Raw genomic sequence first — 56,805 nt, 5'->3', positions numbered from 1 at the left:
TCGGCAATCAGCATTTCACGATACTGTTGCAGTTTACGTGTACGTTCTTCGATTTCAGCCGCAGCAGCGCTTTCTTCTTCACGACGTTCGTTAACTACAACTTCTAATTTTTCGAGCATTTCTTCAAGCGTCTCAAGGGTACATTCTCTTGCCTGCGCACGAAGAGTACGGATGTTGTTCAGAATTTTAAGTGCTTCGCTCATTGTAGTAATCTCAAACTTATAATGGGGGTGGGTTTGTTGTCCTAATAATAGAGCCTTAATTTCACTTGTGCAATAGGTGGGAATGTAAGGAATTCAAAAAATACAAAATAAACGACGCTATTATTAATTACGCTAACTTAAATTTCATTGTTTGTTGGGTCTGTGAGATATCGTTTCAAACGGCAAAAGCGCGTCATTTGCGTGTATGTTTTGTGACTTTTACCTCAGGAATTATAGTTGCGATTGATAAATATCAGCCTTTTGTATTACCCCGAGTAAGCGCAGCGAAGACAAGAATAGTTAATAAATAGTGAATTTTAATGAACGAAGAAGACACTATAAAAAGAAGTGTTATCTCTGGTTGCGGACTCACCTTATTGTCAGTGTTTAATGCCTTTACTGCCTGTTTTAACGCATTATTTTGCGCTATTCGCGAAGGATTTACTGATGCATGGCAGGCTGGAGAGCGCAGCCCGCCGCTGATGACGGTACAAAATATGGTACAATGATCCATCGGGAATATTACACATTGATTAGGGTTCTTCGGCCAATGGCACAACTTTATTTCTACTATTCGGCAATGAATGCAGGGAAATCGACGGCGTTACTGCAATCCTCATACAATTATCAGGAGCGGGGGATGCGTACCGTTGTTTATACCGCCGAAATCGACGATCGCTTTGGGGCAGGGAAGGTGAGCTCAAGAATAGGGCTCTCGTCGCCTGCAAGGCTGTTTAACCCTGAAACGGACCTGCTGGAGGACATTCGTGCCGAGCATGCCTCTAAGCCTGTCCATTGCGTGCTGGTAGATGAAAGCCAGTTCCTGACCCGAGAGCAGGTCCATGCACTTTCAGAGGTCGTTGATGAGCTGGATATTCCCGTTCTTTGCTATGGATTACGTACCGATTTTCGTGGGGAGTTATTTGCCGGCAGTCAGTATCTGCTCGCCTGGTCGGATAAGCTGGTTGAGCTGAAAACAATCTGCTTTTGTGGCCGCAAGGCAAGTATGGTTCTTCGCCTGGACCAGTCGGGTAAACCCTATGCTGATGGCGAGCAGGTGGTGATAGGAGGCAATGAACGTTATGTCTCGGTCTGCCGCAAGCATTATAAAGAGGCGCTGGCTGTAGGCTCGCTGACGGCGTTACAGGGCGACAATCGAAAATAATAAGAATGTTTTACGTATCCTCAGATATAAAAAAACCCGCCAGCGGCGGGTTTTTTTATCATACTGTCAATCAAGCATTTTTCTTCGCTTTCTTGTCAGCCTTTACAACTGCGGGGATTTCAACTTTTACGGCAGCGACATCGCTTTCAGTGAAGTTACGACCGTAATAAGTATCCAGCAGGATCTGTTTCAGTTCGGAAATCAGTGGGTAGCGCGGGTTAGCACCAGTACACTGGTCATCGAATGCATCTTCAGACAGCTTATCTACGTGAGCGAGGAAGTCAGCTTCCTGAACGCCTGCTTCGCGGATAGATTTAGGAATACCCAGTTCAGCCTTCAGGCTCTCCAGCCATGCCAGCAGTTTCTCGATCTTCGCGGCAGTACGGTCGCCCGGTGCGCTCAGACCCAGGTGATCTGCGATTTCAGCATAACGACGGCGCGCCTGTGGGCGGTCGTACTGGCTGAATGCAGTCTGCTTGGTTGGGTTGTCGTTGGCGTTATAGCGGATAACGTTGCTGATCAACAGGGCGTTCGCCAGACCGTGAGGAATGTGGAACTGTGAACCCAGTTTGTGCGCCATGGAGTGACAGACACCCAGGAAGGCGTTAGCAAACGCAATGCCCGCGATGGTTGCCGCACTGTGTACACGTTCACGCGCAACAGGGTTTTTCGAACCTTCGTTGTAAGAAGCTGGCAGGTTTTCTTTCAGCAGTTTCAGCGCCTGCAAAGCCTGACCGTCAGAGAACTCAGAAGCCAGTACGGAAACGTAAGCTTCCAGAGCGTGAGTTACCGCATCCAGACCACCGAACGCACACAGTGATTTCGGCATTTCCATGACCAGGTTGGCGTCAACGATAGCCATATCTGGCGTCAGTGCGTAGTCAGCCAGCGGGTATTTCTGACCAGTTGCGTCATCAGTCACAACGGCAAATGGCGTCACTTCTGAACCGGTACCGGAAGTGGTGGTGACGGCGATCATTTTCGCTTTCACGCCCATTTTCGGGAACTTGTAGATACGTTTACGGATATCCATAAAGCGCAGCGCCAGTTCTTCGAAGTGAGTTTCCGGATGCTCGTACATCACCCACATAATTTTCGCGGCGTCCATTGGGGAACCGCCACCCAGTGCGATGATCACATCAGGTTTGAAGGAGTTCGCCAGTTCAGCGCCTTTACGTACAACGCTCAGGGTTGGGTCAGCTTCAACTTCAAAGAAGACTTCAGTTTCGACGCCAGCCGCTTTCAGAACAGAGGTGATCTGGTCTGCATAGCCATTGTTGAACAGGAAACGGTCGGTCACGATGAGCGCACGTTTGTGGCCATCAGTAATCACTTCATCCAGCGCGATTGGCAGAGAGCCGCGGCGGAAGTAGATAGATTTCGGAAGTTTGTGCCACAACATGTTTTCAGCTCGCTTAGCAACGGTTTTCTTGTTGATCAGGTGTTTTGGACCAACGTTTTCAGAGATGGAGTTACCACCCCATGAACCACAACCCAGAGTCAGGGAAGGTGCGAGTTTGAAGTTGTACAGGTCACCGATACCACCCTGAGAAGCAGGGGTGTTGATCAGGATACGTGCCGTCTTCATCTTCTGACCGAAGTAAGCAACACGCTCAGGCTGGTTATCCTGGTCGGTGTACAGGCAAGAGGTGTGGCCGATACCGCCCATCGCCACCAGCTTCTCTGCTTTATCTACCGCGTCATCGAAATCTTTCGCACGGTACATTGCCAGCGTCGGGGAGAGTTTCTCGTGAGCAAACGGCTCACTTTCATCAACGACTTTCACTTCACCAATCAGAATCTTGGTGGTAGCAGGGACGCTAAAGCCAGCGAGCTCAGCGATTTTATACGCAGGCTGACCTACGATAGCCGCGTTCAGCGCACCATTTTTCAGAATCACGTCCTGAACGGCTTTCAGTTCTTTACCTTGCAACAGGTAGCCGCCGTGGCTGGCGAAACGTTCACGAACGGCGTCGTATACCGAATCAACCACGACAACAGACTGTTCAGATGCACAGATAACGCCGTTATCGAAGGTTTTAGACATCAGCACAGAGGCAACAGCACGCTTGATATCAGCCGTTTCGTCGATCACCACAGGGGTATTACCTGCGCCTACGCCGATGGCTGGTTTACCGGAGCTGTACGCTGCTTTAACCATACCAGGACCACCGGTCGCCAGAATCAGGTTAATGTCCGGGTGATGCATCAGGGCGTTGGACAGTTCAACAGAAGGTTGGTCGATCCAGCCGATGAGATCTTTTGGCGCACCCGCCGCAATGGCAGCCTGAAGCACGATATCTGCTGCTTTGTTGGTGGCGTCCTTCGCACGTGGATGCGGGGAGAAAATGATTGCGTTACGTGTCTTCAGACTGATGAGAGATTTGAAGATGGCGGTAGAGGTTGGGTTAGTGGTTGGAACGATACCGCAAATGATGCCGATCGGTTCTGCGATGGTGATGGTGCCGAAAGTATCGTCTTCTGACAGCACACCGCAGGTTTTCTCATCTTTATAGGCGTTGTAGATATACTCTGAAGCAAAGTGGTTTTTGATCACTTTATCTTCAACGATACCCATGCCGGATTCGGCAACGGCCATTTTAGCGAGAGGGATTCGAGCATCAGCAGCAGCCAGAGCGGCCGCGCGGAAGATTTTATCAACCTGTTCTTGGGTGAAATTGGCATATTCACGCTGGGCTTTTTTTACGCGCTCGACGAGGGCGTTCAGTTCAGCGATATTGGTAACAGCCATAATGCTCTCCTGATAATGTTTAAACTCTTTTAGTAAACCAGCGCTCGATACGTCTGACAGTATAGTCAGAGCCGATCCCACTTGCGTAACACACAGTAAAACAAAGGATTACTCACTGCTCCAGCTCACTAATTTACTAAAAGAGCCTTACCTTAGCATCATACCTTTTTGATAGGTGATCTCCCTGGCGGCGTAACCAAGATTACTCACTTCTGAGTACGAAAATTATGATCGAGATCAATTTTGTCCTAAGCTGATACCTTTCAGCAGGGTTATTTTGTGCTAATTATTCTACTGTTAAATAATTAAGTAACTATTGGAAGCAGCGATATCATTGATTACACAAATGTTTAACATCATGAATTGATAACGTTTAAGAACAGATTTCTGGTGAAGTATGCGGCTAAAAAGCGTATCTTCAGCGCGGATTTATCATGACACGCAGTTTCTCCCTGGCCATGCTCAATTGCGGAGCTTAATGTGATTCAAACGCTCTTTGATTTCCCTACATATTTCAAGTTTTTTATCGGCTTGTTTGCTCTGGTTAACCCGGTAGGGATCATCCCTGTCTTCATTAGTATGACCAGCTATCAGACGGCTGCGGCACGAAATAAAACCAACCTGACGGCAAACCTGTCGGTGGCGATCATCCTACTTACCTCTCTTTATCTCGGGGACGCCATTCTTCAGGTCTTCGGCATCTCGATTGATTCGTTCCGTATAGCAGGCGGGATCCTGGTGGTGACGATTGCCATGTCGATGATCAGCGGCAAGCTGGGGGAGGATAAACAGAACAAGCAGGAAAAATCAGAGACAGCTATCCGCGAGAGCATCGGGGTCGTGCCACTGGCACTGCCGCTGATGGCGGGCCCGGGGGCGATCAGTTCCACTATTGTCTGGGGAACGCGCTACCACAGCCTGATGCACCTGATTGGCTTTTCCGTCGCTATTGCGCTGTTCGCGCTGTGCTGCTGGGGTGTATTTCGTATGGCGCCATGGCTGGTTCGCTTGCTGGGACAAACGGGCATCAACGTGATTACTCGTATCATGGGTCTGTTGTTAATGGCGTTGGGCATCGAATTTATCGTTACCGGTATTAAAAGTATATTCCCCGGGTTAGTACACTGACTTTCATTTGAAAGAGCGGAGCCAGCGGCTCCGTTTTTTTTACGTGATTATCTGCAAATCATATAAATAAAGTTGAAATAGGCGCCAGTCATAATAAGTTCTACTAATAATCCTCTTCTGTTGTTTTTCAAGGGGTTGTTTATTTTCATTTCCCCTTGCCGCGCATAAATCCCTCAAACCCTCTGTTATTTTACTCACATGATACTCTGGGGCTTGCTGACAGATAACCGAAATGATATTAGTAATTTCGACGCTGACTCAGACGAATGTGCTAAATAATAATCAATTGTTAAATTATCGTGAAAAATCGTTCAGCTAAGCTTTGTCGTCGCGTTTGTAGCAACAAAATTTCTTATCCATATGAATTTAATCTCTTTTTGTTGGTTTCGGCGTAAGCCAGGGTTGGCGCCATAGTTATGCCAGCCATCGTAAAAGAGAAATGCTTAACAAATTTGCAAAATGTATTGGCGAGAGTTGGCACCATTTGGTACTTTCCGGCCTTATATTTTGCAGCATTAAACAAGTTGATGAGAACTATTTTCATGTAGCCCTCACATAAGATATCCAACGCATCTCTCTGACAGGGGAGAGGTGTAAAGAATCGACGCAAGACCGCCGTACGAGCGGTCAGTAATAATGAAGTCGGTGATAGCAAGAAGTAAAAAAAGAACCTGACAGTAGCAAAAAAAACTCCTGCGCTGTACAGGCCCCAACAGGGGATTACACAACTGGCGAAGGTCAGTCATTATAATGAGTGGAGTATCAACACAATGTCCATCATCACAAAAAAAAGTCTGGTAGCGGCGGGGATTTTAACTGCGCTAATCGCGGGCAACGCTGCAATGGCTGCGGACGTTCCTGCTGGTGTTCAGCTGGCTGAGAAGCAAACGCTGGTACGTAATAACGGTGCGGAAGTGCAGTCTCTTGATCCGCACAAAATTGAAGGTGTTCCAGAGTCTAACGTTAACCGCGATCTGTTTGAAGGTCTGCTGGTGACTGACGTAGACGGCCACCCGGCTCCGGGCGTGGCGGAAAAATGGGACAACAAAGATTTTAAAGTCTGGACCTTCCATCTGCGTAAAGATGCGAAATGGTCCGACGGTACGCCGGTTACCGCCGAAGATTTCGTCTATAGCTGGCAGCGTCTGGCGGATCCGAATACCGCCTCCCCGTATGCGAGTTACCTCCAGTATGGCCATATTGCCAATATCGATGACATCATCACGGGTAAAAAGCCAGTTACCGACCTGGGCGTAAAAGCCATCGATGCCAACACCTTTGAAGTGACGTTGAGCGAACCTGTTCCGTACTTCTATAAGCTGCTGGTTCACCCGTCCGTCTCCCCGGTACCAAAATCCGCAGTAGAAAAATTTGGTGAAAAATGGACGCAGCCTGCGAATATCGTGACCAACGGTGCATATAAGCTGAAGGACTGGGTCGTTAACGAACGTATGGTGCTGGAGCGTAACCCGCAGTATTGGGATAATGCGAAGACCGTTATCAATCAGGTCACCTACCTGCCAATCTCTTCTGAAGTGACGGACGTAAACCGCTACCGCAGCGGTGAAATCGACATGACCTATAACAATATGCCGATTGAACTGTTCCAGAAGCTGAAAAAAGAGATCCCTAAAGAAGTTCACGTCGATCCGTATCTGTGCACCTACTATTACGAAATTAACAACCAGAAAGCACCGTTCACCGACGTACGAGTTCGTACCGCACTAAAGCTGGCTCTGGATCGCGACATTATCGTGAATAAAGTGAAGAATCAGGGCGACCTGCCGGCTTACAGCTACACCCCGCCTTACACCGACGGTATGAAGCTGGTTGAACCTGAATGGTTCAAATGGTCCCAGGAAAAACGTAACGAAGAAGCGAAAAAACTGCTGGCTGAAGCTGGCTATACCGCCGACAAGCCGCTGACCTTTAGCCTGTTGTACAACACCTCCGATCTGCATAAAAAGCTGGCTATTGCCGTCGCGTCAATCTGGAAGAAAAACCTCGGCGTGAACGTGAAGCTGGAAAACCAGGAATGGAAAACCTTCCTCGATACGCGCCACCAGGGAACCTTTGACGTGGCACGTGCAGGATGGTGTGCGGACTATAACGAACCGACCTCATTCCTGAACACCATGCTGAGCGACAGTTCGAACAACACCGCACACTATAAGAGCCCGGCGTTTGATAAGCTGATTGGCGAAACCCTGAAGGTGGCAGATGACGCCCAGCGCGCCGATCTGTACGCGAAATCAGAACAACAGCTCGATAAAGACTCTGCGATCGTTCCGGTTTACTACTACGTTAACGCCCGCCTGGTGAAACCATGGGTAGGGGGTTATACCGGTAAAGACCCGTTGGATAATATTTCCGTTAAGAATCTTTATATTATCAAGCATTAATGGCAATACGTGGGGCGAGCGAGCTTGCCCCACTGTGTCTATTTTGTAACATTCATCAGGCACACGCCAGAAGGTACGGGCAATGTTGAAATTTATCCTGCGTCGCTGTCTTGAAGCGATTCCAACGTTATTTATTCTAATTACAATTTCCTTCTTCATGATGCGTCTTGCACCGGGCAGTCCTTTTACCGGTGAACGCACGCTTCCGCCAGAAGTTATGGCCAACATCGAAGCGAAATACCATTTAAACGATCCTATCACCACGCAGTACTTCAACTATCTGAAGCAGCTTGCACACGGTGATTTTGGTCCGTCATTTAAATATAAAGACTATTCCGTTAACGACCTGGTGGCGTCCAGCTTCCCGGTATCGGCTAAATTAGGGGCTGCTGCATTTATCCTGGCCGTTGTTCTCGGTGTCACTGCGGGCGTTATCGCTGCGCTAAAACAAAATACCCGATGGGATTACGCCGTAATGGGGGTCGCAATGACCGGGGTGGTTATCCCCAGCTTCGTTGTCGCGCCGTTGCTGGTCATGATATTCGCCATAACCCTGAAATGGCTTCCCGGGGGCGGCTGGAACGGCGGGGCGCTGAAGTTCATGATATTGCCGATGGTGGCATTATCTCTGGCCTACATCGCCAGCATCGCCCGTATTACTCGCGGTTCAATGATTGAAGTCCTGCACTCGAACTTCATCCGTACCGCCCGTGCGAAAGGGCTGCCGATGCGCCGGATTATTTTCCGTCATGCCCTCAAGCCTGCACTGTTACCGGTACTCTCCTATATGGGTCCGGCTTTCGTCGGCATTATCACGGGTTCAATGGTGATTGAAACCATTTATGGTCTGCCGGGCATCGGGCAGCTGTTTGTTAACGGGGCGCTTAACCGTGACTATTCGCTGGTGCTGAGCCTGACGATCCTCGTGGGCGCGCTGACCATTCTGTTTAATGCCGTTGTCGATGTGCTGTATGCCGTTATCGACCCGAAAATCCGTTACTAACTGGAGCACGCCATGATGTTGAGTAAGAAAAACAGCGAGGCGCTGGAAAACTTCAGTGAAAAGCTGGAGGTCGAAGGTCGTAGCCTTTGGCAGGACGCCCGCCGTCGTTTTATGCATAACCGTGCCGCCGTTGCTAGCCTGGTCGTGCTGGTGCTTATCGCGCTGTTCGTAACCCTGGCACCAATGCTCTCTCAGTTCACCTATTTCGATACGGACTGGGGCATGATGTCCAGCGCGCCGGATATGGAATCCGGGCACTATTTCGGCACCGACTCCTCCGGGCGTGATTTGCTGGTACGTGTAGCGATTGGCGGCCGTATCTCCCTGATGGTTGGCATCGCGGCGGCGCTGGTGGCGGTGATCGTCGGCACCCTTTACGGCTCGCTTTCCGGTTACCTCGGCGGGAAAGTGGACTCCGTGATGATGCGTCTGCTAGAAATCCTGAACTCCTTCCCGTTCATGTTCTTCGTCATTCTGCTGGTGACCTTCTTTGGTCAAAATATCCTGCTGATCTTCGTGGCGATCGGGATGGTGTCCTGGCTGGATATGGCGCGTATTGTGCGCGGCCAGACGCTGAGCCTCAAACGTAAGGAGTTTATCGAAGCCGCACAGGTTGGCGGCGTTTCTACCGCCAATATTGTGGTGCGTCATATCGTTCCTAACGTGCTGGGCGTGGTGGTGGTGTACGCCTCCCTGCTGGTGCCAAGTATGATCCTGTTTGAATCTTTCCTGAGCTTCCTGGGATTAGGTACGCAAGAGCCGTTGAGTAGCTGGGGCGCTCTGTTAAGTGATGGCGCAAACTCCATGGAAGTGTCACCGTGGTTACTGCTGTATCCGGCGGGCTTCCTGGTCGTCACCCTGTTCTGTTTCAACTTTATCGGCGATGGCCTGCGTGATGCCCTCGACCCGAAAGACCGTTAAGGAGCGCCGTCATGACCATTATTGAAACGGCAACCGCGCCACAGGCGCAACAGCGGACCAGCGCACTGCTGGACGTTAAAGACCTCCGCGTGACGTTTAAAACCCCCGACGGTGATGTTACTGCCGTTAACGATCTCAACTTCGACCTGCGTGCCGGTGAAACGCTGGGCATTGTGGGCGAATCCGGTTCCGGTAAATCCCAGACCGCATTCGCGCTGATGGGCCTGCTGGCGTCAAACGGCGTGATCGGTGGTTCGGCGACGTTTAACGGGAAAGAGATCCTGAATTTGCCGGAACATGAGCTGAACAGGCTGCGCGCCGAGCAGATTTCAATGATTTTCCAGGACCCGATGACGTCCCTGAACCCCTATATGCGGGTGGGTGAACAGCTGATGGAAGTGCTGATGCTCCACAAGGGGCTGGGCAAAGCCGAAGCGTTTGAAGAGTCCGTCAAAATGCTGGATGCGGTGAAAATGCCTGAAGCACGCAAGCGCATGCGCATGTATCCACACGAGTTCTCCGGCGGTATGCGCCAGCGCGTCATGATCGCGATGGCATTGCTTTGCCGACCAAAACTGCTGATCGCTGATGAACCGACCACCGCTCTGGACGTGACCGTCCAGGCGCAGATCATGACGTTGCTGAACGAGCTGAAGCGCGAGTTCAATACCGCCATCATCATGATCACCCACGATTTAGGCGTCGTTGCCGGGATCTGCGACAAAGTGTTAGTCATGTATGCAGGCCGCACGATGGAATACGGTAATGCTCGCGATGTGTTCTACCAGCCAGCCCATCCGTACTCTATCGGGCTGTTGAATGCCGTTCCGCGTCTTGATGCGGAAGGGGAGTCGCTGCTGACTATCCCGGGTAACCCGCCAAACCTGCTGCGTCTGCCAAAAGGCTGCCCGTTCCAGCCGCGTTGTCCGCATGCGATGGAAATCTGTAACAGCGCACCGCAGCTGGAAGCGTTTGCCCCAGGCCGTCTGCGCGCCTGCTTTAAGCCGCTGGAGGAGCTGGTATGAACGCGATCGACGAAAAAAGAAATGTGCTGCTCGAAATCGCTGACCTGAAGGTCCATTTCGATATCAAAGACGGTAAACAGTGGTTCTGGCAGCCAGCCAAAACCCTGAAAGCGGTGGATGGCGTCACGCTACGCCTGTACGAAGGCGAGACCCTGGGCGTGGTAGGCGAATCCGGCTGCGGCAAATCGACGTTTGCGCGTGCGATCATCGGCCTGGTGAAGGCCACCGACGGGAAAGTGGCCTGGCTTGGCAAAGATCTGCTGGGGATGAAGCCGGATGAATGGCGCGACGTGCGCAGCGACATCCAGATGATTTTCCAGGATCCACTTGCGTCCCTGAACCCGCGTATGACCATTGGCGAAATCATTGCCGAGCCGCTGCGCACCTATCATCCGAAGATGCCGCGCCAGGAAATTCGCGATCGGGTGAAAGCGATGATGCTCAAGGTGGGTCTGCTGCCTAACCTCATCAACCGCTACCCACACGAGTTTTCCGGCGGTCAGTGCCAGCGTATCGGTATCGCACGCGCGTTGATCCTTGAACCAAAACTGATTATCTGTGATGAGCCGGTTTCGGCGCTGGACGTTTCCATCCAGGCCCAGGTGGTTAACCTGCTACAGAAACTGCAACGGGAAATGGGGCTGTCGCTGATCTTCATCGCCCACGATCTGGCGGTGGTAAAACACATTTCGGACCGTGTGCTGGTCATGTATCTGGGCCACGCCGTGGAGCTGGGCACGTATGATGAGGTGTACCACAATCCTCTGCACCCTTATACCAAAGCGCTGATGTCTGCGGTTCCCGTTCCGGACCCCGATCTGGAAAAAAATAAAACCATTCAGCTTCTGGAAGGTGAACTGCCTTCGCCAATCAACCCGCCTTCAGGCTGCGTATTCCGTACGCGATGCCCAATAGCCGGGCCGGAATGTGCAAAAACACGGCCGGTTCTGGAGGGCAGTTTCCGACATGCGGTTTCCTGCCTGAAAGTAGACCCGTTATAATCGCAAGGGCTGACATGATGTCAGCCCTTATTTTTCGAGGTTAATGTGTCGCGATTATTCACGTCGGCCCGTCAGCGGCTGTATCACCTTTTATTTGATCCTGAAACGGTTTCCGGTCGCCGCTTCGAAGGTCTGTGTGGTTTATTTGCGCTGATTAGCGTCATTATTATCTTTATCGAATCCGGCGCCGGAACGCAGTACCACATGACGTATGAGGAGTGGCACGTTTTCGTCTGGCTGGAATTGATTGTCACGCTGGTGTTTACTGCGGAATATGTGCTGAGGGTCATTAGCTGGCCAAATCCGGCGAAATACGTTTTCAGCTTCTGGGGATTTATTGATTTAGCCACCATCCTGCCGCTGTATGTCATGTGGCTGTGGCCTGAGATCAGCCTGAATTATGTGTTTGCCTGGCGTGCAATGCGGGCGATTCGTGTGTTACGGATTCTCAAACTGCTGCGCTTTATGCCGTCGCTGCGGGTTTTTTGGGTTGCCATTGTCAGCGCCCGCCACCAGCTGATTCTCTTCTATTCGTTTATTGCTATCGTGATGATCGTTTTTGGCTCCCTGATGTATTTAATCGAAGGGCCGAAATACGGGTTTACCACGCTTAATGCGTCTGTTTACTGGGCTATCGTCACGGTGACCACCGTGGGCTATGGTGATATTACCCCGCATACGCCGCTCGGACGTATTGTGGCATCGGTTCTTATCCTGATCGGCTATTCGGTGATAGCGATTCCGACGGGGTTAATTACCACCCATATGAGTAGCGCCTTCCAGAACAGCAAGCAGCAACGCAAATGTCCGAATTGTCAGCAGGGGAATCATGAACCCGGCGCGCGGTTTTGTCACCGCTGTGGAAATGCCTTACCGGATTAAATAAAAAAGGCTGCGCGGGCAGCCTTTTTTATTATTCGCGCCAGAGAATATGGCACAGTTTGTGATCTTTCTCGCGGCACAGCAGGACGCGGGCAAAGATGTCGTTAATTTCTCCGCCGTCTTCATCTGCCAGGCCAATCACCACCTCGGCGAAGAAGTCCGGGTTGAGATCAAAATCGACATGTTCGGCCCAGTCTTCAGCCGGATCGAACAGCTCAGCACCGCCACGCTCTTCAAATTGCAGGTTGAAAAGAATGACGTCAGCAGGGTCGAGATTATCGACCGCCAGCTCGAGAAAAATATCGTAGGCCTGTTCGAGCGTTTCGTCTTCGGTCAGGCGATTGTTCAGATCCATTTCCATGATGACTACCTGTTAAACATCGTTGGGCACGTTTTACAGCAACGGACTAAAGAAGTAAAACAGTCGTTCGGCAATTCGCTGCCACAGCGGACGTTTCGCCCACAGTCTGGCGTCCAGCAGGCGTGAGCGGGAGATATAATCGTCCTGAACCGCCGCCAGATCGCCACCGAATCCGGCGTCATCAATGACCAGCGTAATTTCAAAATTCAGCCACAGACTGCGCATATCGAGGTTGACGGTACCCACCAGGCTCAGCTCTCCGTCCACCAGCACGCTCTTGGTGTGTAACAGGCCGCCTTCGAACTGATAAATTTTAACGCCTGCGGCCAGCAGCTCACTAAAGAACGCGCGGCTTGCCCATCCCACCAGCAGCGAATCGTTCTTGCGCGGCATAATAATGCTCACATCCACTCCGCGCTGTGCCGCTGTACAGATGGCATGCAGAAGGTCGTCGCTGGGAACGAAATAGGGCGTGGTCATGATCAGATATTCCCGCGCGGAGTACGCGGCGGTCAGCAGTGCCTGATGGATCAGATCTTCCGGGAAGCCAGGACCGGAGGCGATAGTGTGGATAGTGTGCCCGCTGGCTTCCTCAAACGGCATGATATTGCCATCCGGCGGCGGGGGAAGAATGCGTTTACCGGTTTCAATTTCCCAGTCGCAGGAGTAGACGATGCCCATTGAGGTCGCGATCGGTCCCTCCATCCGCGCCATCAGATCGATCCATTGCCCCACGCCGGAATCCTGCTTGAAGAAGCGGGGGTCAACCATGTTCATGCTGCCGGTGTAGGCGATATAGTTATCGATCAGAACCATTTTCCGGTGCTGGCGGAGATCCATGCGGCGCAGAAAGACGCGGAAAAGATTCACTTTCAGCGCCTCGACCACCTCGATACCGGCGTTGCGCATCATGCCTGCCCACGGGCTACGGAAAAAGGCCACGCTGCCGGCGGAGTCCAGCATCAGGCGGCAGTGGATACCGCGACGTGCAGCGGCCATTAGCGATTCGGCGACCTGGTCCGCCATGCCGCCCGGCTGCCAGATATAAAACACCATCTCGATATTATGCCGGGCGAGCTGGATATCACGGATCAGCGCCTGCATCACATCATCAGAAGAGGTCATCAGTTGCAGCTGATTGCCTTTTACCCCAGCAATCCCCTGGCGGCGTTCGCACAGCTTGAACAGAGATGCGGCCACGCTACTGTTCTCTTCAGCGAAGATATGCTTGCAGGCTTTAAGGTCGGCAAGCCATTTCGCCGTGGAGGGCCACATGGCGCGGGCGCGTTCGGCGCGGCGTTTACCCAGATGAAGTTCACCGAAAGAGAGATAGGCGATGATGCCCACCAGCGGCAGAATGTAGATAATCAGAAGCCAGGCCATGGCGGAAGGTACCGCTCTGCGTTTCATCAGAATGCGCAACGTCACCCCGGCAATTAACAGCCAGTATCCTAAAATGACCAGCCAACTCACCACGGTGTAGAAGGTTGTCATAAATAAAAAATCCTTTTGAAAGCGTATTGTTATGAGTTTACGCATCAGGATTCATCTGGCAAATAAAAACGGCAGATAAAAGCGCTGGTTTGCCGCCTGCTTAGGCATATAATGGCATCTCTGTTAGAGAAAGAGTTGTAGACATGAAGCGCAGTAGAACTGAAGTTGGGCGCTGGCGCATGTTGCGACAGGTGAGTCGTCGTAAGGCTCGTTGGCTGGAAGCACAATCCCGCCGCAATATGCGTATCCACGCCATCAGAAAATGTGGCCTGAACAGACACCGTAACGCGCTGTTGTTCGCGGTCCAGGACATCTGAAAAGCATGAAGGGCACCGTAAAGGTGCCCATTAAACATCCAGGCTATCAATTTTTGCAGTCTCTTCCCATCTGCTTCCGCGATATACTAACTTCCCATAACGTCATGATATTAAAAGATGAATCCTTATCTCTGGATTTTTATTGTACTTTTGGCGCTGGATGCGCTCAGGGAAGATTTAGGACTTTCGTCATTTTCCTCATTGGCAGATTATGTTTTCGCATGGGGAATACATTTTTATTAAAGGAAAAAAGGATGAACGGAAAAGTAATGGCAGCACTCTTTGGGATTGCGATATTAAGCGGTTGTGCCAGCAGCAAAACCTCACCCGAACGGCACGCGTTTTATTTCGTGTCGCATCAGTCCAGCTTTACTGGCGGCAATTACACCTCCAGCGTGCAGAAAAATTATCAGCTGAACGTGGCGCAGTTCCGCGAGCTTTATGCCCGGGGCAAAGCTGACCGCGCGGAAGGGCGGACTGAGGCTGAAGCCAGTGAATACGCGCAAAGCATTCGCGATCAGCTAAAAGAAAATGCGAAGTCGCAGGAATTGTTCGCAGGCAACGCGAAGGATAAATGGTCTTCGGACATGGACAGTAAAGACGCCCTATTATTTGGTAACGAACTGGCCGCGACTTATCTTGATGGCTATAACGGCGTACAATAGCGCAACTGATTCAGGGGATACCGTAATTACCGGTATCCCCGCTGTTTTTGAGCGAAAGGAGTGAGACGTGTTTGCGGAGTTTGGTGTACTGAATTTCTGGACCTATGTTGTCGGCGCATTTTTTATCGTGCTGGTTCCAGGACCGAACACCTTGTTTGTGCTGAAAACAGGGATTGGCCACGGCGTTAAGAAAGGCTATCTGGCAGCCACCGGTGTGTTTATTGGTGATGCCGTGCTGATGTTTCTGGCCTGGGCGGGCGTCGCCGCGTTGATCCAGACCACTCCGGTTTTATTTAATATTGTCCGCTATCTGGGCGCGTTTTATCTGCTGTGGCTGGGCGGAAAAATGCTCTGGTCCGTTATGACGCGTCAAAAAAATGCGCACGAAAGTAGCGCCGAACCGGCAAGCGCAATCCTTAAGCGTTCGCTGGTGCTGAGCCTGACGAACCCGAAAGCGATTCTCTTTTACGTGTCGTTCTTCGTGCAGTTCATTGATGTCAATGCGAAGAATACCGGCACGTCGTTCCTGATCCTCGCCACAACGCTTGAGCTGATCAGCTTCATGTACATGAGCTTCCTGATTTTCTCAGGCGCGTTTGTCACGCGTTACCTCAAAACCAAAAAGAAACTGGCGAAGCTGGGGAACGGGCTGATAGGTCTGCTGTTTGTCGGATTTGCGGCGAGGCTGGCGTCGCTGCACTGAATGAAGAAAAGGCTCCCGAGGGAGCCTTTCGTTTCAGAATACTTTTTTATACGGACGAACCGTGACTTTCTCGTACACGCCGGCTGCGACGTACGGGTCTGCTTCTGCCCAGGCCTGCGCGGCTTCCAGAGATTCAAACTCGGCAATCACCGTGGAGCCGGTAAAACCCGCCGCGCCCGGATCGTTGCTGTCAACGGCAGGCATCGGGCCTGCGGTCAGCAACCGACCTTCATCCTGTAGCAACTGTAAACGCGCCAGATGAGCAGGGCGAACGGAAAGACGTTTTTCCAGAGAATCAGGTACATCTTCAGCGTAAATCACGTAAAGCACGGCAAAGCTCCTTAACCGGTAAAAGTGACAATTACGTTATGTGAAAGCACAAATGACTGCAATGTAAAGATAATAACAATGTTAAAACCCTGATCTGGATGCCCCTTTTTTGCCCTCATGTACGCTTAAATTGCGCCAGGACAAAGTGTCTTATTGAATATGATTGCTATTTGCATTTAAAATCGAGGTTCGGTTTTTTAACGTTGATGATTATGACTTCGATGACCCTTGATTTACCTCGCCGCTTTCCATGGCCGACGCTGCTTTCCGTCGTTATTCACGGTGCTGTCGTGGCGGGTCTGCTCTATACCTCGGTTCATCAGGTTATTGAAATGCCGGCGCCAGCGCAGCCAATTTCTGTGACCATGGTATCGCCTGTGGATCTTGAGCCGCCGCAGGTTGCGCCGCCGCCGCCACAGCCCGTTGTTGAACCCGAGCCGGAGCCAGAGCCCGAGCCGGTTCCTGAACCGCCGAAAGAAGCGCCGGTAGTGATCCATAAGCCGGAGCCGAAACCTAAGCCGAAGCCAAAACCCAAGCCGGTCAAAAAGGTGGAAGAGCGTCCGAAACGCGAAGTGCGTCCGGTTGAGCCACGCGCCACGCAGCCGGTTGAAAATGCCGCCCCGTCACGTCCGCTGATGAATAACACAACGACCGCGACAAAACCGACGGTAACGGCGCCTGCGGGCCCGCGCGCGCTGAGCCGTAACCAGCCGCAGTACCCGGCACGTGCTCAGGCGTTACGTATTGAAGGGCGTGTACGGGTGAAATTCGACGTTACGGCCGATGGACGTGTCGATAACGTGGAAATCCTGTCCGCACAGCCGGCGAATATGTTTGAACGCGAAGTTAAATCGGCCATGCGCAGGTGGCGCTATGAAGCCGGTAAACCCGGCAATGGGTTGATTGTGAACATTGTCTTCCGCCTGAACGGCGGGGCACAGATGGAATAAAAGAAGCCTCCGCAAGGAGGCTTTTTTTACCTGAGGATCAGCTCCGTGGGAGCTGGCGGGGCTTACCGTCGCTATCCACCGCCACATAGATGAATAATGCCTCCGTCGCCTTATAGCGCTGACCAATCGGCTCAGAAGAGACTTTTTTCACCCATACTTCAATGTTGATGGAGACAGACGTATTGCCGCGTTTTACGCAGCGTGCGTAACAGCACACCACGTCCCCCACCGCGACAGGGCGCAGAAAGGTCATGCCATCGACCCGGACTGTCACCACGCGCCCGTGTGCAATCTCTTTTGCCAGGATTGCACCGCCCATATCCATCTGCGACATCAACCAGCCGCCAAAAATATCGCCATTGGCATTCGTATCCGCAGGCATTGCCAGTGTGCGTAAAACCAGTTCGCCCTGTGGGGCGTCATTTGTTGTCATTGTTTTTAAACTCGTAACTGAAGACTTCAGGCGGGATGCTACTATGATTTCTGGCTGGAGAGAATAGGGTTAGCGCCCGCAGAGCAGGCGCCTTAGGGTCAGAAGGACAGTGTCACGCCGGCGTAATACGCACGGCCTGGTTCGTTATAGGTCGATGCACCGTCATTTTCTCGGTAAATCTGCTTATCAAAGAGGTTGCTGATCCCGGCATTCAGGCGGACATCTTTTGTCAGTTGATAGTTACTACCGATCCCAACGATGGAATAGGCGCCAATCTCTTTATCTGACATCGCATTCTGCTCTTTGCGGATTTCAGCATTTTCTCTTGGCTTCTGGCGGCCATACATCGTCCAGCTAAGGTTCGCTGAAAGTTTGCTGTTAACCTGCCAGTCGAGCATCGTGTTGACGGTATATTTTGGGATAATCGACAGAGGGTTGCCGGTGTCCTTACTTTCAGACTGAATCATATACGTCGCATTGGTACGCCAGGTTAGCGTGTCGCGGATAACCGGGACGGTGAGGTTGCCTTCCAGCCCCTCAACAACAGCCTTTCCTCCGTTCTGCCACTGAAGGATATTTGCGCCGCTGCTTGTCTGGCCCAGCACGTCCGTTCCCGAAACAATCTTGTTTTTGTAATCGTTGCGGAACCAGGTTATGCCAGCCTCGTAGCCTTCCAGCGCAAAGGCCAGGCCAATCTCTTTGTTCACGCTGATTTCAGGATCCAGATCCGGGTTACCTAACAGGTAACAGCTTCCTTCGGAAACGTTGTTCGGGCAGCCATTGCCGCGGGTGGAAAGCAGATAGCCTTCGCTGGATTGATACAGGTTTGGCGCTTTAAATACCCGAGCGATACCCGCTTTAACCTTGAACATGTCACCCAAATCCTGAGAGAGGTTCAGGCTAGGACTCCAGTTGCTGCCAAACTGATTGTGATAATCAAAGCGGAGCCCTGGGATCAGGTTGGTGCCCTGGCGCGCTTCAATATTGTCCTCAAGATAGATGCCAGTGAGGTCAGCGCTGTTTTTGCTGTTGCGCTCAGAAGCCGTACCGGGAACGCCGTTAATCACTTCTCCCGACACATTTGTCGCCTGCATTGAGGCCGGATCGTTCAGTTCATCACGGTTCCATTCTGCACCGACGGTTAGCGTCTGTTCGACCAGCCAGAAGAAAGGAATGTTCAGTTCACCCGTTGAACGGTATGACTCCAGCCGGCTGGTATCGTATTTATCGCTATTGATCATCCCCTCAACTTTGCCCGTAGAGCCTTCTTCCAGGCGGGTGTTGTTGGTCTTTTCATAATAAACACCGAACTTAGACTGACCCCAGTCCCAGATGCCGTTGTGCGTAATGCCATAGGACTGGCGGTACATTCGGTTCGTTTCGTGTCCATACAGGGACGACACCAGACCGTCAGGGCTGACGTTGCTGTTGCTGTATTGAGTATCACCCGCGTAGATATTGCCCTGGCGGCTGTAGCTGTAGTCGAAATCGATAATCTGCTGTGGCGTGAGTTTCCAGGAGAGCAGGGCATTAATGTCCTTGTTGCGCACGCCTTCACGTCCGGCGGCGTAAGAGCCGTTTTGCGCGGTGTTGATGTCCTGAGCATCTGCGTCAGTTTTGTTGATATTCCCGTACAGGCGCATCGTTAACGCATCGCCCGCAAGGGGGCCGCTCAGATCAAAATTAGCGCGTTTCGTCGCTCCCTCTTTATCATTTTCAGGCTGGTTAGTGTACAGGGAGAGCGAGCCGTGCCAGTCGTTGGTCGGGCGTTTGGTAATGATGTTGACGACGCCGCCGGCCGCCCCCGAACCATAGCGGGCGGCAGCAGGTCCCCGGAGCACTTCAATGCGCTCAACCATCTCTGGCGGAACCCAGTTGGTATCCCCGCGGGTGTCGCGCTCCCCGCGCCAGCTGTAGCGCACCGAGTTACGTGACGTCACCGGCACACCGTCAATCAGAATCAGCGTGTTCTCCGGCCCCATACCGCGGATGTCGATCTGGCGGTTGTTACCGCGGCTGCCTGTCGCGCTGTTTCCGGTGAGGTTAACCCCGGGCATTTTGCGAATAATTTCAGAAAGATCGTTCACCGGTGGATCCTTTTCTATGTCCTTTGCCGTGATGATGGAAACCCCCGGCTGTTGCTTCAGCGCCTCTTCAGCGGTGGCCTGAACAACCATTGTTTCACCATCGGCGAGAGGATCTTCCGCTGCGTGTGCGCTCTGATAAAGCGTTGAAAGAATGGCGAGCGTAAGTGTAGCCGGGGCAAATCTTATTATGTTATTCATCAACTCATTTCCATTTGTTAAAAATGCGATGACGAATATTAATGATAGTCATTCTCATTACAATAAAGTGACAGCAATCTCCATAAAATCTTCATGATTCAGACATTTTCGCAGGAAGGATGTAGAGAAAAGAGAAGGCGGGAAAAGAGGCCAGACCGCGCGGCGATCTGGCCAGAAGGATCAGTGCTTGTCATCCTGCGGCATGTGGCGATAAATATAAACGCCGCTGAGCAGGGTGAAGATAAGAGTCAGCGCCGTCAGGCCAAACACCTTGAAGTTGACCCAGATATTCTGCGGCAGCCAGAATGCGATATAGATATTCGCCAGACCACACAGAATAAAAAATAGTGCCCAGGCGATATTCAGACGCCCCCACACAGCCTGCGGCAGGGTCAGTTCTTTCCCCAGCATGCGCTGGATCAGCGGCTTCTTCATCACCCACTGGCTGATGAGGAGTGCGCCCGCAAACAGGCCGTAAATCACCGTGACCTTCCATTTGATAAATTCATCATTGTGGAAGAACAACGTCAGACCACCAAACACCGCCACCATCAGGAAGGTGATGAGCGCCATCTTTTCAACTTTGCGATAGCGAACCCAGCTGTAAATCAGCACCACAGCCGTTGCCACAATCAGCGCCAGCGTGCCGGCATAAATGTCGTACAGCTTATAAAAAGCGAAAAATACGATCAGCGGTAAAAAATCAAGAAACTGCTTCATTCTGCGATCCCAGTTACTGACGAATTAACATGTACAGGCGGAACAAATAGACCAGCAGCACGGCTGAAATCAGATTGCTCAGCGTATTGGCGACAACCGCTCCGACGTTTGGCGTTAACACCGCAAAATTCGGCGCAAACAGCAACAGCAGAGTTTTGGCCAGCAGCCAGCTGATAACGGCCGGGGCGACCAGTCGCATATTGGCCCATGCGAGCCTGATGCTGCTGCGCATGGCGGTGAAAATGCCCATTTTGTCCTGCACAACCATTACTGGCGCGAATGAAAGCACGATAGCCAGCAGCACGCCCGGAACGACAACCAACATTATCCCCATCTGGACCAGCAGCGTGGTAAGGAAGATGAGGATAAACAGTTTTGGCAGCACCGGAGCGCTGGCCCCGATTGCACGTAACGCGCTGACGCGTTGGCCGGCAGACACCAGCTGGATCATCAGCAACACGCCACCCGCCAGAATGGCGTTGCCAATCAGGCCCGAGAAGGTAGATGCCGCAGATGCGCGCAGCAAGATTTGCTGTTGCTCTGGCGTCATATTCTGTACAAGGTCAAACAACCCTGCGCTGCCTGCAAGATGATCCCCCTGGCTCAGCGTGGCAATCTGTTCATCACTGGGTGAGAACGCATGACCCAGCACCACCGTAATAAAGGCGCACAACAACGCGATCAGTAAAAAGGTAATGAACTGATTGCGGAAAAAATTTCCCGTGTCACGGTAGACAGACTTCGCCGTGATAGACATGCACTCTCCTTGAGTATTGCAGGTGTTAATTAGCCGGCAATTGTACACCGGATAACACGCTGGTGGCAGCATCAAGGCTTGTATGGAAAAGCATATCTTTGTAAAGCGGCGGTAATCCATAGCGGGCGCGGGCGCGATTGCATGCCTCATTGACCTGCCCATCCTTTCCCGACATCGCGAAAGTGCGACACGGGCTGGGGCGATCCGCGTAAATGGAACAGCGGGTGGATACCCCAGGCTCACCTTGCAGTGCCACACAGCGGCTCTGTTTTTGGTTGGTGCCGCGCATACAGCGCAGAAAAGGGGTTAAGGGTTCCGTGAGATCAACCGGAACGGTGCCGCCGCCATCGCTGGCTTCAGCCCAGTAGAAAGAGACTCGAAAATACGCACAACAGGCTCCGCACGTCATGCACGGGTTATGATCACTCATGGCACACCTGCAAAAGTAGAACGCATCAAATCACATTGTGAGAGCGATAAATTATCCAGCCGCTACAGGAAGCGCAAGAGAGGGAAGACAGAAAATTTTGTAACCATGAAATGCCAAAAATTGACGCGGTAACAACTTATTGCTTTATGAGGCGTCACCAAAAATTAACCTAGATCAATGAATGTTAACTTACTGGTTTTAATGTGATCTGTGTTAGATCACTTATTACTCATTTGTGAGTATATTCTCCTCCGCAATTAAAACCACAACGATGGAGCGGATATGAAAAAATTAGCGGTGGCAGCCCTTATCTTAAGCAGTCTCTCTGGCGGCGCGTACGCGCATGAAGCAGGCGAATTCTTTATTCGTGCCGGTTCGGCAACGGTACGTCCAACGGAAGGGTCCGATAATGTACTGGGTATGGGCGGGTTTAACGTCAGCAATAACACCCAGTTAGGCCTGACGTTTACGTATATGGCAACGGATAACGTTGGCGTCGAGCTTTTAGCCGCCACGCCATTCCGTCACCGCGTCGGTTTAGGACCGACCGGGGACATTGCCACGGTTCACCATTTGCCACCAACGCTGATGGCGCAGTGGTACTTCGGCGATTCCAGCAGCAAGGTGCGCCCTTATATTGGTGCAGGGGTTAACTACACCACCTTCTTTGATGAGAAATTTAACGATACCGGTAAAAAGGCCGGGCTCTCCGATCTCAGCCTGAAAGACTCGTGGGGTATGGCGGGGCAGGTTGGTCTGGATTATCTGATTAACCGTGACTGGCTGATCAACGCCTCGGTCTGGTATATGGACATTGATACGGACGTGCGCTTTAAAGCTGGCGGGCAGCAGCAAAGTATCAATACCCGACTGGATCCGTGGGTATTTATGTTCTCAGCAGGCTATCGTTTCTGACAGAAGATATATCCCCTGTCAGCCGGTGATTGCTGTATGGTGGTTGTTCCATACACCTGGCTGGAGGGGATATCCCCAACATCAAATTTGAGTGTCCGGTTTGTGCAGGTAAACAGTTTCAGTTCACGACGTTCAGCCCAGCACATAGCCTACCTCACGGTGCTATCTGTTCCGTTTGCGGAACACGTCTCACCATTCATTCATGCCTGCCGAAGCTCAGACGACGACGGTGGCCAAAGCCAGTAAACTAGAAAAGGCCTCTGAGAGGCCTTTTTCGATCGTGAAGTCACTTCTGAATTAAATAACGAATGGTTGGTCCGTCCTGCTGGATATCCAGCACGGTATAGCCGTGATTTTTGGCATCAAGAGGAATGTTATTGATCGACTGGGGGCAATCGCTCACCACTTCCAGAATTTCACCTTTCTTTAGCTGCGGTAGCGCTTCAAGCGTGGCGACGGCCGGGTAAGGGCAAGGTTCACCCACCATATCGAGACGATAATCAGGCACGATCTCTTTCATGCGGCATTCTCCTGAGTTTCAGTTTTGGCGGTGGCGCGTCGGAAGAAGCGCTTCTCTTGTGCAACAACCAGTAAGAAGGCGATAAGCAGCAGGGCATAGGTCACCAGGAGCCCCCCGAGTGGACCAAAGGTATTCAGCAGGTTGACCTTGTCCCAGTTTGTTGCCAGTACCGGAGAGACGTCATCCCAGTAGTAGGCCAGAATGGTAGAGCCAATCACGTTACCCAGACCCACCCACCAGTAATGCACCTGGCCTTCCACAGCGCGATACATCCAGCCGGTTTCACACCCGCCCGCCAGCACGATGCCAAAACCAAACAGCAGCCCGCCAACGACGGCATTTGGGCCCGCCCACATGATTTTCGGTTCCACGCCGAGCTGAACGTAGCTGAAGATGCCGATCGCGCTCACGGCCATACCGGCAATGATCGCCTTCGCCATCATGGTGCGTCCGGTGATCCACATATCGCGAAACGCGGAGGTAAAGCAGATCTGCGCGCGTTCAATCAGCAGACCAAAACCGACGCCGAACAGCATGGCCAGGCCGAGTTTTGGCTGATTCATCGCCGTGCAAATCGCCCAGGCAACCATGGCAAAAAAGACCAGCATACCGAGGCGGAAGCGACGACGCGCCTGATCGGGTTTTTGCGTTAACGGAGAGGCAGCGCTAACTTTCGTCATTTTCACCGGAATGCGGAACAGTGGCAGCAGGGTGAATTTAGCACCGAAGTAGGAGCCGATGGCGGTGGCGACGGCAAAGAACCAGGCATGCAGCGAGAACTGCGGAATACCGGTAAAGAACGCGGCCAGATTACAGCCCATCGCCAGGCGGGCGCCAAACCCGGCAATGATGCCGCCGACCACGGCCTGCATAATGCGGATGCGGCTTTTCGGCATGCGCAACTTAACGTTGTTGGCCCACAGCGCGGCCGCAAAACAGCCGCCGAACATGCCAATGATCATCATCCCGTCGATGCGGGTCAGCGGTGTGCCCTCAAGATGGATCAGTTTGAAGTAGCCCCACTCTTCGGCATGGACGCCTGCCAGCTGTAATAGCTGCCCACCCCAGCGGGTAAACTCGCCCGTAACAGCCCAGAAGGTGCCGGTAATACCGAAATAATAAGTAGAGAGAATGCCTGCCGCGATAACGGCCGGAACAGGTGACCAGAACTTAACCAGGTAAGTCTGTTTGAAGGAATGCCATGACATGAATAACCTCTGAACTCAGAAGGGTAACGCTAAAAAGAGCCCAGATCATACGCTTACGCGAAAGTTTGGAAAGTCATTCACACCGAAAATATCGACAGGATCAATTTTGACCTGCTTCTTTCAGGAAGAGAGAAGGGAAAACCGCCTGACGCCGGGGCCAGACGGTGTTAACGGTTACGCCTTGCGCGTGGCCGCTTTCATGGATGTGACGAATGCGTGTAACTCAGCCAGCATCTGCTCTGGCTTATCCACGTTCTTCTCGATAATTTTCACGATAGCCGAACCGGAAATGGCTCCGGCGGCTTTCGCGTCAATCGCCGCAGTAACCTGATCCGGTGAAGAAATGCCAAAGCCCTGAAGCGGCGGTGCAGCATGGTATTCTGCCAGCTTCTCCACCAGATGATGCAGCGGCAGCGCGGCTTTGTTTTCCGCACCGGTGACGCCCGCACGGGAGAGCAGGTAGGTGTAACCTCGTCCGTAAGAGGCAATCTGGCGCAACAGATCGTCATCGGCATTCGGTGGACAGATGAAAATCGGCGCGACGTTGTGGCGCATTGCCGCCTGACGGAATGGCGCAGACTCTTCAACGGGCACGTCAGCCACCAGCACGGAGTCAACGCCCACGCGGGCGCACTCTGCGTAAAACGCATCAATACCGCGGCTGAACACCAGGTTGGCGTACATCAGCAGGCCGATCGGAATGGTCGGGTGCTTCTGACGGATCGCCGCCAGCATTTCAAAGCACTGGCTCGGCGTCACGCCCGCGGCAAACGCGCGTAGCGTTGCGTTCTGAATGGTCGGGCCATCCGCCAGCGGATCGGAGAACGGAATACCGAGCTCCAGCGCGTCGGCACCGGCATCAATCAGGGTGTCGATAATCTTCAGCGACTGCTCCGGGCTGGGGTCGCCCAGCGTCACGAAGGGAACGAAGGCGCCTTCCTGGCGAGCTTTCAGTTGTGCAAATGCGTTGTCGTAGCGTTCCATCAGATTTCCCCTCGTGCTTTCAGAATATCGTGAACGGTGAAGATATCTTTGTCACCGCGACCGGAAAGGTTTACCACCAGCAGCTGCTCTTTTTCCGGGTTTTCCTTCATCATTTTCAGCGCGTGCGCCAGCGCGTGGGAAGACTCCAGCGCCGGGATGATCCCTTCATTGCGGCACAGCGTTTTGAAGGCCTCCAGCGCTTCGTCATCGGTGATGGAGACATAATCCGCGCGGCCGGTGCTGTTGAGGAATGCGTGCTGCGGCCCTACGGACGGGAAATCCAGCCCGGCAGAGATTGAGTAAGACTCCTCAATCTGCCCTTCATCAGTCTGCATCATCGGGGCCTTCATGCCGAAGTAGATCCCTACGCGGCCATGCTTCAGCGGCGCTCCGTGCTCGCCCGTTTCAATGCCGTGGCCGGCAGGCTCAACGCCAATCAGCCCAACGCTGGTTTCGTCGATAAAATCGGCAAACATGCCGATGGCGTTAGATCCGCCGCCAACGCAGGCGATCACCGCATCCGGCAGGCGACCCTCTTTTTCGAGGATTTGCGCTTTAGTCTCTTCGCCGATCATGCGCTGGAATTCACGCACGATGGTCGGGAACGGGTGCGGGCCCGCGGCGGTACCGAGCATGTAGTGGGCGGTTTCATAGCTGCCAGACCAGTCGCGAAGCGCTTCATTACAGGCATCTTTCAGCGTGGCAGAACCGCTGTGCACCGGGATCACTTCCGCCCCCATCAGACGCATACGGAACACGTTTGGCGACTGGCGCTCAACGTCCTTCGCCCCCATGTAAATGCGGCATTTCAGGCCGAGCAGGGCGCTGGCGAGCGCTGAGGCCACACCGTGCTGCCCCGCGCCGGTTTCGGCGATGATTTCGGTTTTACCCATCCGCTTCGCGAGCAGCGCCTGGCCAAGCACCTGGTTAGTTTTATGCGCGCCACCGTGCAGCAGATCTTCACGCTTAAGATACAGCGTGGTTTTGGTGCCTTCGGTCAGGTTGCGGCATTTGGTCAGCGCCGTCGGACGACCGGCGTAGTTTTTCAGCAGGTCAGTAAACTCCGCCTGAAACGCCGGATCTTTCTGTGCGCTCACGAACGCTTCTTCCAGCTGGCGCAGCGCGGGCATCAGGATTTGTGGGACGTACATCCCACCGAACTCACCAAAATACGGGTTAAGTAATGTCGTCATCTTCTCTTCCTTAATATGCACGCAGAGTTTTAAATACCGATGCCAGCTTGCTGGCGTCTTTAATGCCCGCTTGGGACTCTACGCCTGAATTGAAATCGAGGCCGGCGCAGCCGGTTTTGGCCGCTTCCACACAGTTATCGGGGCTTAATCCCCCCGCCAGCAGGACATTGTCCAGCACTTCGCCACGCAGCAGTGACCAGTCGAAACGCTGCCCCGTGCCGCCCTGGCCGTTGTCGAGCACGTATTTATCAACATGCTTCAGGTTACGCGCGGGCAGGGTGGCGCCAACGCTTTGCGCTTTCCAGATCTGAACCTGAGGCGCCAGAACATGTCGCAGAGCATCGATGTACGCCTGATCTTCATCGCCGTGCAGCTGGACCGCGCTCAGGGATAACGCGTCCGCTTTTGCCGCAACGTCGTTAATATCCGCATTGCGGAACACGCCCACGTAGCTCAGTGGCGCAGCCGCGATCACCTTGCGCGCCTGTTCTTCATTTACTGCGCGAGGAGAGGACTCGACAAAGATCAGACCACCATAGATTGCGCCCGCTTCATAAGCGGCCTGCGCATCCTGTTCACGGGTCAGGCCGCAGACTTTGTTCTCACCCAACAGCACGCGGCGCACGGCCGCATTAAGATCGTCGTGTTCCATCATTGCGGAACCGATCAGGAAACCGTTGGCAAAGTGGCTGAGTTCGCGCACCTGAGCGTAGCTGTTAATCCCGGATTCGCTGATCACCGTGACGCCCGCGCCCAGACGCGGCGCAAGCTGGCGCGTACGGTTGAGGTCAATCGACAGGTCGCGCAGGTCGCGGTTGTTAATGCCGACCACTTTGGCTTCCAGCGCGATGGCGCGCTCCAGCTCCTCTTCGTTGCTCACTTCGGTCAGCACGCCCATATTCAGGCTGTGCGCGACGGCGGAGAGCTGGCGATACTGCTCGTCATCCAGAACGGAGAGCATCAGCAGGCAGGCATCTGCCTGGTAAAAGCGCGCCAGCCAGATCTGATACGGGTCGATAATAAAGTCTTTGCACAGAATCGGCTGCGGCGCGATGCCGCTGACAACGGGCAGAAAATCGAAGCTGCCCTGGAAATATTTCTCATCCGTCAGCACAGAAATGGCAGACGCATGATGCTTGTAGATACCGGCAATACGCGCCGGGTCGAAATCGTCGCGGATCACGCCTTTGGACGGAGACGCTTTTTTACACTCCAGAATAAACGCGGTACGCGCGCCCTGGAGCGCATCATAAAAACGACGGCTGCTCGGAACGACGTCATTCTGAAAACTGGCGAGCGGCTGCTGTTGCTTACGGGCTTCCACCCAGATGGCCTTATCGGCGACGATTTTCGCTAAAACGGTCTGCATTATTTACCCTCTTGCCGCAAGTGCGGTAACGCGATCGTAAGCTGCACCGGAGCGCAGTACGTCCAGAACTTTTTGGGCGTTGGCTTTCAGATCTTCCTCGCCATGTAAACGCATCAGCATGGCTACGTTGGCCGCCACGGCGGCCTCATGGGCGGCCTCACCTTTACCTTGTAATAAGCGCGTGAGAATGTCACGGTTTTCTTCCGGCGTGCCGCCCGCCAGGGCGTCCTGATGGTACGAGGTCAACCCGAAGTCAGCGGCCTCAAGCTGATAGTTCAGCACTTCGCCGTTATTCAGTTCCGCCACCAGCGTGGGCGCATGCAGGGAAACTTCATCCATCCCGCCGCTGTGTACCACGGCGGCGCGTTGGTAACCGAGGACGCGCAGCGTCTCCGCAATCGGCAGGACCAGCTCCGGGCTGTAAACGCCAATCAGCGCCAGCGGCGGGTGCGCCGGGTTAATGAGTGGACCGAGCACGTTAAACAGCGTACGGGTTTTGAGCTGCTGGCGAACCGGCATCGCGTGGCGGAAACCGGTGTGATACTTCGGCGCGAACAGGAAACAGACGCCCAGGTCATCCAGCGCTTCACGGGAACGCTCGGCGTTCATGTCCAGGTTGATACCGAAAGCCGCCAGCAGGTCGGACGATCCTGAACGGCTGGACACGCTGCGGTTGCCGTGTTTCGCCACCTTCAGACCGCATGCCGCGGCCACAAAGGCGCTGGCGGTGGAAATATTGATACTGTTACTGCCGTCGCCACCGGTCCCGACAATATCGGCAAACGGATAGTCCGGGCGCGGGAACGGGGCGGCATTTTCCAGCAGCGCGGTTGCCGCGCCGGCGATCTCCTGCGGGCTTTCGCCACGTACCTTCATGCTCACCAGCGCAGCGGCCAGCTGCTCAGGCTTCAGCTCGCCGCGCACTACGGCGGAGAACAGCTGATGGCTCTCCTGCTGGCTCAGGGTCTGAGCCTGATACAGTTTTTCCAGAATCGGTTGCAGGGTGTTGGTCTGTTCCAGCTTTTGTAGCGCCCAGTCGAGCGTTTGCTCCAGCAGGCGCGCGCCGTTGGACGTCAGGATAGATTCCGGGTGGAACTGCATCCCGCAGACGCGATCCGCATCGTGACGCACCGCCATCACCATCCCTTCAAACGAGGCGTTAATGGTCAGCCCGGCCGGAATGTTGCTGCCGACCAGCGAGTGGTAACGCGCTACCGGAAGCGGGTTCGGCAGACCGGCAAACATCGCCTGACCGTCATGTTCAATACTTGACGCTTTACCATGGAGGATCTCCCCCGCCTGACCCACGTAACCGCCGTAGGCTTCGACAATCGCCTGGTGGCCGAGGCAGATGCCGATAATCGGCAGCTTGCCGCGCATACGGGTCAACAGCTCAGGCATACAGCCTGCTTCGCTCGGTGCGCCTGGGCCCGGGGAGAGCATCAGCACCGGGTTTTGCATGGTCGCCAGACGGTCAATTAGCGTCTGGGCCGGAACGTGGTTGCGATAGATAACGACATTGTGACCATTCGCACGCAGCTGATCTGCCAGGTTGTAGGTAAAGGAGTCGATATTATCGAGCAGCAGAATGTCAGCCATCAGAAAATCTCCTGTGCATGGTGTGCGGTAGCAATAGCGCGCAGTACCGCGCGCGCCTTACTGCGGGTTTCGTCGGCTTCCGACTGCGGAACAGAATCCAGCACAATCCCGGCCCCGGCCTGGACGGTGGCAATGCCGTCCTCAACGTAGGCGGAGCGGATCACGATGCAGGTATCAAGGTCACCGTGAGCGGTGAAATAGCCCACGGCACCACCGTAGCTGCCGCGACGGCGTCCTTCCGCTTCGGCGATCAGCTGCATGGCGCGGACTTTCGGCGCGCCGCTCAGGGTGCCCATGTTCATGCAGGCGCGGTAGGCATGCAGAACGTCGAGGTCGTGGCGCAGTTCACCCACCACGCGGGATACCAGGTGCATGACGAAGGAGTAGCGGTCGACTTTGGTCAGGTCCGCCACGTAGCGGCTGCCAGGCGTACAAATGCGTGCCAGATCGTTACGCGCCAGGTCAACCAGCATCAGGTGTTCGGAGAGCTCTTTATGGTCGGTACGCATTTCCAGTTCGATGCGGCTGTCGAGATCGCGGTCCAGGGAGCCATCGGCACGACGGCCGCGTGGACGGGTTCCCGCTATCGGGTAGATCTCAATCTGGCGGCTGGTGGCGTCGTACTTGAGGGAGCTTTCCGGCGACGCGCCAAACAGGGTGAAATCATTGTCCTGCATAAAGAACATGTACGGGCTTGGGTTGCTCTTTTTCAGCACATCGTAAGCCGCCAGCGGCGACGGGCAGGGCAGTGTGAAGCGACGGGACGGCACTACCTGGAAAATCTCCCCGGCACGAATCGCTTTTTGCATCTGACGTACCACCGCGCCGTACTGATCGTCGGTCTGACTCACCTCGCAGGTCATCTTTTCAACACGCTGTACCGGGAGCGCGGGCGGTGCTTCTGACATCTGCTGTTGCAGTTGGGCGATGCGCTGCGCGAGGCGATTTTTCTCAGACTCAGACGGCGTGAAAAGGCTGGCCTGGATGCGGGTATATTTTTTCTGATGGTCGATCACCAGCAGGGTTTCGGCCAGGTAGAAACAGTAGTCCGGGCAGCGGTTTCCCTGCTCGGTTTCCGGTAAATCTTCAAAGCCAGCAACCAGGTCGTAAGCAAACAGCCCGCCAAAAAACATTGCTTCGCGCTCAACTTCCGGCACGGCCACCAGATTTTGCAGCAGGCGAAAGGCGTCAAAAACGGAGAGCGAGCAGAGGCGGGCATCCTCATCCAGCAGCTGGCTCACCGGCGGGAAATGCAGAATACGCAGGTCCGGGTGGCGTTCATTTTCAATGCCTGAAGGCAGCGCCGCATCCAGCAGCGGCAGGAGCGACGCGCCATTGTCAGACAACGCCCTGATAGTGACGGTATCACCTAACGCGGTAATGCGCAGCGCGCTGTCAACCAGCAGCAGGCTTTTGAGGTCGTCCTTACTGTCGATATCAGCTGACTCCAGCAGCAGCGTCGCGGGACGTGCGCCGCACACCTGATGAAACAGCGCGGTAGGGTTATGGCGATAGGCCGCCTCGCAGGTCAGCAGTTCGAGATGAGGTTTGGCTGTTTGCATGTTGTTGTTCTCATATTCTGTTCAAAAAAAAGCCCGCTGGGTAGCGGGCCGGGTATCTGTTTGCATTTCGCAGACGCGTGACACTGCCCGAAGATCAGGAAGTACGCCACCAACCGTGCAGAGCGAAATGTGCTGTCATTTTCAGATACCTTTCTCGTGTGAACTTGCGTACTAGTTAACTAGTTCGGTGGCGTGTTGTCAACCCCTGATTTCAGTATTTCACGGTTAGTCGGTATCATAGGGGCTTCGGATGTCTCCAACCTGTTATGGGAAGTGCTTTGAGCGATACCACCTACGCCGTAATTTATGATTTACACAGCCATACGCAGGCTTCAGATGGCCTGCTGACACCCGAAGCCCTGGTCCATCGCGCCGTTGAAATGCGTGTCGGCACGCTGGCAATAACCGATCACGATACCACTGACGGCATTCCCGCCGCGCGCGCCGAGATTGCCCGTAGCGGACTGGCGCTGGATCTGGTGGCCGGGGTTGAGATCTCGACGGTCTGGGAAAACCACGAAATTCATATCGTTGGCCTGAATATCGATACAGAACATCCGGCCATGCGTGCTTTTTTGCAAGAACAAAAAACACGCCGCAATCAACGCGCGGAGATGATTGGCGAACGTCTGGAAAAAGCGCATATTCCCGGTGCGCTGGAAGGCGCGCGAACGCTGGCGAACGGTGGGGCGGTGACGCGCGGCCATTTCGCCCGTTTTCTTGTGGATGCCGGTAAGGCGACGACCATGGCGAATGTCTTTAAAAAGTATCTGGCGCGCGGGAAAACCGGATACGTTCCCCCACAGTGGTGTACAATAAAACAAGCTATTGATGTGATTCATCATTCTGGCGGTAAGGCCGTGCTGGCCCATCCGGGGCGGTATAATCTTTCTGCTAAATGGCTGAAAAGACTGCTGGCACACTTTGCCGACTGCGGCGGTGAGGCGATGGAAGTTGCCCAGTGTCAGCAGGCACCCAATGAGCGTTCGCAGCTCGCGACCTACGCCCGTCAGTTTGGTCTGCTTGGGTCACAGGGTTCAGATTTCCATCAGCCCTGCGCGTGGATTGAACTGGGGCGCAAGCTCTGGTTACCCGCGGGCGTTGAGCCTGTCTGGCAGCTCTGGGAACAGCCACAGCAAATTGAAGAGAGGGAAGTATGAGTCAGTTTTTCTATATCCATCCGGATAACCCCCAGCCACGTCTGATTAATCAGGCCGTGGAGATCGTCCGCAAAGGCGGCGTTATTGTCTACCCAACCGATTCTGGCTACGCGCTGGGCTGTAAAATTGAGGATAAAGGGGCGATGGAGCGCATCTGTCGCATCCGCCAGTTGCCGGACGGCCACAACTTCACCCTGATGTGTCGCGATCTCTCTGAGCTGTCGACCTATGCTTATGTTGATAACGTGGCCTTTCGTCTGATTAAAAACAACACGCCGGGTAACTACACCTTCATTCTGAAGGGGACAAAAGAGGTGCCGCGTCGTCTGTTGCAGGAAAAACGTAAAACCATCGGCATGCGCGTGCCGTCGAACCCGATTGCCCAGGCGCTACTGGAAACCCTCGGCGAGCCGATGCTCTCCACATCGCTGATGCTGCCGGGCAGTGAGTTTACCGAGTCCGACCCGGAAGAGATCAAAGATCGTCTGGAGAAGGTGGTGGAGCTGATTATTCATGGCGGCTATCTTGGCCAGCAGCCGACCACCGTGGTGGATCTCACCGAAGACGCGCCAGAAGTGATTCGTGAAGGCGTGGGCGATGTTAAGCCTTTCTTGTAAGGGTGTAAGCAGATATACTACGCGGCCATCAAAGCAGGGCGCCGCCCTGTTTTTGACCTGATTCGACGCCTGTGAAGGCGAAAAATCACCGAATCAAATCAAAGTGTTAGCGTTAACTCCATGAAATGTATAACAAAATGGGTAACGCAATGAGGAACAGAGTGTACAACAAGACTCCTCGATTCACGACGAAGCGCGGTAACGTCTACTACATCAACTTTCGACTTCCCGACGGAACATTTTTCCGTCGTAGCCTCGGCACAGATTCATTGCAAGCGGTCGGGGTTACAATGTCACGTCTTAGTGCATACATCCCCCTTGTTCAAAATGGTTCGCTGTCCATCGAACAGTTCAAAATGCACATTGACGGTTTCAGGGAAGCCACTCAGCGCGATTTCGACACTTATCTGTTGGACTGGCTTAGGATGGGTGTTGATGAAGCTAAACGAATGCCGGAACTTGGACGGATGCAACGCAAGATCGATCCAGATGCAGCAATCTCCCCGACTGCCAACGTTACAGAGGCTAAAGGCCGTGCTGAGATACATCTGAACCGAGTGTATAACGGTGATGATTCAACGGCGCGGATGCTTCTTGCCACTTTGCTGATGAAGAAGGTTTCCTTTGATCAACGTGATGTTGAACAGGCTTACGATGTGGCGGGGCAGATTGATTTACATCAGGCTATGCTCCACCAAGCCTACGACGCTTTCTATTCTGGTGATCTTGTTCGATATCGCTCTTTGGTCGAAGAGATGCAATTCAAGCTGACAGAAGCCGAGCGATTGAAGAAGCCAGCAGCTAAACATGCTGTAGCGCCAACGGTTGAGTCTGAAAGTAACGATACGCCTCTGCTTTCTGTTTCATGGAAAATGTTTACCACTGAAAAAGGAAAGGACTGGGTGGCGGCTGTCGCCAACGAAAACCAGCGCTTCTATAATGTGTTGTTGCATGTTATCGGTGATCTTCCTGTCGGAGTGATCACGAAGCAGCACATACGGCAAACTATAACCATTATTGAAAATCTTCCCCGTCGAAATAAAAAACCTTATTCCGAAATGACGCTTACGGAGTGTATTGATTTTGATGTACCGGAAGAGGATTTGATGAGCAGCGCTAACGTCCAAAAGCATCTCAAGATTTATTCCTCGTTCTTCAAAGTCTTCCTGAAAGATGAAAAGGACATTTTAGAGAAAGCCCCCACAGAAGGGATCAAATACGAGGTAACGGAGAACAAGGGCGGCTCTTACTCAAAACCTGAGATGCAACGCCTTGTAACGTATTTGAATACTTGCAAAGATTGGCGACGTGATTATTTCCTGACTCTGATTTATACCGGAGCACGCCGGGGCGAAATTGCTGCTATCCGTAAAGAGCACATTCGCGAAGATGAAGAAACACGGCGTTGGTATGTCTTCATTGACGGCGGGAAAACTGAACAGGCTGTGCGGCAGATACCGTTAAACAAGACCTCAGAAAAGTTACTTTTGGCGCGTGTTAAATCGCTCAAACCCACTGATCCTGTTTTCGGTGATTTACCGACGTATGAGCAGATCGGGCTTGAGTGGAACAGCATCATGGCCGATTGCAACATACAAAAATTTAATGAATTTGGACAAAAGAGGGTGATCCATGCCCTTCGTCATACTTTTATTTCAGAGGCAATGACAAAAGCGATGCCCGTGATGGTGCAGTTTTGCGTCGGACACTCCCGAACTCAATCGTTAGGTATCACAGCACGGTATACACATAGGCCACCGCTGAGGGACTTACTTCCAGTGGTTGATGGCATAAACTGGTAAAGCTGTCCCACCAACGGGTTTTATGGTTTCAATTACCAGCTATCTTTACCAATTTTTTAAATTTTCCGCTGATTCACCCGGATAGAGAGTTGTTCGTGATTTTCTTTTCTTTCGCTGTAGCGGTCAGCAAGGTATTCAGTATGGTTTTTCAAAATCAGTGTGATTTTGAATAGTTCCTCCATCACATCAACAATGCGGTCGTAATAAGAAGATGGTTTCATTCGTCCATCATCATCAAACTCTTGCCATGCTTTTGCTACCGATGATTGGTTAGGGATAGTAAACATCCTCATCCAGCGTCCAAGGACACGCATTTGGTTAACTGCGTTAAACGATTGGGAACCACCGCAAACTTGCATCACTGCCAAAGTTTTTCCCTGGGAAGGGCGAATCGCTCCTTCTGTTAAAGGAATCCAGTCTATTTGGGCTTTCAGAATGCTACTCATCGCGCCATGTCGCTCTGGCGAACTCCACACCATACCATCACACCACCGAACCAAACTCCGTAGCTCTTGCACCTTTGGATGTGTTTCAGGAGCATCGTCAGGAAGTGGTAAACCAGAAGGATTAAAAATTTTCACTTCAGCACCCATTTCCGTAAGCAATCGCCCGGCTTCTTCGGCACTAAATCGACTAAAAGATCGCTGACGTACTGAGCCGTAAAGGAGAAGAAAGCGAGGAGAGATGGCTGTACCTCCGACCTTTTCAGCTATGGTTGCATCAAAGCAATCAGTATTAAGAGCGGGGAATGTCTTCATGGCTTTACTCCAGAGTTTGTACACTATGCTTTACTTTTAACACATACGGATTAACATATGTATTCGTTTTTATCTGAGGCTGCTTACAGATGTTACCTGTTCAACTTTTCAAGCTACTTGCAGACGAGACACGCACGACGATTATTCTATTACTGCGTGAGGCTGGGGAGTTGTGTGTTTGCGAGCTATGTTCGGTCACTAACCAATCTCAGCCAAAGGTTTCACGCCACATTGCTTTGCTAAGGGATGCCGGATTGGTGCTGGATCGCCGAGAAGGTAAATGGATCTATTATCGTCTTTCACCACACATGGCTGCATGGGCAGCTTCAATCATCGATACTGCCTGGAGTAGCCAGCGCGATGAAGTACGACAATCTTTGAATAACGTAAATACCGCTGTTTGCGGATGATAACAAAAATACATTCACTAAATCGAATGTGTTTAAGGGGTTCGGAATGTTATTGGCAGGAGCAATCTTCGCACTAACCATCTTCTTTGTGATTTGGCAACCTCGCGGGCTTAGTATTGGCTGGACTGCCTCAATTGGTGCGGTGCTGGCTTTGTTTACGGGGGTTATACAAATAAGTGACATCCCGGTTGTATGGCACATTGTATGGAATGCTACCGCAGCCTTTATCGCGGTTATCATCATCAGCTTACTGCTTGATGAGTCTGGCTTCTTTGAATGGTGCGCTTTACATGTTGCCCGATGGGGTAATGGACGTGGGCGGCTGCTATTCACCTACATAGTGTTGCTGGGGGCCGCTGTTGCTGCTCTGTTTGCTAACGATGGAGCCGCGCTGATTCTTACACCGATTGTTATTGCTATGCTACTGGCGTTGGGATTCAGTAAAGAAACAACGCTGGCTTTCGTTATGGCAGCCGGGTTTATAGCTGATACTGCAAGTTTACCGCTGATCGTATCTAATCTTGTGAACATTGTTTCCGCTGACTTCTTCAAACTTGGGTTCAGTGATTACGCTTCCGTGATGGTTCCGGTAGACCTTGCGGCGATTGCTGCCACGCTTGCGGTACTTCATCTCTTCTTCCGTAAAGACATTCCAGCCGTTTATGAATTGTCCCGGTTAAAAGCGCCAGCAGAAGCTATCAAAGATCTGGCAACGTTCAGAACTGGTTGGATAGTGCTATTGCTTCTCTTAATAGGTTTTTTTGTACTCGAACCTCTCGGAATACCTGTAAGTGCGATTGCAGCAGCAGGGGCTTTAATACTTTTTCTTGTTGCCAAACGAGGGCATTCGATTAATACGGGCAAGGTGTTGCGTGGTGCGCCCTGGCAGATTGTAGTGTTCTCGCTCGGTATGTACCTGGTTGTTTATGGTCTGCGTAATGCAGGACTAACCGAACATCTTTCGGGTGTTCTAAACCAGCTTGCTGATAGAGGTATCTGGGCCGCTACGCTGGGAACTGGCTTCTTAGCTGCGTTCTTGTCATCCATCATGAACAACATGCCCACTGTTTTGATTGGTGCTTTGTCGATAGATGGAAGTATGGCATCAGGGATTATCAAGGAAGCGATGATCTATGCCAACGTGATTGGCTGCGATCTGGGACCAAAAATCACACCCATAGGAAGTCTTGCAACGCTGCTTTGGTTGCATGTCCTTGAACAGAAAAGCATAAAAATAAGTTGGGGGTACTACTTCCGCGTAGGCGTGATTATGACGCTGCCTGTGCTGTTCGTTACCCTTAGTGCGCTGGCATTGCGCCTGTCGTTTTCCCTGTAAGATAAGAGAATAATCATGACTGACATAACCATTTACCACAATCCAGCATGTGGAACATCCCGTAATACGCTGGCTTTAATTCAAAATAGCGGTGTTGAGCCAACTGTGATTCTCTATCTGGAAACACCTCCAGACAGGGATAAACTCAAGGAATTGATTAGCGCGATGGGGATCAGTGTTCGTGCGTTGCTACGAAAAAATGTTGAACCATACGAGCAACTTGGTTTAACAGAAGACCGTTTCACCGATGAAGAATTGATAGAGGCAATGCTAAGTCATCCCATTTTGATCAACCGTCCGATTGTCGTTACGCCACTTGGAACACGCCTTTGCCGTCCATCAGAAGTGGTATTGGACATTCTTCCAAACCCTCAGAAAGGCGAGTTCATTAAGGAAGATGGAGAAAAGGTCGTAGGGAAGGATGGCAAGCGGCTAATTTAACAATAATCTACTTCGCATCATCCGTATCAGTGTATAAACAAGACGTTTACCAGGTGATGTGTGTTGCGCCATTACTTGAGATGTTTAACACGATTTCCGCGACGTACCCAATTCCAGCGGTAGGATTCCTTAAATATCAGTAGCTTGTGGCCTCAAAAGGAATCTTGTTAGGCGGCGGCTTGTTCGGTCTTGATACGCTGCACGGTGCTGGTGGACACGTTGAAATCTTTCGCTATGGTTCGGATAGACTGACCAGCGGCAAGTGCTGACACAATCCCTACACGGTCAACCGCTGCGCCATTACCACGAGCGCCTTTGCGTCCCGCTGCTTTGGCTGCTGCGTAGCCTTCTGCCTGGCGTTCGAGCATCATTTCACGTTCCATCTGTGACATAGCCGCGAAGATGTTTAGCATAAGGTTGCTGGCGGCGTTGGCTTCTGCTCCTGCTGTTATCCCTTCCTTGTGGAATTGGACGCTTGCGCCTTTGGCTTTAACGTGCTCGATAATGTCGAGAACATCACGGAGGTTACGCCCTAAGCGGTCAAGGCTGTGAACGTGGATCACGTCGCCTTTACGAACGTAAGCAATCATCTCCTGGAGTTTGGGACGGTTGGTATTCTTGCCGCTTACCTTCTCTTCAAACTTTTCATCAAGTGTCACGCCGTCGAGCTGGCGCTCTGTGTATTGTTTATCTGTACTTACTCGAATGTAACCGATGTTAGCCATTGTAGTTTCCCTGTTCTGTTGAGCGTAGCGATTTAGTGTGTATCGATTATAGGTGTGTCGATTAAATTGATCAATACTATTTCGATACAATCTTGAAGGGGAAAAGACCCGGATTTTGGTGTGTCGAAATACTGTGCTATTTCGCTACATGTTCCGGGAGGCTAAACGGGTAGTATCTGATTCGGTAGTCCTCAAGTGCCCAGGGGCTGCGGTGCGTGATTACAAAGTGGTTCCACTGATAGGAAACAAGTTCGGGATCTCTGGTGGTTCGTTCGTCTGTGACCGTGACCACGCTCAAGCCGTCGCGGTGAGCTTCCCACTCAAGGCGGTGAATGTAGTAGCCGGGGTGCATTTCGATTAAAGGCGTATCCGGGATCACTCTTGGGAAATGGTCTGCGATGTTCTCAGCGCTCCGTGCTTCCGCTTCGAGCTGGCGCTTCTCTTGCTGGTGGCTTGTCTCTGCGGCAAGCTGGCGCTCAACCTCGGCTAAACGGTGGGCCTTGCGACCGTTCTGGAAATAATTTACGTATGCTGCGTGGGTACGTCCTGACATGTAATGTCCTCCTGTAAAATTTGGATCTTTTTTGATGTGCTGGCTGTACGCTGGAGCGCGTCAGGCGGCGTGAATGTGGAAGGAACGAAGCCCGAAAATCCGGGCGGCGATACCGATCCACGGTATGAGTGATTTCAGATTTTGCTTTAAGGAAGTTGTTAGGCATTTGCCTATCAAACTTTTAAAAATTGATAGTCGGGAAACGCTGGTGCTCCTGTTATTCCCATTTGGAAAATGGTGAAGCTGTAGAACAGATCTAAGAATACTTAATAAGTAGCCCTGTTAGCCCTGTAGCCCTGATCAGGCCTGTAGCGGCGCGGGTTTCAAAATACAGGGCTAAAATCGTAGCCCTGTAGCCCTGATCATTTCGTCGGGGTTGGGTAGTATTTATCGACAAACCAGGAAAGGGCGCTCTCCGGGATTTTCCCGCTGCCGTCCTGCGGCGCTCGATACCAAACTGATTTTAACCCTGCTCTGGTGTTCACTCTGGCACTGACATAGCCGTTGTCACGTAACCATTGACTCGCATCCTGTGGTCGCGGGAACGATGGACAAGCATCATGGAATGCCTTGAATGCAAACGCCGGATTCTCTCCAGTGAAGATCTCCGCTTCGTTCTGCTCTTCGGTGATGCTGGCTTGTTTCATGCGTTCCAGCGCCACGCTGTAAGGTGGGCGATAAGGGGTGAACTCGGACAAGGGGTAAGCCATTAGCCAGGCGTGTACGGCTTCCAGACCGCCAACGGCGAGCCACTCCGCAAGGCAGGTGATAAACTCGGCGGTTTCCTCCCTGCTCACCTTGTGGCGTATGTAGTGAGTGCAATAATGGCGGCGGTCATTCGCCTCCACTTCAATCGGACTTTCACTGTTTGAAAAGGTGAAGAATCTTGTAAATGTTGGCACTTTACGGGGCTGTTCGTACTTCCGGTTAATTTCGATAACCGGTTCTGTCTGAATGCTCTTTAGACGGTCTGCCATGTTGCGCGTGGCTGGCGGCGGGTCATCAAACAGGATCAGGATTGTACGGGCCATAGCATCGTTATGGACGGTGGTTAGGGTGCTGTAATTGCTGTACAGCGTTGTCTGGTGCATCAGGAGCGGTGACAAGATTTGATTGAACAAAAAACCCTTGCCCGTTCCGGTGTCGCTTGGGATCACGATGTGCCAGCTTGGGCGCTGTTCCGGGTGCTGGAACATGTGCGCCATGTACGCGCTCACTGTGGCGCGGTCTGTCTGGTCGGGGAAGAGTCGGGCCAGGTAGGAGTGCCATAGTGTCAGATCTGCCGCTGGTGTCTTATCACTGCGCCAGCGCCTGAATGTGTTCAGTGTGCCGTTCTGGTCGATACCGTAGGGCTGCGTCGGGTTGAATTCATTCACCTTGATAAAAGGAATGTGATCCCAGAGTAGGTTTAAATAACTTCGTCGCCACTGCTCACCAGTCGATAAATAGTATTCCCGTTCGAGAATGTCCAGAGCGTGATTTGTGTTAGTGGGGATGTGGTGGAGAAGTATTTTACCTTGAGCGGAGATAAAAGCGTATTTCTGTTTCTGTAGATGGTCAATCAGCTTTTCTATTTGTAGCTTTGGATTCATTCGTTTCCTCGTTCGTCATTACCTTACGTAATGTCTTGATAATAAAAGTTGGGCGACTGTCATCACCCTTGCTTGCATCAATCCACGTCAGCAGATCTCGAGCTATTTTAAGTTGCAGCATTATTTAGTATCCTTATTTTTAAAGATGTAACCTTCGGATAATAGCCACTGGTAGAACTCCCCAATCGTTAGTTTATTCACTTCCTTACTGAATAGCTGAATCTCAGATTTGGCTATCTCTGCTGGTGGTTGGTTGTTCCAGTAGCTTCTAAGCCATGATAATGATTTCTCTGCTTTTGTAGTCATCTGTAATACTCCAAATGGTTGAGGTGGTCGAATCGCACGGCGTAATACACCGCAAACTGTTTTAAGATAAATCTGAAGTGGTGTTCTTTTAAATAACCATTCCGGCGCTCAAGCGCGGCATTGTATAATTCATCGTACAAGGTATCGTGAAAGCCAAAATAAACTTCCCACAAAAGCGGAGTAAAATCTTCACGATAAGCAACACGAGACAGGATGAGATTAAAGTCGCCTTCTATGGCATTCGTCACACGGTTCAGGATCAGGCGGCAATGTCCCGTCCTGTGGTCATGGTCAATAACCGGATCTGTCAGTGGTGAGCCTGTTATGAAGTCCCTCCCGTCCTGCTCGGCGATCATCATTTTCCGGTAGTCGCTGGCGCTCCTCTGGGCGAGTTTTGCCGGGTTGCGCTTCTGCGCATAAGGTTCAAACATGGGAGCCTTTCACAAAGGATGCACGTAGGCGACCAGAGAAGGTGAGAGCCTCGGTTTCTGCTGCTGCTTGCGCAGCTGCTTCTGCACGTTTACGGCGTTCTTCCTCTGCAACCATCTGTTGGTATAGCTCTTCCGCTTGAGCCTCAAGGGAGGCCATTAAAGCTGCTTCTGCTGCCTCTGTGAGGGAACGGCGCTCTGTGTCGATTTCCTGCTGCTTTTTGTTCATCACGATACGCATTGCAGGATCACCAATGTTGTAGAATGGCTGGCGCTCAAACTCCGCGATTTCGTACCCATCTTGAATAGCGGTCTGTAGCTTAATGAGCACTACCGGATAAAAATCCGAGATACTGAAAACATCCGTGAGATGGGATTCGATGTAATCAGCTACGTATTGATCACGCTGTATTTTAAACTCGGCTTTTATTTCTTTGGTGAATGCTGCTGGTAGCTTAGTCATGAGGACATTGCTCCTTTATAGATAGAAGTTTCTTAATGTTGATTCGGTTGCAGGTGTGACAATAAAATGGGCTTACACCTCCAACAATGTACGAGGTGACGTAATAGAATTTTCCTTCAAAGTATTCCATGCTGAGAACTCCACTATCCACCCATCGATTTATTTCTCGGTGCTCATTGCCATTGCTCCATTCATCTACGAAGTCCTCGAACGTGAAGCAATGTTTCATGATTTCTTCGGCCCAGTACATAAATGCAACTCGGTGTGGAGTGGTTGGCATACCATACTGGCGTAACCTGTCACGATAGATGTGGTATTCGAAACGAGGGAGCCACTTTTTAATTTCTTTCAGATTTTGACTTTTCAACTGTATGAGTTTTCCTTTTCTTTGAGCATAGGAAAGCCTCCTCGGAAGGATTGCCCAAACGTCCAACACAACCGAAATAATCAGACCGGGTGATCTGGGAATCATCGACTTTAAAACGTTTAGCTTCCGGGAGGCTTTATTCTGCGGAGAGTGCGCAAGCTGCGCTATACGATACTAACTATGGGAATAGTAAGAAGTAGATTCTAAGAACAAAAACTATCGCTCAGAGGCGTTTGTTCACAACATTGCTTTCCTAATGTTTATAATACACTAAAAAGCATTTTTTGTCAATTGATTTTTGTTGACTTCTGTATTTAAATGTGCTTTGCGAGTTGTATTGTCTGGATCTGCATGAGGGGGATTGGATAGTGGGAATACAGCGAAGCTGTCAGAGAGAATGGCCAGTAGCACTCGTTAGAGCGTAGGCATTTGATCGGGGCTTCCGCTGTCCACTACGTCAGATAGCGGCACTGGTGGCTCGGGGAATCATCTTCTGGATGTTGCAGGGCGATTCCTTGGTATCGTCATTGCACCAGTGAGAAGGGCGACGGCTTACCGTGGTCCAGCTTTGGCATTGTTCCGAATAGCTGTTCACGCTTCGTCTACTGCGTCCTGTGCTGCTTGCGCTCAAAGGGTGGGTAAACATCAGAGAGATAGGCTGTAATGCGCACCGGGGCTGGTGGAAGTGGTTAAATGAAGATGTTGAAGACTGCCATCATCGAGACGATTCTCCAGCTTAATCTGGAATCTCATCATGATGAATCTCTGGTGGTGGTCATCGGTGAGCAACGGGAAGAGATAATGCAGGATAAAGTTTAAGGTTAAGTTAAAGGTTAAGTTAAAGGTTAGTTGGGTCAGAGTATGACTTCGGATTACTCCTGCCTACATCAGAGAGTAACAAGAAGGATTATTATCAAGGTTAGGTTAATTCAGATCAGAGATAGAGTGTACACTTGAGTAGTGATTGACACACAGGAACAGACATACACTCTCTTTCATGACTAACATGAAAGATCACTATTGTGCAAAGGTAATTCTCTCTCTTCGAGAGACAAACCTCACTCGCTTCGCTCGCGAACTTCGTGTGTAGGGTAGCACATCATCCCATGTCTTGTCAAGGGCGTGCCTACCATAAAAACTTAAAAATTACTACTTATTTCAAATCTTTCATACTCGCACTTGTGAACAGATGCGCAACACTTACTTTTTTTTGCTTAAAACTTAATCAGAGGGTAAGTTTTAGGTGGTGAACAGGCTGTACAACAAAGTAGGTTACAATGTGGTGAACATCGCGTATAATGACCTTCAACTAAACATGCTAACGCATTGATTTATATAGATTTGTTAGTGTCTATTCGACGCCTGTGAAGGCGACACCTGAGGAAGCTCAATGAGCGAAAAGTTACAGAAAGTGCTGGCGCGCGCCGGCCACGGTTCGCGCCGTGAAATCGAAGCCATTATTGAAGCAGGCCGCGTGAGTGTGGACGGTAAAATCGCCACGCTCGGTGACCGCGTTGAAATCGTACCGGGGCTGAAGATCCGCATTGACGGCCATCTTATTTCCGTGAAAGAGTCTGCTGAACAGATCTGCCGCGTACTGGCTTACTACAAGCCGGAAGGCGAACTGTGTACCCGCAACGACCCGGAAGGTCGCCCGACGGTGTTTGACCGTCTGCCAAAATTGCGTGGCGCCCGCTGGATTGCCGTAGGCCGTCTGGACGTGAACACCTGTGGCCTGTTGCTGTTCACCACCGATGGTGAACTGGCAAACCGTCTGATGCACCCGAGTCGTGAAGTGGAACGTGAATACGCCGTTCGTGTTTTCGGCCAGGTTGATGAGAACAAACTGCGCGACCTGTCGCGTGGTGTTCAGCTGGAGGACGGCCCTGCGGCGTTCAAAACCATCAAGTTTACCGGTGGTGAAGGCATTAACCAGTGGTACAACGTTACCCTGACAGAGGGACGTAACCGCGAGGTGCGTCGACTGTGGGAAGCGGTCGGTGTCCAGGTGAGTCGCTTGATTCGCGTCCGCTATGGCGACATTCTGCTGCCGAAAGGCCTGCCACGTGGCGGCTATACCGAACTGGATCTGACGCAAACCAACTACCTGCGCGATCTGGTTGGCCTGACGCCAGAAACCACGTCGAAAGTGGCGGTAGAGAAAGATCGTCGTCGCATGAAGGCGAATCAAATCCGCCGTGCGGTGAAACGTCATAGCCAGGTCAGCAGCAATCGCCGCTCTGGCAGCCGTAATAACAACGGTTAATTGAAAAGCCCGGTGAATATACCGGGCTTTTTTTTCAGTAATCAATCCCAATTTGCGCTTTGATACCCGCATCGAATGCATGCTTAACCGGACGCAGCTCGCTGACGGTATCGGCCAGCTCCAGAATGTCCCGATGACACCCGCGCCCCGTGACGATCGCCGTCTGGTGTGCAGGGCGGTTCCTGAGGGCCTCCAGCACGGCTTCCAGCGGCAGGTAGTCATACGCCACCATATAGGTGATCTCATCCAGCAACACCATGTTCAGCGACGGGTCTGAAAGCATTCTTTTGGCATGCTCCCAGACGGCGAGGCAGGCTGCGGTATCGGTTTCCCGGTTCTGGGTATCCCAGGTAAAACCGGTTGCCATTACCTGAAACTCAACGCCATGCGGCTCGAGCAGATTACGCTCGCCGTTGGGCCATTCACCCTTGATAAACTGGATCACGCCCACTTTCTGCCCATGCCCGACTGCGCGGGTGGCGGTCCCAAATGCGGCGGTGGTTTTGCCTTTGCCGTTGCCGGTGAACACGATTAGGATACCGCGCTCGTCCTGAGCGGCCGCCACGCGTGCATCAACCTGTTCTTTCAGACGCTGCTGGCGCTGCTGATGACGATCATCACTCATTGCGATATCCCCGGTTTGCGGCCTGGCTGGGCATCGAAGGTCATTCCGGTTTTGCGACGGCTGTCGTCACCCATCAGCCACAGGTAAAGGGGCATGATATCGGCCGGGGTTTTAAGCTTCTGCGGATCTTCTGTCGGGAAGGCGCTGGCGCGCATTTTGGTGCGCGTACCGCCTGGATTAATACAGTTAACCCGCAGGTGGCGGCTTTGGTACTCTTCGGCCAGCACCTGCATCATTCCTTCGGTGGCAAATTTTGAGACGGCGTAAGCCCCCCAGTTCGCACGCCCCTGACGCCCCACGCTGGAGGAGGTAAATACCAGCGAGCCGGAATCGGAGTTGAGTAATAAAGGAAGCACGGCCTGGGTCAGGAAAAACGTCCCGTTGACGTTAACCTGCATCACCTGTTGCCAAATCTCCGGATCCTGTTCATCCATCGGGCGCACTTCGCCCAGTAACCCCGCGTTGTGCAGTACGCCGTCCAGACGCGGATAATGTGTGCTGATCCGCTGGGCAAGGGCCTGACATGACGCTGGCGTGCAGGTCAGCAGATCGAGCGTATACCAGGGCGTGGGGGTACCGCCGGCGTTTTCGATTTCACGGGCGACGGCCTTGAGCTTTTCTTCATTACGTCCCAGCAGAATAAGGCTCGCACCGTATTCAGAATAGGTCAGCGCCGCTTCGCGACCAATCCCGTCGCTGGCACCGGTAACCAGAATGATGCGGTTCTGTAGAAGGTTTTTTTGTGGCTGATAATGCACGGTGGCTCCTCAGGCGCATTGGGCGTGACTTGCACCTTTATTTATGACTTTTCGGCTTTATGCCCGAAACAGCGTCAGAATTCAATCAGTCTACAGGACAGAACGCTGGGAAATTAACAATTTGCAAAGATTTAAACCAGAAACGGGGGATTCCTGAAGCCGCCTCGCAGAGGTAATGTCCAGAGCGAGACGCCTGCGCAGGGCTGTTGTACACTGGCGTGAAAGATTCGTGGTTAAATCAAGGTGGAACGCGTGGAATTACTTTCTCAGTATGGGTTGTTTTTGGCCAAAATCGCGACGGTGGTTATTGCTGTCGCGGTGATTGCCGTCCTGATTGTCAACCTGACGCAGCGTAAGCGTCAGCGTGGTGAGTTACGCATTACCCGCCTGAGCGAGCAGTATAAAGAGATGCAGGAGGAGATGTCTCTGGCGCTGCTTGACGATCATCAACAGAAGCTGTGGCTAAAAACCCAGAAGAAAAAACATAAGCAGGACGCCAAAGCCGCGAAGGCGAAAGCTAAGCTCGCCACGCCACAGGCTGACGCAAAACCGCGCGTCTATGTGCTCGATTTTAAAGGTAGCATGGATGCGCATGAAGTCTCCTCTCTGCGTGAAGAAGTGACGGCGGTGCTGGCCGTGGCGACAGCCCAGGATCAGGTGGTGGTACGCCTTGAAAGCCCGGGCGGCGTAGTGCATGGGTATGGACTGGCGGCTTCGCAGTTACAACGTCTGCGGGACAAACAGATCCCACTCACCGTTGCGGTAGATAAGGTCGCGGCGAGTGGCGGCTATATGATGGCGTGCGTGGCGGATAAAATCGTCGCGGCACCGTTCTCCATTATCGGCTCGATTGGGGTGGTCGCGCAGATCCCTAACTTCAATCGTTTCCTGAAAAATAAAGAGATCGACATCGAACTGCATACGGCGGGTCAGTACAAACGTACGCTGACGCTGCTCGGCGAAAATACCGAAGAGGGACGGCAGAAATTCCGGGAAGATCTGAACGAAACCCACCATCTGTTCAAAGATTTCGTGCACCGCATGCGCCCAACGCTGGACATTGAGCAGGTGGCTACGGGCGAGCACTGGTACGGCACGCAGGCGCAGGAGAAAGGGCTGGTGGATGAAGTGGGTACCAGCGACGACCTCCTGCTCAACCTGATGGAAGGCCGTGAGCTGGTGGGGGTGCGCTTCACCCGACGTAAGCGCCTGCTCGACCGTTTTACCAATAGCGCGGCAGAAAGCGCGGATCGCCTGCTGCTACGCTGGTTGCAGCGCGGACAAAAGCCGCTGCTGTAAAGAAAAACGCGAGGCAGATGCCTCGCGTTTTCGTTTTAATCGACCAGGTGGTACTTCTCTGAGAGGGTATGCGCCAGGTATTTAAACATGTTAAACACGGCGGTGCTTTTCGGGGTGGGTAGCCCTTGTTCATCAAGGAAGTATTCACCGCTGAACACCAGCACGCCATTACGTTGTTCCACGCCAGTCGCTTCAATTCCCGCCAGGGTGTCTTCATGGTCGCGAATGAGTTTGTTTGCTTCGATAAGCAATGAAGCTCGGTCAATGGGTTGGGTCGTATTCTGCATATTCCACTCCTTAAACAGTGACAATAGTCTACGCCTGGGTCGCTTCGGGGGCAAATTTTCCCTGTTATCCGAGGGGATAAGAAACAGGGGCTGGCTGGCGGGATTTGCTTTTGCATGCTAATAAAGTTGCGTAACGAATTTTATCAGGTACAGTGTGCGCTTTCGTCATTCTGGCAACAGAATTGCTTGACATTCGACCGGGAATTCGTCACGAATGAACTTTGATGTGAGAAAAATACCCGAAAACTCAATGACCTGGATGTCGCCATTCTGACGTTCGGTAACACATAGGGGTTGATATCCCCTGACGATGTCGCAATATCAATGGCTCGTCGTCAGCGGAAGGGAAATCAACGTGCGGCGTATTCCTGGAAGAATTAAATTAGGTAAAGGTGAATATGGGTAAAGCTCTCGTCATCGTTGAGTCCCCGGCAAAAGCCAAAACGATCAATAAATATCTGGGCAATGACTACGTGGTTAAGTCCAGCGTTGGTCACATTCGCGACTTGCCGACCAGTGGCTCAGCCAGCAAAAAGAGCGCAGACTCTACCTCCACCAAAGGGGCTAAAAAGCCTAAAAAGGATGAACGTAGCGCGCTTGTCAACCGCATGGGTGTTAACCCATGGCACAACTGGGATGCACATTACGAAGTGCTGCCAGGCAAAGAAAAAGTCGTTAACGAGCTGAAACAGCTTGCTGAAAAAGCAGACCACATTTATCTCGCAACCGACCTTGACCGCGAAGGGGAGGCCATTGCATGGCACCTGCGGGAAGTGATCGGGGGTGATGACAAACGCTACAGCCGTGTAGTGTTCAACGAAATTACAAAGAATGCGATTCGTCAGGCGTTTGAAAAGCCGGGTGAACTGAATATCGACCGTGTTAACGCTCAGCAGGCGCGTCGCTTTATGGACCGCGTTGTAGGCTACATGGTCTCGCCGTTGCTGTGGAAAAAGGTCGCTCGCGGCCTGTCTGCGGGGCGTGTGCAGTCTGTGGCTGTTCGTCTTGTTGTTGAGCGTGAACGCGAGATCAAAGCGTTCGTCCCGGAAGAGTTCTGGGAAGTGGATGCGAATGTCACCACGCCGGGCGGCGATGCGCTGCCGTTGCAGGTGAGCCATCACAACGACAAACCGTTCCGTCCTGAAAATCGCGATCAAACCATGGCCGCCGTGGCGCTGCTGGAAAAAGCGCGTTATCAGGTTCTGGATCGTGAAGATAAACCAACCAGCAGTAAGCCTGGCGCACCGTTTATCACGTCAACTCTCCAGCAGGCGGCAAGTACCCGTCTGGGTTACGGCGTGAAGAAAACCATGATGATGGCCCAGCGCTTGTATGAAGCGGGTTACATCACCTACATGCGTACTGACTCCACCAACCTGAGCCAGGACGCTGTCAACATGGTGCGTGGCTATATCGAGGACAACTTCGGTAAGAAATACCTGCCGGACGGGCCTAATCAGTACGCCAGCAAAGAGAATTCTCAGGAAGCGCACGAAGCGATTCGTCCTTCTGACGTTTCCGTTCTGGCTGAATCGCTGAAAGATATGGAAGCGGACGCCCAGAAGCTGTATCAGCTGATCTGGCGCCAGTTCGTAGCCTGCCAGATGACGCCAGCGAAATACGACTCCACCACGCTGACCGTCGGCGCGGGTGATTTCCGCCTGAAAGCGCGCGGCCGCATTCTGCGCTTCGACGGCTGGACAAAAGTGATGCCAGCGTTGCGTAAAGGTGATGAAGACAGAACGCTGCCTTCAGTCAACAAAGGTGACGAGCTGTCGCTGGTTGATCTGGTCCCGGCTCAGCACTTCACCAAGCCACCTGCGCGCTTCAGCGAAGCATCGCTGGTGAAAGAGCTGGAAAAACGCGGCATCGGTCGCCCGTCCACCTATGCGTCAATCATTTCGACCATTCAGGATCGTGGATACGTTCGCGTCGAGAACCGTCGTTTCTATGCTGAAAAAATGGGTGAGATTGTCACCGACCGTCTGGAAGCGAACTTCCGTGAGTTGATGAACTATGACTTCACCGCGCAGATGGAAGACAGCCTCGATGAGGTTGCCAGCCATAAGGCAGAGTGGAAGAAAGTTCTCGACAGCTTCTTCAGCGATTTTACCAATCAGCTTGAGAAAGCCGAGAAAGATCCTGAAGAGGGCGGCATGCTGCCTAACCAGATGGTACTGACGAGCATCGACTGCCCAACCTGCGGCCGTAAAATGGGGATCCGTACCGCGACCACGGGCGTGTTCCTCGGTTGCTCTGGCTATGCGCTGTCGCCGAAAGAGCGTTGCAAAACCACCATCAACCTCGTGCCGGAGAACGAAGTTCTCAACGTGCTGGAAGGTGACGATGCGGAGACCAACGCACTGCGCGCCAAACGCCGCTGTAAGAAATGCGGCACGGCGATGGACAGCTACCTGATCGATCCAAAACGCAAACTGCACGTTTGTGGCAATAACCCGACCTGCGATGGTTATGAGATCGAAGAAGGTGAGTTCCGCATTAAGGGCTATGACGGTCCAATCGTTGAGTGTGAGAAATGTGGTTCCGAAATGCACCTGAAAATGGGACGCTTCGGTAAGTACATGGCATGCACCAACGACGACTGTAAAAACACGCGTAAGATCCTGCGTAACGGTGAAGTTGCGCCGCCAAAGGAAGACCCGGTTCCGCTTCCTGAGCTACCGTGCGAGAAGTCAGACGCGTATTTCGTGCTGCGTGACGGCGCTGCCGGGGTATTCCTGGCGGCCAACACCTTCCCGAAATCGCGCGAAACCCGTGCGCCGCTGGTAGAAGAGCTGTACCGCTTCCGCGACCGTCTGCCGGAGAAACTGCGTTACCTGGCCGATGCGCCACAGCAGGATCCGGAAGGCAACAAAACCGTGGTGCGCTTCAGCCGTAAAACGAAGCAGCAGTACGTGGCGGCAGAGAAAGAGGGCAAAGCGACCGGATGGTCAGCCTTCTTTGTCGACGGGAAATGGGTTGAAGGCAAGAAATAATCTTCCCTTACCGTAACTTACCTGTAAAAGGGCCGGACTTCCGGCCCTTTTTTATTACGTAGTTATTATTTTTTGTTCCGTACTATACAGCCTGGCTATAAATGATATAGTGGTTATAGTTAACCCGTTTCTTATTATCAAATCGTCTTAAGCGATTGACGCATGCGCTAAATCGGATGGTCTGGCATGAAATTACAGCAGCTTCGCTATATCGTTGAGGTCGTCAATCATAACCTCAATGTCTCTTCCACCGCAGAAGGTCTTTATACCTCTCAGCCCGGCATCAGTAAGCAGGTGCGTATGCTGGAGGATGAGTTAGGTATTCAGATATTTGCCCGCAGCGGTAAGCACCTGACTCAGGTCACCCCGGCAGGACAGGAAATCATACGCATCGCACGGGAAGTGCTCTCCAAAGTCGACGCCATTAAATCCGTCGCCGGGGAACATACCTGGCCGGATAAAGGCTCTCTGTATATTGCCACCACGCATACACAGGCGCGTTATGCGCTTCCCGGGGTGATCAAAGGCTTCATAGAACGCTATCCCCGCGTTTCCCTGCATATGCATCAGGGCTCACCGACGCAAATCGCAGAGGCCGTGTCTAAAGGCAATGCAGACTTCGCTATCGCGACGGAAGCGCTCCATCTGTACGATGATCTGGTCATGCTCCCGTGCTACCACTGGAACCGCTCTATTGTCGTGACCCCGGATCACCCGCTGGCGGGGAAGGGCGAAGTGACAATCGAAGAACTGGCGCAATACCCGCTGGTGACCTATACGTTCGGCTTTACGGGCCGGTCTGAACTGGACACCGCGTTTAACCGCGCCGGATTAACGCCACGGATTGTCTTTACGGCGACGGATGCGGACGTCATAAAAACGTATGTACGTCTGGGCCTGGGCGTTGGGGTTATTGCCAGCATGGCGGTGGATCCTGTCTCAGACCCGGATCTGGTGCGTCTGGATGCGCATGATATTTTCAGTCACAGCACCACCAAGATAGGTTTTCGTCGCAGCACGTTCCTGCGCAGCTATATGTATGATTTTATTCAACGCTTTGCGCCACATTTAACGCGCGATGTGGTGGATACAGCTGTGGCGTTACGCTCCAATGAAGACATCGAAGAGATGTTTAAAGACATTAAACTTCCCGCCAAATAATCACTCCCGGTATCTTTCTCTTGCGGAAAGATACCGTCATTCCGCTTTAAACCTGAATTAGAATTATCATCATCTACGCCCACTGTCATATATCGTCATAACCCATTTGATGACTATGGTTTTACTGTCGCAAATTTGCGACAAAAGTAGAAACTAATTTACAGCTGTGCAAATTATTCTTTTCAATTATTTATTTCGGGTCAAAAGATTGAATTTTCCCGGGCTCGGATACGTAAATTCACTGGCTTTTCGGCTAAAGTTTCTTTAGGATTTATCTCATCAGATGATTACTTGTGCCAATTGTTTGGTCTCAAAATGATAAGCGATATCGATTGTATGAGGTTAGCAATGCCGTCAGGAAGTGAAGAACCGCAAAGGGATCCCGCGCTTAAGCGTAAAGCCTGGCTGGCGGTCTTTCTTGGCTCTGCCCTGTTTTGGGTGGTGGTTGCTCTTCTTGTCTGGAATTACTGGGGTTGATTATGGTCATGACGGTGCGTACAGAAGCGAGAAAAGAGATGTGTCAGCTTCGTGACAATGCTCACAAAGCCCGTAAGGCGCCAGCAACCAGCGTGCCAGCTTCCTGGAAACTGACGCCGCAGCAGCAGGCCTTTATTGATGTATTCGCGGAAGACGAACCCAAAAAACAATAATTTTGATTTTTGCGTAATGATGCAAATAGTCTGAATATAGACCGTGCACTTTTGTACTCCTTAATAAATACACATCAGCAATATAGAACGAGGGCAGACCTCGCAACCTTAAATAATTAAAGTCTGGTGTCCCTATGATGAATAACATGACAACCGTAAAATACTGGTCATGGCTCGGCGTATTCTCAGCGTCGATCCTCTTCTGGTGTCAGCTCCTCTGGCTGGCCTTGCACTAAATCGTAAAACCTCGCCACGGCGGGGTTTTTTGTTTTATCCCTCGCGTTGGACCATTCCTAAATTTATCAATTTGGGTTGTTATCAAAACGTTACGACATCTTTGTGTTATCTTTAATTACAGCCCTGATGATTGTCAGGACATCCCTGTTTTTAAGGAGGAGCTTATGTCGTTAACCCTACGCGAAGCCAGTAAGGACACATTACAGGCGGAAAATAAAACCTGGCGCTACTACAGCTTACCGCTGGCTGCCAGAACGCTTGGGGACGTTTCGCGGTTACCCAAGTCGTTGAAAGTCTTACTGGAAAACCTCTTGCGCTGGCAGGATGGCGACTCGGTTACCGAGGAGGATATCCAGGCTCTGGCAGGGTGGCTGAAAAATGCTCATGCAGACAGAGAAATTGCCTATCGCCCGGCCAGGGTGCTGATGCAGGATTTCACCGGCGTGCCTGCGGTGGTGGATTTGGCAGCTATGCGTGAAGCCGTTAAGCGTCTCGGGGGCGATACAGCTAAGGTTAACCCCTTGTCCCCGGTAGACCTCGTCATTGACCACTCCGTCACCGTCGATCACTTTGGTGACGACGATGCTTTCGGCGAAAACGTCCGTCTGGAGATGGAACGTAACCATGAACGCTACGTATTTCTGAAATGGGGTCAGCAGGCGTTCAGCCGCTTCAGCGTTGTTCCACCGGGCACCGGCATTTGTCACCAGGTCAACCTGGAATATCTTGGCAAAGCCGTCTGGAGTGAATTGCAGGATAAAGAGTGGGTGGCTTACCCTGATACGCTGGTGGGCACCGATTCACACACCACCATGATTAACGGCCTTGGCGTTCTGGGCTGGGGCGTCGGTGGTATTGAAGCGGAAGCGGCCATGCTCGGCCAGCCGGTATCAATGCTCATTCCCGATGTGGTGGGCTTTAAGCTGACCGGTAAATTGTCCGAAGGCATTACCGCCACGGATCTGGTTCTGACGGTCACCCAGATGCTGCGTAAGCATGGCGTGGTGGGCAAATTCGTTGAATTTTATGGCGATGGTCTGGATTCACTGCCGCTGGCGGACCGGGCCACCATCGCCAACATGGCGCCGGAATATGGCGCGACTTGCGGCTTTTTCCCGATTGATAGCGTTACGCTGGAGTATATGCGCCTCAGTGGTCGCAGCGAGGAGCAGGTGGCTCTCGTTGAGGCCTACACCAAAGCGCAGGGCATGTGGCGTAACCCGGGTGACGAGCCGGTATTTACCAGTACGCTGGAGCTGGATATGGGCACAGTTGAGGCAAGCCTCGCAGGGCCAAAACGTCCGCAGGACCGCGTCGCCCTGAGCAACGTTCCGAAAGCCTTTGCCGCCAGCAATGAGCTGGAAGTTAACGCCGCACAAAAAGATCACCGTCCGGTGGACTATGTTCTGAACGGGCATCAGTATCAGCTCCCTGACGGCGCCGTGGTGATCGCCGCTATCACTTCCTGTACCAACACGTCCAACCCGAGTGTGTTAATGGCTGCCGGGCTGCTGGCAAAAAAAGCGGTAGAGCTGGGGCTCAAGCCACAGCCTTGGGTTAAAGCCTCCCTGGCGCCTGGTTCGAAAGTGGTATCCGATTACCTGGCACAGGCCAGACTCACGCCTTACCTCGACGAGCTGGGCTTTAACCTGGTGGGCTACGGCTGTACGACCTGCATCGGTAACTCTGGTCCACTGCCTGAACCTATTGAAATGGCGATCAAGCAGGGGGATTTGACCGTTGGCGCGGTACTTTCCGGTAACCGAAACTTTGAAGGGCGTATTCATCCGCTAGTGAAAACCAACTGGCTGGCCTCGCCGCCGCTGGTTGTAGCCTATGCGCTGGCCGGAAACATGAACATTAACCTGGCGACCGATCCGATTGGTCACGATCGCAAAAATGAACCGGTCTATCTGAAAGACATCTGGCCATCATCGCGCGAAATTGCGCGCGCGGTAGAGAAAGTTTCCACCGAGATGTTCCGCAAAGAGTATGCGGAAGTGTTCGAAGGCACAGCGGAATGGAAAGCGATCGACGTGGTGGGTTCCGATACCTATGACTGGCAGGATGATTCCACCTATATTCGCCTGTCGCCATTCTTCGACGAAATGCTGGCGGAGCCTGCACCGTTGAAAGATATTCACGGTGCGCGCATTCTGGCGATGCTGGGCGATTCCGTCACCACTGACCATATCTCCCCTGCGGGTAGCATCAAGGCGGACAGTCCGGCAGGTCGGTATCTGCAAAGTCGTGGCGTGGAACGTCGCGATTTCAACTCCTACGGTTCGCGCCGCGGTAACCACGAAGTGATGATGCGCGGGACCTTTGCCAACATCCGCATTCGCAATGAAATGGTCCCAGGCGTGGAAGGGGGTATGACGCGCCACCTGCCGGATACAGAGGTCATTTCAATTTATGACGCAGCCATGAAGTATCAGCAGCAGGGTACGCCGCTGGCCGTTATTGCCGGTAAAGAGTACGGCTCCGGTTCCAGTCGCGACTGGGCGGCAAAAGGTCCGCGTCTGCTCGGGGTTCGCGTGGTGATTGCCGAATCCTTTGAACGTATCCACCGCTCAAACCTGATCGGGATGGGGATCCTGCCGCTGGAGTTCCCGCAGGGTGTAACGCGTAAAACGCTGGGTTTGACCGGGGAAGAGCAGATTGATATCAGCGGTCTGCAAAATCTGCAACCGGGTAAAACCGTTCCGGTGAAGTTAACGCGCGCAGATGGAACGACAGAAGTGCTGGATTGCCGGTGTCGTATTGATACGGCAACAGAGCTGACCTATTACCAGAACGACGGCATTTTACATTATGTGATTCGTAAGATGCTGGACTGATAAAACTCGCCCGGCACATGTGCCGGGCGTTTTGCGTTTACTCGCTCAGCAGATGCCCCATTTTGGCAGCTTTGGTATCGAGGTAGTGCGCGTTTTTCGGGTTGCGGCCGACAATCAGCGGTACGCGTTCCACAATATTGATGCCCGCTTCAGTGAGGATTTCCACTTTTTTCGGGTTATTGGTCAACAGACGCACTTCGTCCACGCCCAGCAGCTTGAACATATCCGCGCACAGGGTGAAATCGCGCTCGTCAGCAGCAAAGCCGAGCTGATGGTTCGCTTCGACGGTATCGTAGCCCTGATCCTGCAACGCGTAGGCGCGGATTTTATTCAGCAGGCCAATATTGCGTCCTTCCTGACGGTGATACAGCAGAACGCCACGTCCTTCCTCTGCGATATGAGAAAGGGCGGCTTCAAGCTGAAAACCGCAGTCGCAGCGCAGGCTGAACAGCGCGTCACCGGTCAGACACTCTGAATGAACGCGGGACAGCACCGGCGTTTGCCCCGAAATGTCGCCGAACACCAGGGCGACGTGATCTTGCCCGGTTGCCAGTTCTTCAAAACCCACCATCAGGAAATCGCCCCATGGGGTTGGCAGTTTGGCTTCTGCCACACGTTTAAGCTGCATGTGATTCTCCAGACCAGGCTGACACGTTTCGTGCCTTTGCCCCATTATGCTTTCTGTATCGGACTATTTTGCCACAAGCCCGGCAACTTCACCTAATCACCACCACGCTTTACAAACGTTAAACGCACAATCCGACATATCCACCAGAATGATGAAATTCAGTTATGATTGTGGTGCTTAGTGAAAAAGGAGAGGACATGCTTTCAATTGCCAGACGAACGGCCGCAGGAGCCGCCGTATTGCTCGTTATACCACTGGTCGTTTGGTTCTCCGGCTGGATGTGGCAGCCCGGACAAAACGAGACGTGGCTGAAAGCCTTATACTGGATAACCGAGACGGTCACCCAGCCGTGGGGGATTATTACGCACGTGCTGCTCTGTGGCTGGTTCCTGTGGTGCCTGCGCTTTCGCCTTCGCGCGGCGCTGGTACTGTTCGCTATTCTCGGCGGCGCCATACTTATCGGGCAGGGGGTGAAGTCGTGGGTCAAGGATCGCGTGCAGGAACCCCGTCCTTTCGTCGTCTGGCTGGAAAAAACGCATCATGTTCCGGTGGATGAGTTCTACAATTTAAAGCGTAAAGATCGCGGTGCGTTGGTAAAGGAGCAGCTTGCAGAACAGCAGGATATCCCGACCTTTTTACGCAAACACTGGCAAAAAGAGACCGGCTTTGCGTTTCCTTCCGGGCATACGATGTTTGCTGCCAGCTGGGCGCTACTTGGCGTGGGACTGCTGTGGCCGCGTCGGCGTACCCTCACGATTGCGATTTTGCTGGTCTGGGCGACAGGCGTAATGGGCAGCCGGATGCTGTTGGGGATGCACTGGCC

Annotated in this window: 58 protein-coding genes and 1 other annotated feature (2 of these 59 only partly in view); of the genes, 30 read left to right on the top strand and 28 right to left on the bottom strand. The window is 52.4% G+C overall.

Annotation, left to right across the window (positions count from 1 at the left end):
• On the bottom strand, window positions 1-203 hold the 5' end (the start) of the coding sequence (hns, locus tag FZF21_RS12150) for a histone-like nucleoid-structuring protein H-NS (RefSeq protein ID WP_003856724.1). Its footprint begins 211 nt before the window's first position; only the first 203 of its 414 coding nucleotides appear in the window; it begins with the start codon at window positions 201-203; its stop codon lies off the left edge, out of view.
• 320 nt (window positions 204-523) lie between these two features.
• Here hns and FZF21_RS12145 point away from each other — a divergent pair, with 320 nt between their 5' ends.
• Window positions 524-712: a hypothetical protein gene (locus FZF21_RS12145; protein WP_123912598.1), complete on the top strand. Its 189-nt coding sequence runs from the start codon at window positions 524-526 to the stop codon at window positions 710-712.
• 41 nt (window positions 713-753) lie between these two features.
• The gene (tdk, locus tag FZF21_RS12140; RefSeq protein ID WP_003856726.1) at window positions 754-1,368 is read left to right on the top strand and encodes a thymidine kinase; all 615 of its coding nucleotides are present in this window, start codon (window positions 754-756) and stop codon (window positions 1,366-1,368) included.
• Window positions 1,369-1,438: 70 nt separating this feature from the next.
• Here the strand turns inward: tdk and adhE are convergent, their stop codons facing one another.
• Window positions 1,439-4,120 carry a bifunctional acetaldehyde-CoA/alcohol dehydrogenase gene (gene adhE / locus FZF21_RS12135; RefSeq protein ID WP_032103375.1) on the bottom strand — a complete coding sequence of 894 codons (2,682 nt, stop codon included), beginning with the start codon at window positions 4,118-4,120 and terminating at the stop codon, window positions 1,439-1,441.
• A 480-nt stretch (window positions 4,121-4,600) separates the two neighbouring features.
• Here adhE and FZF21_RS12130 point away from each other — a divergent pair, with 480 nt between their 5' ends.
• The 7 genes from FZF21_RS12130 to FZF21_RS12100 all read left to right on the top strand — a co-directional run bounded on the left by FZF21_RS12130 (window position 4,601) and on the right by FZF21_RS12100 (window position 12,482).
• Entirely contained in the window at window positions 4,601-5,248 is a 648-nt protein-coding gene (locus tag FZF21_RS12130; protein WP_017384236.1) for a YchE family NAAT transporter, read from the top strand.
• A 770-nt stretch (window positions 5,249-6,018) separates the two neighbouring features.
• A complete protein-coding gene (gene oppA / locus FZF21_RS12125) occupies window positions 6,019-7,650 on the top strand; it encodes an oligopeptide ABC transporter substrate-binding protein OppA (protein ID WP_003856736.1) in 1,632 nt (543 codons plus the stop codon).
• An 82-nt stretch (window positions 7,651-7,732) separates the two neighbouring features.
• On the top strand, window positions 7,733-8,653 hold the full coding sequence (gene oppB / locus FZF21_RS12120; protein ID WP_003856738.1) for an oligopeptide ABC transporter permease OppB: 921 nt from the start codon (window positions 7,733-7,735) through the stop codon (window positions 8,651-8,653).
• A gap of 12 nt (window positions 8,654-8,665) precedes the next feature.
• Window positions 8,666-9,574 carry an oligopeptide ABC transporter permease OppC gene (oppC, locus tag FZF21_RS12115; RefSeq protein WP_003856740.1) on the top strand — a complete coding sequence of 303 codons (909 nt, stop codon included), beginning with the start codon at window positions 8,666-8,668 and terminating at the stop codon, window positions 9,572-9,574.
• 11 nt (window positions 9,575-9,585) lie between these two features.
• Window positions 9,586-10,599: an ABC transporter ATP-binding protein gene (locus FZF21_RS12110; RefSeq protein WP_063945909.1), complete on the top strand. Its 1,014-nt coding sequence runs from the start codon at window positions 9,586-9,588 to the stop codon at window positions 10,597-10,599.
• Window positions 10,596-11,600, top strand: coding sequence for a murein tripeptide/oligopeptide ABC transporter ATP-binding protein OppF (gene oppF, locus FZF21_RS12105; protein ID WP_017384233.1), 1,005 nt, complete (start codon window positions 10,596-10,598; stop codon window positions 11,598-11,600). The genes FZF21_RS12110 and oppF overlap by 4 nt, the downstream gene beginning before the upstream one ends.
• 45 nt (window positions 11,601-11,645) lie before the next feature.
• Complete coding sequence (locus tag FZF21_RS12100) at window positions 11,646-12,482, top strand: ion transporter (RefSeq protein WP_003856745.1); 837 nt, start codon at window positions 11,646-11,648, stop codon at window positions 12,480-12,482.
• Between the two features lie 31 nt (window positions 12,483-12,513).
• On the opposite strand, the gene FZF21_RS12095 is transcribed toward FZF21_RS12100, so the two are convergent.
• Together FZF21_RS12095 and cls are read right to left on the bottom strand one after the other, a co-directional pair.
• Window positions 12,514-12,843, bottom strand: a complete 330-nt coding sequence (locus FZF21_RS12095; protein ID WP_003856748.1) for an HI1450 family dsDNA-mimic protein — start codon at window positions 12,841-12,843, stop codon at window positions 12,514-12,516.
• 33 nt (window positions 12,844-12,876) lie between these two features.
• Window positions 12,877-14,337, bottom strand: coding sequence for a cardiolipin synthase (gene cls, locus FZF21_RS12090; RefSeq protein WP_003856750.1), 1,461 nt, complete (start codon window positions 14,335-14,337; stop codon window positions 12,877-12,879).
• Window positions 14,338-14,480: 143 nt separating this feature from the next.
• Here cls and FZF21_RS12085 point away from each other — a divergent pair, with 143 nt between their 5' ends.
• The 3 genes from FZF21_RS12085 (at window position 14,481) to leuE (ending at window position 16,022) form a co-directional block, all read left to right on the top strand.
• Window positions 14,481-14,654: a YciY family protein gene (locus FZF21_RS12085; protein WP_017384232.1), complete on the top strand. Its 174-nt coding sequence runs from the start codon at window positions 14,481-14,483 to the stop codon at window positions 14,652-14,654.
• 254 nt (window positions 14,655-14,908) lie between these two features.
• A complete protein-coding gene (locus tag FZF21_RS12080; protein ID WP_015570374.1) occupies window positions 14,909-15,319 on the top strand; it encodes an Exc2 family lipoprotein in 411 nt (136 codons plus the stop codon).
• A 67-nt stretch (window positions 15,320-15,386) separates the two neighbouring features.
• Window positions 15,387-16,022: a leucine efflux protein LeuE gene (gene leuE, locus FZF21_RS12075; RefSeq protein ID WP_006810877.1), complete on the top strand. Its 636-nt coding sequence runs from the start codon at window positions 15,387-15,389 to the stop codon at window positions 16,020-16,022.
• Between the two features lie 33 nt (window positions 16,023-16,055).
• Here leuE and FZF21_RS12070 read toward each other — a convergent pair whose 3' ends face one another.
• On the bottom strand, window positions 16,056-16,352 hold the full coding sequence (locus FZF21_RS12070) for a YciI family protein (RefSeq protein WP_003856755.1): 297 nt from the start codon (window positions 16,350-16,352) through the stop codon (window positions 16,056-16,058).
• A 221-nt stretch (window positions 16,353-16,573) separates the two neighbouring features.
• Here FZF21_RS12070 and tonB point away from each other — a divergent pair, with 221 nt between their 5' ends.
• Entirely contained in the window at window positions 16,574-17,302 is a 729-nt protein-coding gene (tonB, locus tag FZF21_RS12065) for a TonB system transport protein TonB (protein WP_063945908.1), read from the top strand.
• A 37-nt stretch (window positions 17,303-17,339) separates the two neighbouring features.
• On the opposite strand, the gene yciA is transcribed toward tonB, so the two are convergent.
• The 5 genes from yciA to FZF21_RS12040 form a co-directional block, all read right to left on the bottom strand.
• On the bottom strand, window positions 17,340-17,735 hold the full coding sequence (gene yciA / locus FZF21_RS12060; RefSeq protein WP_003856759.1) for an acyl-CoA thioester hydrolase YciA: 396 nt from the start codon (window positions 17,733-17,735) through the stop codon (window positions 17,340-17,342).
• A 98-nt stretch (window positions 17,736-17,833) separates the two neighbouring features.
• Window positions 17,834-20,020, bottom strand: a complete 2,187-nt coding sequence (locus FZF21_RS12055; protein ID WP_063945907.1) for a TonB-dependent siderophore receptor — start codon at window positions 20,018-20,020, stop codon at window positions 17,834-17,836.
• A gap of 180 nt (window positions 20,021-20,200) precedes the next feature.
• Window positions 20,201-20,740 (bottom strand): septation protein A, encoded by a 540-nt coding sequence (locus FZF21_RS12050; protein ID WP_003856762.1) that lies wholly within the window; start codon window positions 20,738-20,740, stop codon window positions 20,201-20,203.
• Between the two features lie 13 nt (window positions 20,741-20,753).
• Window positions 20,754-21,497, bottom strand: coding sequence for a YciC family protein (locus FZF21_RS12045; protein WP_045347760.1), 744 nt, complete (start codon window positions 21,495-21,497; stop codon window positions 20,754-20,756).
• Window positions 21,498-21,522: 25 nt separating this feature from the next.
• On the bottom strand, window positions 21,523-21,927 hold the full coding sequence (locus FZF21_RS12040) for a YkgJ family cysteine cluster protein (RefSeq protein ID WP_023296724.1): 405 nt from the start codon (window positions 21,925-21,927) through the stop codon (window positions 21,523-21,525).
• Window positions 21,928-22,209: 282 nt separating this feature from the next.
• On the opposite strand from FZF21_RS12040, the gene ompW reads away from it, so the two are divergent.
• Window positions 22,210-22,842, top strand: coding sequence for an outer membrane protein OmpW (gene ompW, locus FZF21_RS12035; protein WP_023303840.1), 633 nt, complete (start codon window positions 22,210-22,212; stop codon window positions 22,840-22,842).
• 286 nt (window positions 22,843-23,128) lie between these two features.
• Here the strand turns inward: ompW and yedF are convergent, their stop codons facing one another.
• From yedF to trpL, 8 genes are all read right to left on the bottom strand, one after another.
• Complete coding sequence (yedF, locus tag FZF21_RS12030; RefSeq protein ID WP_003856774.1) at window positions 23,129-23,362, bottom strand: sulfurtransferase-like selenium metabolism protein YedF; 234 nt, start codon at window positions 23,360-23,362, stop codon at window positions 23,129-23,131.
• Window positions 23,359-24,570: a selenium metabolism membrane protein YedE/FdhT gene (yedE, locus tag FZF21_RS12025; protein WP_063945906.1), complete on the bottom strand. Its 1,212-nt coding sequence runs from the start codon at window positions 24,568-24,570 to the stop codon at window positions 23,359-23,361. Before yedE ends, yedF begins: the two co-directional genes overlap by 4 nt.
• 174 nt (window positions 24,571-24,744) lie before the next feature.
• Entirely contained in the window at window positions 24,745-25,554 is an 810-nt protein-coding gene (gene trpA / locus FZF21_RS12020; RefSeq protein ID WP_063945905.1) for a tryptophan synthase subunit alpha, read from the bottom strand.
• Entirely contained in the window at window positions 25,554-26,747 is a 1,194-nt protein-coding gene (trpB, locus tag FZF21_RS12015; protein ID WP_003856780.1) for a tryptophan synthase subunit beta, read from the bottom strand. The genes trpA and trpB overlap by 1 nt, the downstream gene beginning before the upstream one ends.
• A 10-nt stretch (window positions 26,748-26,757) precedes the next feature.
• Window positions 26,758-28,116, bottom strand: coding sequence for a bifunctional indole-3-glycerol-phosphate synthase TrpC/phosphoribosylanthranilate isomerase TrpF (gene trpCF, locus FZF21_RS12010; RefSeq protein WP_063945904.1), 1,359 nt, complete (start codon window positions 28,114-28,116; stop codon window positions 26,758-26,760).
• Window positions 28,117-28,119: 3 nt separating this feature from the next.
• The gene (gene trpD / locus FZF21_RS12005) at window positions 28,120-29,715 is read right to left on the bottom strand and encodes a bifunctional anthranilate synthase glutamate amidotransferase component TrpG/anthranilate phosphoribosyltransferase TrpD (RefSeq protein WP_047738681.1); all 1,596 of its coding nucleotides are present in this window, start codon (window positions 29,713-29,715) and stop codon (window positions 28,120-28,122) included.
• Window positions 29,715-31,277, bottom strand: a complete 1,563-nt coding sequence (locus tag FZF21_RS12000) for an anthranilate synthase component 1 (protein WP_017384222.1) — start codon at window positions 31,275-31,277, stop codon at window positions 29,715-29,717. The genes trpD and FZF21_RS12000 overlap by 1 nt, the downstream gene beginning before the upstream one ends.
• 23 nt (window positions 31,278-31,300) lie before the next feature.
• Window positions 31,301-31,395 (bottom strand) — a sequence feature (Trp leader region).
• Entirely contained in the window at window positions 31,372-31,416 is a 45-nt protein-coding gene (gene trpL, locus FZF21_RS11995) for a trp operon leader peptide (RefSeq protein WP_071524153.1), read from the bottom strand. (Overlaps the previous feature by 24 nt.)
• 127 nt (window positions 31,417-31,543) lie before the next feature.
• Between trpL and rnm the strand changes: the two genes are divergently transcribed.
• The 3 genes from rnm to FZF21_RS11980 all read left to right on the top strand — a co-directional run bounded on the left by rnm (window position 31,544) and on the right by FZF21_RS11980 (window position 34,856).
• On the top strand, window positions 31,544-32,437 hold the full coding sequence (gene rnm, locus FZF21_RS11990; RefSeq protein WP_023296717.1) for an RNase AM: 894 nt from the start codon (window positions 31,544-31,546) through the stop codon (window positions 32,435-32,437).
• The gene (locus FZF21_RS11985; protein ID WP_003856793.1) at window positions 32,434-33,054 is read left to right on the top strand and encodes an L-threonylcarbamoyladenylate synthase; all 621 of its coding nucleotides are present in this window, start codon (window positions 32,434-32,436) and stop codon (window positions 33,052-33,054) included. The genes rnm and FZF21_RS11985 overlap by 4 nt, the downstream gene beginning before the upstream one ends.
• Window positions 33,055-33,215: 161 nt before the next feature.
• On the top strand, window positions 33,216-34,856 hold the full coding sequence (locus FZF21_RS11980) for a tyrosine-type recombinase/integrase (protein WP_223832631.1): 1,641 nt from the start codon (window positions 33,216-33,218) through the stop codon (window positions 34,854-34,856).
• 56 nt (window positions 34,857-34,912) lie between these two features.
• Here the strand turns inward: FZF21_RS11980 and arsH are convergent, their stop codons facing one another.
• Window positions 34,913-35,614, bottom strand: coding sequence for an arsenical resistance protein ArsH (arsH, locus tag FZF21_RS11975; protein ID WP_149121307.1), 702 nt, complete (start codon window positions 35,612-35,614; stop codon window positions 34,913-34,915).
• 89 nt (window positions 35,615-35,703) lie between these two features.
• Between arsH and FZF21_RS11970 the strand changes: the two genes are divergently transcribed.
• From FZF21_RS11970 to arsC, 3 genes are read left to right on the top strand one after another with little or no spacing between them, the layout of a single operon-like run.
• Window positions 35,704-36,024, top strand: coding sequence for a metalloregulator ArsR/SmtB family transcription factor (locus FZF21_RS11970; protein WP_006810860.1), 321 nt, complete (start codon window positions 35,704-35,706; stop codon window positions 36,022-36,024).
• A 46-nt stretch (window positions 36,025-36,070) separates the two neighbouring features.
• Window positions 36,071-37,360 (top strand): arsenic transporter, encoded by a 1,290-nt coding sequence (locus FZF21_RS11965; protein WP_047353327.1) that lies wholly within the window; start codon window positions 36,071-36,073, stop codon window positions 37,358-37,360.
• A 15-nt stretch (window positions 37,361-37,375) separates the two neighbouring features.
• Entirely contained in the window at window positions 37,376-37,801 is a 426-nt protein-coding gene (arsC, locus tag FZF21_RS11960) for a glutaredoxin-dependent arsenate reductase (RefSeq protein WP_006810858.1), read from the top strand.
• A 167-nt stretch (window positions 37,802-37,968) separates the two neighbouring features.
• Here arsC and FZF21_RS11955 read toward each other — a convergent pair whose 3' ends face one another.
• From FZF21_RS11955 to FZF21_RS11935, 5 genes are all read right to left on the bottom strand, one after another.
• Complete coding sequence (locus FZF21_RS11955) at window positions 37,969-38,526, bottom strand: recombinase family protein (protein ID WP_001273865.1); 558 nt, start codon at window positions 38,524-38,526, stop codon at window positions 37,969-37,971.
• Window positions 38,527-38,662: 136 nt separating this feature from the next.
• Window positions 38,663-39,079: a hypothetical protein gene (locus tag FZF21_RS11950; protein ID WP_006810857.1), complete on the bottom strand. Its 417-nt coding sequence runs from the start codon at window positions 39,077-39,079 to the stop codon at window positions 38,663-38,665.
• Between the two features lie 362 nt (window positions 39,080-39,441).
• Window positions 39,442-40,671: a primase-helicase family protein gene (locus tag FZF21_RS11945; protein WP_149121308.1), complete on the bottom strand. Its 1,230-nt coding sequence runs from the start codon at window positions 40,669-40,671 to the stop codon at window positions 39,442-39,444.
• A gap of 302 nt (window positions 40,672-40,973) precedes the next feature.
• On the bottom strand, window positions 40,974-41,408 hold the full coding sequence (locus FZF21_RS11940; protein WP_006810853.1) for a hypothetical protein: 435 nt from the start codon (window positions 41,406-41,408) through the stop codon (window positions 40,974-40,976).
• Window positions 41,401-41,868 carry a hypothetical protein gene (locus tag FZF21_RS11935; RefSeq protein WP_047353326.1) on the bottom strand — a complete coding sequence of 156 codons (468 nt, stop codon included), beginning with the start codon at window positions 41,866-41,868 and terminating at the stop codon, window positions 41,401-41,403. The genes FZF21_RS11940 and FZF21_RS11935 overlap by 8 nt, the downstream gene beginning before the upstream one ends.
• A gap of 1,060 nt (window positions 41,869-42,928) precedes the next feature.
• Between FZF21_RS11935 and FZF21_RS22295 the strand changes: the two genes are divergently transcribed.
• Window positions 42,929-43,054 carry a hypothetical protein gene (locus tag FZF21_RS22295; protein ID WP_006810850.1) on the top strand — a complete coding sequence of 42 codons (126 nt, stop codon included), beginning with the start codon at window positions 42,929-42,931 and terminating at the stop codon, window positions 43,052-43,054.
• A gap of 571 nt (window positions 43,055-43,625) precedes the next feature.
• Complete coding sequence (gene rluB / locus FZF21_RS11930; protein WP_003856794.1) at window positions 43,626-44,501, top strand: 23S rRNA pseudouridine(2605) synthase RluB; 876 nt, start codon at window positions 43,626-43,628, stop codon at window positions 44,499-44,501.
• Between the two features lie 34 nt (window positions 44,502-44,535).
• Here rluB and cobO read toward each other — a convergent pair whose 3' ends face one another.
• Complete coding sequence (cobO, locus tag FZF21_RS11925; protein WP_015570385.1) at window positions 44,536-45,126, bottom strand: cob(I)yrinic acid a,c-diamide adenosyltransferase; 591 nt, start codon at window positions 45,124-45,126, stop codon at window positions 44,536-44,538.
• Window positions 45,123-45,884, bottom strand: coding sequence for a YciK family oxidoreductase (locus FZF21_RS11920; RefSeq protein WP_045349655.1), 762 nt, complete (start codon window positions 45,882-45,884; stop codon window positions 45,123-45,125). Before FZF21_RS11920 ends, cobO begins: the two co-directional genes overlap by 4 nt.
• A gap of 252 nt (window positions 45,885-46,136) precedes the next feature.
• Here FZF21_RS11920 and sohB point away from each other — a divergent pair, with 252 nt between their 5' ends.
• Complete coding sequence (gene sohB / locus FZF21_RS11915; RefSeq protein WP_045349654.1) at window positions 46,137-47,183, top strand: protease SohB; 1,047 nt, start codon at window positions 46,137-46,139, stop codon at window positions 47,181-47,183.
• A gap of 35 nt (window positions 47,184-47,218) precedes the next feature.
• Here sohB and FZF21_RS11910 read toward each other — a convergent pair whose 3' ends face one another.
• Window positions 47,219-47,470 (bottom strand): YciN family protein, encoded by a 252-nt coding sequence (locus tag FZF21_RS11910; protein ID WP_003856804.1) that lies wholly within the window; start codon window positions 47,468-47,470, stop codon window positions 47,219-47,221.
• Between the two features lie 398 nt (window positions 47,471-47,868).
• Between FZF21_RS11910 and topA the strand changes: the two genes are divergently transcribed.
• From topA to acnA, 6 genes are all read left to right on the top strand, one after another.
• A complete protein-coding gene (gene topA, locus FZF21_RS11905) occupies window positions 47,869-50,466 on the top strand; it encodes a type I DNA topoisomerase (protein WP_017384217.1) in 2,598 nt (865 codons plus the stop codon).
• Window positions 50,467-50,652: 186 nt separating this feature from the next.
• Window positions 50,653-51,627, top strand: coding sequence for an HTH-type transcriptional regulator CysB (gene cysB / locus FZF21_RS11900; RefSeq protein ID WP_006810844.1), 975 nt, complete (start codon window positions 50,653-50,655; stop codon window positions 51,625-51,627).
• A gap of 336 nt (window positions 51,628-51,963) precedes the next feature.
• Entirely contained in the window at window positions 51,964-52,104 is a 141-nt protein-coding gene (locus FZF21_RS11895) for a YmiA family putative membrane protein (protein WP_213083754.1), read from the top strand.
• Between the two features lie 8 nt (window positions 52,105-52,112).
• Window positions 52,113-52,277: a hypothetical protein gene (locus tag FZF21_RS11890; RefSeq protein ID WP_162183706.1), complete on the top strand. Its 165-nt coding sequence runs from the start codon at window positions 52,113-52,115 to the stop codon at window positions 52,275-52,277.
• A gap of 137 nt (window positions 52,278-52,414) precedes the next feature.
• On the top strand, window positions 52,415-52,513 hold the full coding sequence (gene ymiC / locus FZF21_RS22205; protein ID WP_032103392.1) for a small membrane protein YmiC: 99 nt from the start codon (window positions 52,415-52,417) through the stop codon (window positions 52,511-52,513).
• A 165-nt stretch (window positions 52,514-52,678) separates the two neighbouring features.
• Window positions 52,679-55,354: an aconitate hydratase AcnA gene (acnA, locus tag FZF21_RS11885; protein WP_063945903.1), complete on the top strand. Its 2,676-nt coding sequence runs from the start codon at window positions 52,679-52,681 to the stop codon at window positions 55,352-55,354.
• A 37-nt stretch (window positions 55,355-55,391) separates the two neighbouring features.
• On the opposite strand, the gene ribA is transcribed toward acnA, so the two are convergent.
• Window positions 55,392-55,982: a GTP cyclohydrolase II gene (ribA, locus tag FZF21_RS11880; protein WP_003856813.1), complete on the bottom strand. Its 591-nt coding sequence runs from the start codon at window positions 55,980-55,982 to the stop codon at window positions 55,392-55,394.
• A 197-nt stretch (window positions 55,983-56,179) separates the two neighbouring features.
• Here ribA and pgpB point away from each other — a divergent pair, with 197 nt between their 5' ends.
• A protein-coding gene (gene pgpB / locus FZF21_RS11875) for a phosphatidylglycerophosphatase B (protein ID WP_003856815.1) crosses the window boundary here: on the top strand, window positions 56,180-56,805 show its 5' portion. 142 nt of this gene lie beyond the right edge of the window; 626 of the gene's 768 nt are visible here — the first part of the coding sequence; its start codon is at window positions 56,180-56,182; its stop codon lies off the right edge, out of view.

It is taken from the genome of Enterobacter sp. LU1, from assembly GCF_008271405.2.
Classification (GTDB): domain Bacteria; phylum Pseudomonadota; class Gammaproteobacteria; order Enterobacterales; family Enterobacteriaceae; genus Enterobacter; species Enterobacter hormaechei_C.
Note: the sequence above shows the minus strand (reverse complement) of the source record. Positions and strands in the feature narration are given on the sequence as shown.

Coding starts and splice junctions, on each gene's coding strand:
- acnA (WP_063945903.1), top strand. CDS start 52,679: ATGTCGTTAACCCTACGCGAAGCCAGTAAGGACACATTACAGGCGGAA.
- FZF21_RS22295 (WP_006810850.1), top strand. CDS start 42,929: ATGAAGATGTTGAAGACTGCCATCATCGAGACGATTCTCCAGCTTAAT.
- trpA (WP_063945905.1), bottom strand. CDS start 25,554: ATGGAACGCTACGACAACGCATTTGCACAACTGAAAGCTCGCCAGGAA.
- FZF21_RS12000 (WP_017384222.1), bottom strand. CDS start 31,277: ATGCAAACAGCCAAACCTCATCTCGAACTGCTGACCTGCGAGGCGGCC.
- arsH (WP_149121307.1), bottom strand. CDS start 35,614: ATGAAGACATTCCCCGCTCTTAATACTGATTGCTTTGATGCAACCATA.
- FZF21_RS11935 (WP_047353326.1), bottom strand. CDS start 41,868: ATGACTAAGCTACCAGCAGCATTCACCAAAGAAATAAAAGCCGAGTTT.
- ompW (WP_023303840.1), top strand. CDS start 22,210: ATGAAAAAATTAGCGGTGGCAGCCCTTATCTTAAGCAGTCTCTCTGGC.
- rnm (WP_023296717.1), top strand. CDS start 31,544: ATGGGAAGTGCTTTGAGCGATACCACCTACGCCGTAATTTATGATTTA.
- tonB (WP_063945908.1), top strand. CDS start 16,574: ATGACCCTTGATTTACCTCGCCGCTTTCCATGGCCGACGCTGCTTTCC.
- oppB (WP_003856738.1), top strand. CDS start 7,733: ATGTTGAAATTTATCCTGCGTCGCTGTCTTGAAGCGATTCCAACGTTA.
- FZF21_RS11970 (WP_006810860.1), top strand. CDS start 35,704: ATGTTACCTGTTCAACTTTTCAAGCTACTTGCAGACGAGACACGCACG.
- oppF (WP_017384233.1), top strand. CDS start 10,596: ATGAACGCGATCGACGAAAAAAGAAATGTGCTGCTCGAAATCGCTGAC.
- FZF21_RS11910 (WP_003856804.1), bottom strand. CDS start 47,470: ATGCAGAATACGACCCAACCCATTGACCGAGCTTCATTGCTTATCGAA.
- yedF (WP_003856774.1), bottom strand. CDS start 23,362: ATGAAAGAGATCGTGCCTGATTATCGTCTCGATATGGTGGGTGAACCT.
- FZF21_RS11890 (WP_162183706.1), top strand. CDS start 52,113: ATGACGGTGCGTACAGAAGCGAGAAAAGAGATGTGTCAGCTTCGTGAC.
- yedE (WP_063945906.1), bottom strand. CDS start 24,570: ATGTCATGGCATTCCTTCAAACAGACTTACCTGGTTAAGTTCTGGTCA.
- topA (WP_017384217.1), top strand. CDS start 47,869: ATGGGTAAAGCTCTCGTCATCGTTGAGTCCCCGGCAAAAGCCAAAACG.
- yciA (WP_003856759.1), bottom strand. CDS start 17,735: ATGACAACAAATGACGCCCCACAGGGCGAACTGGTTTTACGCACACTG.
- FZF21_RS12045 (WP_045347760.1), bottom strand. CDS start 21,497: ATGTCTATCACGGCGAAGTCTGTCTACCGTGACACGGGAAATTTTTTC.
- trpB (WP_003856780.1), bottom strand. CDS start 26,747: ATGACGACATTACTTAACCCGTATTTTGGTGAGTTCGGTGGGATGTAC.
- FZF21_RS11965 (WP_047353327.1), top strand. CDS start 36,071: ATGTTATTGGCAGGAGCAATCTTCGCACTAACCATCTTCTTTGTGATT.
- FZF21_RS11940 (WP_006810853.1), bottom strand. CDS start 41,408: ATGTTTGAACCTTATGCGCAGAAGCGCAACCCGGCAAAACTCGCCCAG.
- FZF21_RS11950 (WP_006810857.1), bottom strand. CDS start 39,079: ATGTCAGGACGTACCCACGCAGCATACGTAAATTATTTCCAGAACGGT.
- cobO (WP_015570385.1), bottom strand. CDS start 45,126: ATGAGTGATGATCGTCATCAGCAGCGCCAGCAGCGTCTGAAAGAACAG.
- FZF21_RS11895 (WP_213083754.1), top strand. CDS start 51,964: ATGAGGTTAGCAATGCCGTCAGGAAGTGAAGAACCGCAAAGGGATCCC.
- cysB (WP_006810844.1), top strand. CDS start 50,653: ATGAAATTACAGCAGCTTCGCTATATCGTTGAGGTCGTCAATCATAAC.
- ribA (WP_003856813.1), bottom strand. CDS start 55,982: ATGCAGCTTAAACGTGTGGCAGAAGCCAAACTGCCAACCCCATGGGGC.
- FZF21_RS11945 (WP_149121308.1), bottom strand. CDS start 40,671: ATGAATCCAAAGCTACAAATAGAAAAGCTGATTGACCATCTACAGAAA.
- FZF21_RS12110 (WP_063945909.1), top strand. CDS start 9,586: ATGACCATTATTGAAACGGCAACCGCGCCACAGGCGCAACAGCGGACC.
- FZF21_RS12145 (WP_123912598.1), top strand. CDS start 524: ATGAACGAAGAAGACACTATAAAAAGAAGTGTTATCTCTGGTTGCGGA.
- FZF21_RS12050 (WP_003856762.1), bottom strand. CDS start 20,740: ATGAAGCAGTTTCTTGATTTTTTACCGCTGATCGTATTTTTCGCTTTT.
- trpD (WP_047738681.1), bottom strand. CDS start 29,715: ATGGCTGACATTCTGCTGCTCGATAATATCGACTCCTTTACCTACAAC.
- oppC (WP_003856740.1), top strand. CDS start 8,666: ATGATGTTGAGTAAGAAAAACAGCGAGGCGCTGGAAAACTTCAGTGAA.
- FZF21_RS11985 (WP_003856793.1), top strand. CDS start 32,434: ATGAGTCAGTTTTTCTATATCCATCCGGATAACCCCCAGCCACGTCTG.
- trpCF (WP_063945904.1), bottom strand. CDS start 28,116: ATGCAGACCGTTTTAGCGAAAATCGTCGCCGATAAGGCCATCTGGGTG.
- rluB (WP_003856794.1), top strand. CDS start 43,626: ATGAGCGAAAAGTTACAGAAAGTGCTGGCGCGCGCCGGCCACGGTTCG.
- arsC (WP_006810858.1), top strand. CDS start 37,376: ATGACTGACATAACCATTTACCACAATCCAGCATGTGGAACATCCCGT.
- adhE (WP_032103375.1), bottom strand. CDS start 4,120: ATGGCTGTTACCAATATCGCTGAACTGAACGCCCTCGTCGAGCGCGTA.
- ymiC (WP_032103392.1), top strand. CDS start 52,415: ATGAATAACATGACAACCGTAAAATACTGGTCATGGCTCGGCGTATTC.
- cls (WP_003856750.1), bottom strand. CDS start 14,337: ATGACAACCTTCTACACCGTGGTGAGTTGGCTGGTCATTTTAGGATAC.
- tdk (WP_003856726.1), top strand. CDS start 754: ATGGCACAACTTTATTTCTACTATTCGGCAATGAATGCAGGGAAATCG.
- FZF21_RS11955 (WP_001273865.1), bottom strand. CDS start 38,526: ATGGCTAACATCGGTTACATTCGAGTAAGTACAGATAAACAATACACA.
- oppA (WP_003856736.1), top strand. CDS start 6,019: ATGTCCATCATCACAAAAAAAAGTCTGGTAGCGGCGGGGATTTTAACT.
- FZF21_RS12055 (WP_063945907.1), bottom strand. CDS start 20,020: ATGAATAACATAATAAGATTTGCCCCGGCTACACTTACGCTCGCCATT.
- FZF21_RS12080 (WP_015570374.1), top strand. CDS start 14,909: ATGAACGGAAAAGTAATGGCAGCACTCTTTGGGATTGCGATATTAAGC.
- FZF21_RS12040 (WP_023296724.1), bottom strand. CDS start 21,927: ATGAGTGATCATAACCCGTGCATGACGTGCGGAGCCTGTTGTGCGTAT.
- FZF21_RS12095 (WP_003856748.1), bottom strand. CDS start 12,843: ATGGAAATGGATCTGAACAATCGCCTGACCGAAGACGAAACGCTCGAA.
- FZF21_RS12085 (WP_017384232.1), top strand. CDS start 14,481: ATGAAGCGCAGTAGAACTGAAGTTGGGCGCTGGCGCATGTTGCGACAG.